Raw genomic sequence first — 54964 nt, 5'->3', positions numbered from 1 at the left:
GTGATAGTAGCGAGGCACGACAGACAGTGCCGTCTTTTTGACTTGGTCAGCGGTCTGCTGCCGGTTGTTCGTGTCGGCGTCATAAACGACGAGCACTTCCTCATCCGTGACGAGCGTCGCGACGTCCTTGACACCCGGCAGCTGGGTGCACAGTTTGCTGATCAAATCGGCCGCTTTTTCGCGGTTGAAGGACGGCATGTCGTTATAGCCGTTGGCGTCGCCAGCAATCGGGCTTTTTTGATGGCGGACGTAGCCGAAGTTGTTCATCGGCGTGTCATCGCCGTTGGGCACTCCGTTTTCATTGTACAGTTCGTTGCGGTCGGTGACGTTGATGGTATTCCCGCTTCGCTTATAGACGTCCGTATTGTCATCTTGGGCGGTTTGTGCGCAGCCGCTCAAGACAAGAGCCGTTCCGAACAGAGCGGCCCACCATGGTCGTCTCATCGTCAGCACCCCCTTCGCTTTTAGGGTGGCACGCGGCGAGGCGTTTCATAACCGTCATTGATTGGGTGTCGTGCATCGTTTATGATGGAAGTGGAAAGGCGAGGTGAACTCCCGTGATTTGCATCAACAACCATTGTTACGAGCTGGTGGAAAATGTGAAAAACGCCTTTAACGAAGAAGCCTTTCGCGCCCGGTACGCCGATATTTTGGCGAAGTATGACTACATTGTCGGCGACTGGGGATACAATCAGCTGCGGCTGCGCGGATTTTTTGACGACCACAATCAAAAAGCGACGCATGATACGAAAATCAGCACGTTGTCGGAATATTTGTACGAATATTGCAACTTCGGCTGCGCTTATTTTGTGCTTCGCAAAGTGAAGCGGTGAAGCCGCCATGTCGCGGCGCTGACGGGCGGACAAGTGAAGCAGCCGCTCCGGGGCGGGCGGCTGCTTCGTCATTCCCCTTCGTTGTACGGGAACTGTTCGCTTTCGCGCGGGTCATCGTGCGGCGAGTGCGCGGCCGGATCGCGCCTTGGAATGTTTTGGTGCAGCGATTTGAATTCATAGTTGAAGGCGCTATAAGGTCGCTGTCCTTCCCGCCACGGTGTGCTTTTATTTTCGACCGGCGCGTCCGCGCGGTACGGCGATCCGTACGGCCCTTCGGGAAATTCCTCGGCCGTTAAGAAATTGCGCTGTTTCTCGACGGTGGAAACATCGGCATATGTTTCCCGTTCCGCCATTCGCCTCACCTTCCTTGCTGCCGGGTTGGTTCATAAGATGCCCCAAACCGAGGAAGGTTATGAAAGACATTCACGCAAAAAGGCGCGCAACTCGTCGGCGTCTTCGATCTTTAGCTCGTATGTGCGTTCCAAATAGCCCGGCTCGGCCAAATCGTCATCGCCGAGAATCGCGAAGCGGTTGCTCTGTAAGTCGAGCACGAGCCATTTTCCGTAAAACCGGTCCGTTTCCACAAGCGCCAAATCGAACCGTCGGTTTTCGCCGGCAAAGCTGACGAAGCGCACCGCTGCTTCAACCGTTTCGTCATACAAATAAAACCGTTCGCTCATCTTTTGCTCCCCCTTTCGCTCCCTTCGTTACCATCATAGCAAACAAGCGCCGAAAACGGGAGCGGACGGAGGAAGAAGTGGCGATGTCCGTCCCGCCATTGGCCGGACGGTGGGGATTCCGTCTTTTTTCAGCAGGGCAAACGAGACGAAGGAGGGAACAGCGATGTATTTTGTTGACCGCAAAAAACTGGAAGATCGGCTGCGCTGCATCGAGCAAATGCTCGAGCGTTACAAGGCGCAGCGGCATTGGGAAGAACCGTTAGAGCGGCTGGCGCTCGAACGAATCGCTCATGTCCTCATCGAAGCCGTTTTGGACGTCGGCAATGCCATGATTGACGGCTTTATTATGCGCGACCCAGGCAGCTACAATGACATTATTGACATTTTGACTGATGAACGGGTGATTGCCCCGGCGGACGCCGAACAGCTGAAAGCGTTCATCGCTCACCGGAAAATGCTCGTTCACGACTACACCGCTGTTGATCACGCCAAACTGCGCGCCAGCTTGGATGCCCATTTGCCGGCGTTGGAGGCGTACCCGAAAGCGGTGCGCGATTATCTCGAAAGCGAGCTCGGCCCGGTGTCGGCGTTTCGCAATTGATCGGACGGCGACATCCATCGGCGTGCGCCGGTTGTCTTCGCGTTGGACGCCGGCGCGGCGAAACGAGGAAAGACAGAAGCGGTTGACCCGCGGGCTTGCGGCAGCGCGAGCATTGGGAGAGGAAGCGCGGCGTTCTCGCCGGCTCAAGGTGATCCGAACAGACTGGCGCGGCGGCCGCCTATCATGGAAAAGAAAGGAACAGAGGTCATGAAACGTTACAACGGCTATTTGATTGATCTGGATGGAACGATGTACCGCGGCACGGAATGTATCGCCGAAGCGCGCGAGTTTGTCAATGAACTGCACCGCCGCGGCATTCCGTATTTGTTCGTCACCAACAACTCGTCGCGCACGCCGGCGCAGGTGGCGGAAAAACTGCGGTCATTCGGCGTGCCGGCGGAAGAGAGGCACGTCTTTACGACAAGCCAAGCAACCGCCAACTACATTTTTGAACAAAAGCCAGGCGCGTCCGTTTATGTCATCGGTGAAGAAGGGATCCGCACGGCTTTGGCGGACAAAGGGTTTCGTTTTGCCGGCGAGGACGCGGATGTCGTCGTCATCGGCATCGACCGGCAACTGACATACGAGAAGCTCGCCGTCGCTTGCTTGGCGGTCCGCAACGGCGCGATGTTCATTTCCACAAACGGAGACATCGCTTTGCCGACCGAGCGCGGGCTATTGCCGGGCAACGGAGCCATTACGTCGGTTGTGGCCGTTTCGACGCAAGTGAAGCCGACGTTTATCGGCAAGCCAGAAAAAATCATTATGGAGCAGGCGCTTAACGTGCTCGGCGTTCCGAAAGCGGACGTGCTCATGATCGGCGACTATTACGAAACCGACATAGTAGCGGGCATGAACGCCGGCATCGATACGCTTTTAGTCCATACGGGCGTGACGACGAAAGAGATGCTCGCCCGCTATGAGCGGCAGCCGACGTATACGGCCGATTCGCTGCTAGAGTGGATGGAGCGCCTGTAAACAACGCCGCTTTGCCAAAAAGGCAAGGCGGCGTTTGCTTGTCATCGGCTGCGCGGGAAAAGCCGGCCATCAGCCGAGCGCACCGGGGCGTGGCGATCCATTATTCAGCGTTGGCGGCCCGGTGCGCCAAACGGCTTGACGCCGCCGCGGCAATGGCACCGACGATGTCGTCTAAAAACGTGTTGCATTTGCCGGTTGATTTATCGTTTAAGTATTGCAGGATGCCCGGTTTTTGTTTGTCAATGTATCCGTAGTTGGTAAAGCCGATCGATCCGTAGACGTTGACGATCGACAGCGCTAAAATTTCATCGACGCCATACAGCCCTTCATCGCGGCGGATGATCGATTGCAGCGGCTCATCAAGCTGGCCGGCCTCGGCGAGTTTATCGAGCTGAATGCCGGTTAAAATGGCGTTTTGCACTTCACGCTTTGAAATGACGCGGTTTACGTTTTCGATGCACTCGTCCATCGTCAAATCCGGATGGTATTTCGATTGCAAATAATAGACGAGTTCGGCGATTTTTTCCACCGTTACGCCCCGCTCCTCGAGCCAACGCCGAGCGGTTTGTTCCAAATTGTTCATAATGAATTCGCTCATAAAAGGTCACCTATTTCTTTTGAAAAGTCGCTTTATATATATATGTATCATGTCATAAAACAGTCCGTCATATAAAGAAAAATGCTCAGCGAGCCGCATATATAAACAATAGCCCCTTTGGTGGCCGATCTGAAGGGTTGCCTTGACGGGCAGAGAATCGAGCTCGCTTCGGCTGCTTGGCTGCGCGACGCTGAACGGCAGCCAAACAAAGCGATGAGGCTTTTCGCTTCCCGCCGGACGAGACGACCGTCGGCGGCCGGTTGGAAAAGAAATGGGGGCTGATCGGCCGAGCAGCGTCGCTAGAACGGGATCCAAGGTCAAGCGGTTTTTCCCTAACGCGGAAACGAGCGTGGAGATGGGGAGGAGAAAGCAAGCCTCGGCCAACAAGGAAGCGGACGGAGAGATAAGGAAGGGCAAGCGCTTTTTCCCCAACGCGAAAACGGGCGGGGGGATGAAGAGGGGGCAAGCGGTTTTCGATTCAATATGGACGCGAATGAGGAGGAAGGTCCATGGAACAATGGGTGCATAGCGAGTATGGAGTGCGCGTTGAGCGGCTGGAGTCAAAAGGGAGGCATACCGTGATCTGGGGGCAGCAAGAACGCTTTCTTCTCGTTCCCGCTGACGGGCGGAGCGAAGCGGAGATGGAAGAGCGCCAGCACATCAGCCGCTATTTGCGAGCCAAAGGGGTGAACGGCGTCGGGGAGCTCGTGAAAACAAAAGCCGGAACGTATCTTGCCGTCTATGAGGGACGGCCGATGGCGCTCATCCGCGCAACGCTTCCGCCCGTGCGCCTGCGCCAGCTCGGCCGAGAGCTTGCTTTGCTGCACGAATACGGGCGCTCTTGCCCGCTGCCCATTACGGTTTGCCGGCGCATCGGCCAATGGCGGGAGCTGTGGGCGAAGCGGATCGACCAAATGGAGGCGTTTTGGACGAACATGGTGGCAAACGGCCCGGCGTCGCCGTTTGACCGGCTGTTTATCGAGTCGTTCCCGTATTATGTAGGGTTGGCGGAAAACGCCGTCCAATATGTGGCCGATACGGAACTCGATGAGGAGCCGCTTCGCGTTGATTACGCGGCGTTTTGCCACGAGCGGCTGCCCCAGGCTGGCTGGATCGAAGGGGCCGAGGCGAAGCTGCCGACCGATTGGGTGTACGACCATTGCGCCCGCGATTTGGCGGAATGGGTGCGTGATTTGTATCGGCGGCACGGACCGGAATGCCGGCAGGAGGTGCGCCGGTTTTTCCAAGACTACGGGCACGTGTCGCCGCTGTCGCCGTTTGCTTGGCGGCTTGTTTACGCCCGATTGTTGTTTCCGCTTCCGTATTTCGAGTGTGTGGAGGCGTACTATTTGACAGAGGATGGACAGGAACGAACGCGCCGCGAGGAGGAATTGCGGCGGCTGCTCGGCGGTTCGCACGAGTATGAGCGATTTTTAGCTTCGTTTGCCGAGATTGCCGGCATCGCCGAACGCGTGCGTCTGCCGGCGGTCGAGTGGCTGCCACCGGCGTAGAAAGGAGAGCGGGGGCCGCGGCGCTGGCGCCCGCTATTTCGTTGACCGCCGTTGGCTTCATTTGAGCGCCGGGTGAGGTGGGAGGACTGGTTGGCGTCTGCTTGCCAGAAGCGGTGCTTCCGTTCATCCAAGCCGAGTCCCGGCGCGCTTGGCCGCTGGAAAACGGAAGGATGAGCGGGGCTATGGGGGGACAACTTCCCGTTTTTTTTCCGCCGGAGTTGTGATAAGATTTAGAAAAAACGAAGAAGGAGTGGCATCATGACGAAGCCGTGCGTCTTTATTACGCGCAAACTGCCAGAGGATGTTGTGGCCCCGCTTTCGGCTATCGCTGAAGTGGAGATGTGGCCGCATGAGGACGTGGCGGTGCCAAGCGATGTGCTCGTGGAAAAAGCAAAGCGGGCGGCGGCCCTTTTGCCGATGGTGTCCGATCCGATTGGTGAACAGGTGCTGTCAGCGGGGGCGGAGCTGAAAGTGGTCGCCAACATGGGGGTCGGTTATGACAATATTGATGTGCCGGCAGCGACTCGGCGCGGCATCGTCGTATGCAACACGCCGAACGTGCTGACCGATACGACGGCCGATTTGACGTTCGCGCTGCTGTTAGCCACCGCTCGCCGCCTCGTCGAAGCGGCTGAATTTTTGAAAGAAGGGAAATGGAAAAGCTGGAGCCCGTTTTTGCTTGCGGGCGCCGATGTCCACCATAAAACGATCGGCATCGTCGGCATGGGAAACATCGGCCAAGCGGTGGCCAAGCGGGCAAAAGGGTTTGACATGAACGTGCTGTATTACAACCGTTCCCGCCGCCCGGAGGCGGAAGTGGAGCTTGGCGCCATCTACCGTCCATTTTTCGATTTGTTGGCGGAAAGCGATTTTGTCGTCTGCTTGACGCCGCTCACCCCGGAGACGCGTCGTTTGTTCAACCGCGAGGCGTTTCGGCGGATGAAACGCTCAGCGGTTTTCATCAATGCGGCGCGCGGGGCGGTCGTCGATGAACAGGCGCTGTATGAGGCGCTCGTTCATGGAGAGATCGCGGCGGCCGGGCTCGATGTGTTTGAAAAAGAACCGGTGGATCCCGCCCATCCGCTCGTTTCGCTTCCGAACGTTGTCGCCTTGCCGCATATCGGCAGCGCCACGTACGAAACGCGGCGGGCGATGATGGCGTTGGCGCGCGACAACATTATTGCCGTGCTGGAAGGGCGGCCGCCGTTAACACCGGTGAATCGGCCGTCCTCCCTTCCGTGAAAATGCCGGGCTGGCGCGTGCTTTTTCCTCCCTTTGAGGTGGGGAGATCCGTTGCTTATGGAAATGGGGGAGCGTTTGAAAGACGATCCTGATGCGACAGGGCTTTTCGATTGGAGAAAAGGGCTTGATAAACGGCTTGTCCTCTTAAATCACCAGCCCCCGAGGGCAAAAATTTTCGTTGCCAAACAGCCGGCCGTCTTTTATAATGTCTACTATAAAAATACAAATGTCTACTGTGGGTAAACAGAAGGGGCGGGGAAGATGGAAAAACCGATTTTAGTTGGCTTGTTAGGATTAGGGACTGTTGGAAGCGGCGTGGTCAAAATCATTGAAAACCATCAGGAGAAGCTGATGCATCAAGTCGGATGTCCAGTCAAGGTGAAGAAAATTCTTGTCCGCGACGTCAACAAACCGCGCGATGTCGAGGTCGATCCGGCGCTGCTGACGACGAGCGCCGCCGAGGTGATCGACGATCCGGAGGTGGACGTCATCATCGAGGTGATGGGCGGCATCGAGGAGACGAAGGAGCTGTTGCTGCGGGCGTTGCGCCAAGGAAAACATGTTGTGACGGCGAACAAAGACGTCATGGCGGTTTACGGTTCAGAGTTGCTCCGGGTGGCGGCGGAGCATCATTGCGATTTGTTCTATGAAGCGAGCGTCGCCGGCGGCATTCCGATTTTGCGCAGCTTAGTGGATGGACTGGCGTCGGACCGGATTACGAAGCTTATGGGCATTGTCAATGGGACGACGAATTACATTTTGACGAACATGGCGCAAAACGGCGCCTCTTATGAAGCGGCGCTCGCCGAAGCGCAAGCGCTCGGGTTCGCGGAAGCCGATCCGACGTCGGACGTCGAAGGGCTCGATGCGGCGCGGAAGATGGCGATTTTGGCCCGCCTTGGCTTCTCCATGGATATTGATTTGGACGATGTTAATGTCAAAGGCATCACAGAAGTGACGGAGGAGGATTTAAATTACGGGAAACGGCTCGGCTATACGATGAAGCTGATCGGCATAGCCCAGCGCGATGGAAGCAAGGTGGAAGTCAGCGTTCAGCCGACGTTTTTGCCCGATTCGCATCCGCTCGCGTCCGTCCAGAATGAATATAATGCTGTGTACGTTTACGGCGAAGCGGTCGGAGAAACGATGTTCTACGGGCCGGGCGCCGGCAGCTTGCCGACAGCGACGGCGGTCGTCTCCGACTTGGTCGCGGTGATGAAAAATATGCGCCTTGGCGTCAACGGTCGCTATGCCGTCGCGCCGCAATATGAAAAACAGTTGAAAGCTCCAACGGAAATTTTCTCGAAATACTTTTTGCGCATTCACGTGAAAGACCAAGTGGGGGCGTTTGCCAAAATTACGACGCTGTTTTCCAAACGCGGAGTGAGCTTTGAAAAGATTTTGCAGCTGCCGATGAAGGAAAACGGCCTCGCCGAAATCGTCATCGTCACGCATGACGCTTCGCAGCAAGACTACGAAGAGATTTTGCAGCAGCTGGGCGATTTGGAAATCGTCGAGCGGGTGCAAAGCTCGTATCGGGTGGAAGGGGAGAAACGGTGATGACATGGAGAGGGCTGCTTGACGCGTACGGCGACTTTTTGCCGCTGACCGAAGCAACGCCAAGGCTGTCGCTTTGTGAAGGAAACACGCCGCTCATCCCGTTGCCGCGGTTGTCGGAAGAGCTCGGGATTACGCTGTACGTCAAAGTGGAAGGAGCGAACCCAACCGGGTCGTTTAAAGATCGCGGCATGGTGATGGCGGTGGCGAAGGCGAAAGAGGAAGGAAGCCATACGATCATTTGCGCCTCCACCGGCAATACGTCCGCTTCCGCCGCCGCGTATGCAGCGCGCGCGGGGCTGCGCTGCCTTGTCGTCATCCCGAACGGAAAGATCGCCCTTGGCAAACTGGCGCAAGCCGCCATGTACGGGGCGGAGATTTTTGCGATCGACGGCAATTTCGACGAAGCGCTCAGCATGGTGCGCCGGCTGAGCGAAACGGCGCCGATTACGCTCGTCAACTCCGTCAACCCGTACCGAATCGAAGGGCAAAAAACGGCGGCGTTTGAAGTGTGCGATCAGCTTGGGCGCGCGCCGGACGTGCTCGCCATTCCGGTCGGCAACGCGGGCAACATTACCGCCTATTGGAAAGGGTTTAAGGAGTATCACGAAGCAAAAGGAACAGGGCTGCCGCAAATGCGCGGCTTTGAAGCGGAAGGGGCGGCGGCGATCGTCCGCAATCAAGTGATTGAACAGCCGGAAACGATCGCGACGGCGATCCGCATCGGCAATCCGGCGAGCTGGCAGAAAGCGGTCGAGGCGGCGAACGAATCGCGCGGGAAAATCGATGAAGTGAGCGATGCGGAAATTTTGGCGGCTTACCAACGGCTTGCCCGCACGGAAGGCATTTTTGCTGAGCCGGCGTCATGCGCGGCGATCGCCGGGGTCATCAAGCAGCGCGAGCGAAACGAAATCGAGCGCGGCAGCCTCGTTGTCGCCGTTCTCACTGGCAATGGCTTGAAAGACCCGGCCATCGCCTTGGAGACCGCGGCGATCGAACCGATCGTGCTGCCGAACGATGAACAAGTTGTCTTGGAGCATTTGCAAGGGGTTGTCCGCGCATGAAAGAAGACGAGATGTTGAAGATCGTCGTTCCGGGTAGCACGGCGAACTTAGGTCCTGGGTTTGACTCGATCGGGCTCGCCGTCTCCCGTTACTTAACGCTTGATGTCCGCTTGGCGGAGGCGTGGTCGTTTGCGCCGAAAACGGCCGAGGTGAGCGGCATCCCGCGCGGAACCGACAATTTAGTGTATCAAGCGGCGGCCGAAACGGCGGATGTTTACGGCCGGCGCCTGCCGAGCTGCGCGGTGGAAGTGTCCAGCGACATTCCGCTGACGCGCGGACTCGGCAGCAGCGCGGCGGCGGTCGTCGCCGGCATCGAGCTGGCCGATGCGCTGCTTGAACTAGGATTGTCGCGCGAACAAAAGATGGAACTGGCCACCCGCTATGAGGGCCATCCGGACAATGTCGGCGCTTCGCTGTACGGAGGGCTGGTCATCGGCTGCTACCGCGAGGAAGGTGTGGATGTCGTTCATCTTCCTGATGTGGACATTGAAATGGTGGCATTGATCCCAGCCTATGAGTTGGAGACGAAAAAAGCGCGCGGGCAGCTGCCTGAACAATGGACGAGGCAGCGGGCCGTCGAGGCGAGCGCCATCAGCAATGTGTTCGTTGCGGCGCTGCTGACAAAAAACTGGCGGCTTGCCGGCCGGATGATGGCAGCCGATCTGTTTCATCAGCCGTATCGGAAACCGCTCGTTCCCGAGCTTGAGCGGGCGGAGGCGCTCGCTCTCGAATACGGAGCGATCGGCGCGGCGCTAAGCGGGGCGGGGCCGACGGTGCTCGTTTTTGCGGAACGAGGGGACGGCGCTCGTCTCGCCGAGCGGCTGCGGCCGCATTTTCCTAGTTGCGAAGTCGCCAGGCTGGCCGTTGAGCCGCACGGAAGCCGCGTCTACAAGCTCGCGCTGGAAGCGTGAGTGTTTTTTCGGCGTTGGGAGAATCGACCGCCGTCCGCCTCCTCTTCGCGCACGCCGAGGGTCGATAAGGGTCTTTGAAGCGGGAACGAAAACAGGGCGGTCCGCTACGCTTTTTCATCGTGGGATGCCGTAGGAGGACAAAAAAACATCCGAACAGCGGCGAGCTGTTCGGATGTTCCGCTTTAGAATACTTGCTCTACTTCGACGACGCCCGGCACTTCTTCAAACAGCGCGCGTTCGATCCCGGCTTTTAACGTGATCGTCGAGCTCGGGCAGCTGCCGCATGCGCCGAGAAGGCGGAGCTTGACCACGCCGTCCTCTACGTCTACGAGCTCGCAGTCGCCCCCGTCGCGAAGCAGGAACGGACGAAGTTTATCCAACACTTCTTGCACTTGTTCTTTGATTTCTTGGTCCGTCATTTCCATCGACTCCTTTCCTTACTTTTTATTATAATCGTGACAGGGGAAAAAATCTAATGATAAATTTTGCTTGCATAAAGGGTGACAATGATGGCGTTTCAACCGGTTGAAATTTGTGTTTACGGGGCTGACGTCCTTTGCCCGGCTTGCGTGCAGCTGCCGTCATCGAAAGAGACGTATGAGTGGCTCGAAGCGGCGTTGCGCCGCAAGTATCCCGATCAGCCGTTCCGGATGGTCTACGTCGATATTTTTCAGCCTCCTGCCGATGATGAACGAAAACGGGCGTTGGCGCAAACGATCGTTGAAGAAGATTGGGTATATCCGGTCGTGGTGATCGAAGGAACGGTGGTGGCGGAAGGCAATCCACGGCTAAAGACCATTTGCGCAGAAATGGAAAAATACGGCTACCGTTCGTCATAGCGGCGGCGCATGGGGAGGAAAGCGAACGGACGGCGGGGAGTCCCCGCCGCCTTTGCGTTTGGTCAGCCGCCCGGTCGGCGACAAGAGCTGCTCATACTGTCGTTAGAAATGTCGCCTAACCCTTTGGTCCGCTGCCGGATCGGCAATAAGATTTCGACGATGATGGGTTGATATCGATTCCCAGCACGCGTTCTCACTGAACCTGCCGCTTTGCGCCTTCCATTTTATGGACAGCCGTGCAAGGCTTAATAGCCGTTGTGGTATTTATACATCCAAAGAACGCCCGATTTTAACAGGCGCGGCACCCGTCCGGTGAGCGGGCGGTCCGCCACGAGGCCGAAGCCGTGTTTTTTCCCGAGCGAGCCGAGAATGCCTTTCAGCTTAATCGGCGGGAATTCGCTTGGCGGCTCTTCACCGTTCCAGCGCTTTTGCAGCACTTGGACGATTTGTTCGGCTTGCGCTTCGGCGAGCTGGGCGCTCGGCGAATGCGGCAGGCTCGCACAGTCGCCGACGACGTAGGCGTTTTCATAGCCGGGGATATGGTGCCGTTTCGTCAAGATGACGCGGCCTTGCTTGTCCTTTTCCACGTTGAGTTCGCGGACGACGCGGTTCGGCTGGATGCCAGCCGTCCAGACGATGACGTCGCACGACACCGGTTCATCGTGGTTGTACAGCACGCCCGGCTCGATTTTCGTCACGTTGGAGCGGCGGACGATCTCAACTTTGTGTTCGACGAACCAGCTTTCGACATAATCGCTCAGCCGTTTTGGAAACATCGGCAAAATGCGCTCACCGCGGTCAAACAGTTTAATGTGCAAATCAGGGCGGCTTTCGGCAAGCTCGCTGGCCAGCTCCACACCGCTCAGACCGGCGCCGACGATGCCGACGGTCGCCTTGGGTGGCAAGTTGTTCAGCGCTTCGTAGGCGGCGCGCGCTTTGTCGATCGATTGAATGCTGTAGGTGTATTGATCAGCGCCCGGCACCCCATGGTACTTGTCCTCACAGCCCAATCCGATCACCAGCTCGTCATAACGGACGCTGCGCTCGTCTTTCAGGTGGACGATCTGGTTGTCAAGGTCAATGGAGACGACTTCGCCAAACTCGTACGTCAGCTGCGGATGTTCCGGAAACGGGACGCGAATATGGTGGTCACTGACCGTTCCTGCGGCCAACGCGTAATATTCCGTTTTTAAACAATGGTATGGAACGCGGTCAATGAGGATAATATGAATGCCATTTGGCACATGATCCGGGAGGAGGCGTTGCAAAATCCGCATATTGCCGTATCCTCCGCCGAGCAGTACAAGTTGTTTCATGGTTAAAAATCCCCTTTTGTCCAGTTTCGTAAGCCGCTTATGCCATAAAAAAGTATAACGAAATTGTGACAAAAGAACAATAATTTTTCCGCCCGCTCCCTGCCTGGCAAGCATGTTCATTGACGGCGCGCGGCAAAACGGCTACGATGGGAAACAGGAAGGTGAACATGCGCATGATTTTGCCAATCATCGAATTTTGCATCAGCAACTTAGCCAGCGGGTCGTACGAGGCGATGGAACAGCTTGAAAAAGACCCGAATCTCGATATTATCGAATACAGTTGCCTAAGCTATTGCACGCGCTGTGCGGAAACGCTGTTTGCGCTCGTCAACGGCGAGTTTGTCAGCGCCGAAACGCCGGATGAACTCGTGGAAAAGATTTATCGGCATCTCGAAGAACATCCGATGCTGTAACGAAAAAAGGAGGATGCCCAATAGCGGCATCCTCTTCAATGTATATGAAAAAACGGGGGATACTTCCATTGTGGCCAAGGGGCGTTGTTTTTATACATCCAATTCCAGACTTTTTCGGGAGGGACGAACATTGCCGTCGTTTACGTTTACGAAAATGCATGGATTAGGGAACAGTTATATTTACGTTGATTTGTTTCGCGAAACGCTTCCGGAAGACGAGCTGCCGGCGATCGCCCGCCGCGTTTCGAACGTTCACACCGGCATTGGATCGGATGGCTTAATTCTCATTGGTCCTGCGGAGCGGGCGCCGGTCAAAATGCGGATTTTCAACAGCGACGGTTCGGAAGGGAAAAATTGCGGCAACGGCTTGCGCTGTGTAGCAAAATACGCGTATGAGCATGGCCTTGTCAAGGAGCGCCGCTTTTTGATCGAAACGCTTTCCGGGCTGGTTGAAGCAGAAGTGGCAGTCCAAGACGGCGAGGTGGTGAGCGTCACCGTCGATATGGGCGAACCGCTCCTGCAGCGGAGCGCCATACCGATGATCGGACCGGAGGTGGAACAGGTCGTTGCTGAGCCGTTTGTCATCAGCGGCCGCGAGTACGCGCTCACCGCCGTCTCGATGGGCAATCCACACGCGGTCTTTTATGTTGATGACATCCGCCAAGCGCCGGTCGAGGCGCTGGGGCCGCTTGTCGAACGCGATCCGCGCTTTCCCGAAGGAGTGAACGTCGAATTTGTTGAAGTCGTGAGTGATCGCGAGCTTCACTTCCGGGTGTGGGAGCGCGGTTCCGGCGTGACGCAGGCGTGCGGGACGGGCGCGTGCGCGGCTGTCGTCGCTTCCGTGCTCAACGGGAAGACGGCGCGCGGAGTGGAAACGGTCGTCCATTTGGCCGGTGGCGATTTGGTGATCACCTGGGGATGGGACGGGCGCGTGCGCATGACCGGCCCAGCCGAAACGGTGTGCACAGGGGTGTACTATGACCGGGGCGGGCAGAACGGTTGAGCATTTGCGCTGGAAAACGGTATAATAACAGTAAGCGGAAGGTCGGTGAGCGTTGGCAGTCGCCCGTTTGGGGGAGCTGGCCCGAACGCGGGTCGCCTGCCTCGCTTGACCTGATAGCGAAGGAGGGATCGAGATGGCGGAAGCCATTGTCACGCTGACGGAAGCGGCAGCGTTTCAAATTAAGGACATGATGAAGGAGCAGGAAGAGGAAAACGCCTATTTGCGCGTAGGGGTTCACGGCGGTGGCTGCAGCGGGCTGTCGTACGGCATGGGCTTTGAGCATGAGCGGCGCGAGGACGACGTCGAATTTGAACAGCACGGCATTAAAATTTTGGTCGACCGCGATAGCGCGCCGATTTTGCGCGGCACGGTCATTGATTACAAACAGTCGCTGCTTGGCGGCGGATTTACGATCCACAACCCGAACGCCATCGCGACGTGCGGCTGCGGTTCGTCGTTCCGCACGGCAACGAACGCCGGCACGCCGGAGCAGTGCTGACCGCGGAAACCGCGGCGGACAAACCCGGGGAAAGGGAGGGGAAGGCGAGTGAAAGGGCAAGTGAATGTAGTGTTGGCCCTCTTGTTGGCGCTGATCGTCGCCCTGCTCGCGGTGGCCAACGTTGACAAGGTGACCATCCGTTATTTGATTGGGGAAACGCGTCTGCCGCTGATCATCGTCATTTTTGGCTCCGCGGTTCTCGGCGCTTTGGTCGTCGCTATGTTGGGCTGGGTTCGCCTGTTCAGCCTGCAGCGACAGCTGAAAGCAGCGCTCAAGGAAAACGAAGCGCTGGCCGCTCGGCTAGCCGAACATGAACAGCAGCCGTCATCAGCATCGCTGTCTGGCGATGAAACGATGTAAAGCGAACAGACGGCGCCGCCAAAATGAGAAAGAGGGTGTCCCAAAAGGATCGGGATTCCCTCTTTCGTTGCTTATATATACGTGCTGGCTGCTTCTGCCGCACGATCGGTTGTGCCGATCTTGAAGGCAGACACTTTTTGGGTCCGCCTCGCTTTGTCGTGTCTTGGTCGCACTGAAGCGCGTCACACAACGAAACTAAAAGAGTGAGGTCGAGTGTGCCGGCTGCATCCGCGCTGTCGGATCGATGTACGTTTTGGCGCTGCTGATGGCGATCGGCGCTTCGCCGAAGCCGCAGGCGATCAGCTTGATTTTTCCGTCGTACGTGCAAATATCGCCGGCGGCATAGACGCCCGGGATGTTCGTTTCCATGCGGGAATTCACTTTGATCGAATGCTTCTCGATTTCCAATCCCCAATCTTTGATCGGCCCAAGCGAGGAAATGAAGCCATAGTTGACAATAACGGCGTCCACATCGACCGTTTCTTTCGTTCCGTCTTTGGCGTGCTCAAGCACGACTTGGTGGATGGCATGTTCGTCACCGATCAGTTCCACTGGCACGAACGGTGTCTTCACACGCACGGCCGATTTCATAAGCTGTTCGACGCTGTGCTCATGGGCGCGGAACTTGTCACGGCGATGCACGATCGTGACGCTGGCCGCGATCGGTTCGAGCATCAGCGACCAGTCGACCGCCGAGTCGCCGCCGCCGCAAACAAGCACCCGTTTTCCGGAAAACTGCTCCAAATCGTTGATAAAGTAATGCAAGTTTTTCCCTTCATAACGGGAAGCGGTTTCGATTTCCAGCCGACGCGGCTGAAAGGCGCCGTTTCCGGCGGTGATGATCACCGTTTTCGAATAGTGGATTTGTTCATTGGTGATGAGTTTGAACGTTCCGTCTTCCTGCTTTTCAAGCACATCGACCGATTCGTTCAGGCAGACGGTTGGTGAAAACAGCTCCAGTTGCTTTTTCAGCTGATTGACCAGCTCTTGGGCGCGCACTTTCGGGAATCCGGCGACATCGTATATGTATTTTTCCGGATACAACGCGGAAAGCTGCCCGCCGAGCTGAGGAAGGCTTTCGATGATTTTGACCTTCATTTGCCGCAAGCCGCCATAAAACGCGGCAAACATGCCGGTCGGCCCGCCGCCGATGATCGTGACATCATAAAGCGTGCGATCTTCCTTCACCGCCATACCTCCTTTGATTGTGATGGAATGATCCGTTTCTCTTTTTCGCACCGCGGCTCCTGCTCTCCACCTGTTTCAGGAGCGTTTCCGCTCCGCGCCGCGGTCGGCTGCGAACCGCCTATGCGGTGCTGCCGTTTTCGGTTTCGTTTCCAGCGATGACTGATTTTTCTTCCCTTCTTATTTTAGCATCTTATTTCAGCATGGGCAAAAGATGACGACAACCGTCTGTTGACCGCGGAAGGGCAGCGGTGAATTTTTCCGTCTTGCCGCAAAAAACACTTGAAATGGGGGAGAAAAAGGACTAATATGGTTGGTGGACAGATTGTTAATTTTTTGTGACAGTCCCTCGACATTTTTTTGTCCGTTATCGTGAACTTTTTCACAAACTTTGCGCGATAAAAATAGGGACGGCGGCAAAAGCTATAAAAAACGAAAAAGGGTGGAAGTGATTCAAGTGAGAAAACCAAACGTTGTCATTTTAGGCGCGGGCTACGGTGGGCTGATGACGACGGTTCGTCTGCAAAAGTTGATCGGGGTGAATGAGGCGAACATTACGCTCGTCAACAAACATGACTACCACTATGAGACGACATGGCTTCACGAGGCGTCGGCAGGAACGTTGCATCACGACCGCGTCCGCTATCCGATCCGTGATGTCATCGATCGGAACAAAGTGAAGTTTGTTCAAGCGACGGTTACTAAAATCGTTCCGGATGAGAAAAAAGTGCTGCTAGCAGACGGGGAATTGACATACGATTACCTTGTCATCGCTCTTGGCTTTGAATCGGAAACGTTTGGGATCAAAGGATTGAAAGAATACGCGTTTTCGATCGCCAATGTCGACGCCGCGCGGCAAATCCGCGAGCATATCGAATACCAGTTTGCGACGTACAATGCCGAAGAGGACAAAAAACCGGAGCGGCTCACGATTGTTGTCGGCGGCGCTGGGTTTACGGGCATCGAATTTTTAGGCGAGCTCGCCAACCGGATGCCGGAGCTGTGCCGGGAGTATGACATCGACCCGCACAAAGTGCGCATCATTTGTGTCGAGGCGGCGCCGACCGCGCTGCCGGGCTTTGATCCGGAGCTCGTCGAGTACGCGGTCAGCCAGCTTGAACGCAAAGGCGTCGAATTCAAAATCGGCACGGCCATCAAAGAATGCACGCCAGATGGCATCATCGTCGCCAAGGGCGATGACGTCGAAGAAATCAAAGCCGGCACGGTCATTTGGGCCGCTGGCGTACGCGGCAGCCGCGTCATTGAGGAGTCCGGCTTTGAAGCGGCGCGGGCGCGCGTGAAGGTTGACCCGTATTTGCGCGTCCCAGGCCATGAAGACATTTTTGTCGTCGGCGACTGTTCGCTCGTCATCGATGAGGAAACGAACCGCCCGTATCCGCCGACGGCGCAGATCGCCATGCAGGAGGGCGCGCTGTGCGCGAAAAACTTGGCGGTGCTCATCCGCGGGCAAGGAGAGCTCGAGCCGTTCAAGCCTGACATTAAAGGAACCGTCTGTTCGCTCGGCCATGATGATGCCATCGGCGTCGTCTTCGGCAAAAAGCTGTGGGGAACGAAAGCAAGCTTCATGAAAAAAGTGATCGACAACCGCGCCCTGTATTTGATCGGCGGTTCGTCGCTCGTGATGAAAAAAGGGAAATTTAAATTTTTCTAAAACGGTTGGTGGGAGCGGTACGACATTGGCTAAGCTGCCTAGCGGCAAGCTCGGCGGCTGCGCGGCGCTGGCAACCGTTAAAGATGGCGAGGCGACTCGCTGACATCAGCCCGATCGATGGCATCGTTTTTGCGGGAGTGAGGGGAGTGTTCCAAAAGGACTGGGACACTCCCCTCATTGCGATACAAGCACCATCCGCTTCTCTGCCACGCGAGTTCGGTCTTTCTTGAGGGGAAGATCGCCTTTTTTGTGCCCCAAAAACAGGGATTCGCCGTCTGGCTGTCGAACTACCAACGTAAACAACGATCATGAAACAAAAGGATGAGAACGATGGACAGCAAACGCGGAAACGTTTGGATCGCCGCGGCGGGCTTGGTCATCAATGAAGCGGGGGAATGGCTCGTCGTCAAGAAAAAATACAGTGGGCTGAAAGGAAAATGGTCGCTGCCGGCCGGCTTTGTGCAACCGGGGGAGATGCTCGATGAAACAGCTGTTCGCGAAGTGTGGGAAGAAACGGGAATCCGCTCGGAACCCGTCGCGCTGCTTGGCGTGCGCACCGGCGTCATCAACGGAAACATCAGCGACAACATGGCGATTTTTTTGCTCCGGCCGCGATCGGAGCGCATCATCGTGCAGACCGAAGAGCTGGATGCGGCTGCTTTCTTGAGCAGAGCCGCGCTTCAGGCCGACCGTGACACTTCCGGCCTGATTCGGTATTTGCTCGCGCTTGAGCCGCTCGCGTTCCTGCCGCCGCACAACGGCCTCAACCCGGGCGATCCGTTCGGGTACACGAAGTATCGGCTCTACTTTGAATCGCTGAAAGGGAAAGAATGACGAAGAAAATGAAAGTAAGTCATCGATGTATCCGTTTACATGAAGCGAAACGGCGAAAAACCGCCGTTTATTTTTACAGAAAATTTTGATATGTTAATAAAAACGAAATGGAGGGGAACATCGATGATGACGAGGACAGCTTGCCCTTATTGTGATGGGCACGGGTACGTGCAGTTGCTACTTGGCGGTTCGGAAACGTGCTACTGCTGCCAAGGGACAGGAAGCGAGGAAGAGGGAGAGAACAGGCGTTGACTTGGCATCCGCCCATCCAGTACACTGAAAAAGGGTGTAAGGGAGGTAGAGGGCGGATGCAGATGAGTTTGCCCCTTGTCTTGATTTCCATGCTTTTATTTTTTGTCTTGTTTTTCGGCATTAGTTTTTTGCTCAATATGGTGTTGCGGATGACGTGGATTGTCGCCGTATGCTTTCCGGTGATCGCTGCGCTCATCATTGACGATGTGCCATGGACGCGTTATTTCACCGCGCCGGCGGCGGCGTTTGCCGCGCTTGGGCGCAAAGCCGCTTCATTGGCGGCGGCCGACGTTTTGATTTTGGCGAGCGGATTTGCCGGCGCTCTTTGCGCCGGATGGGCGATTCGCACGCTGCGAGCGAAAGGATACCGGATGTTTTGACGACCGGCTGCCTTGTGGGCGTGCCGGTTTCAGCTTCCCATCGGGAAAAGGGAACGGATTTCCGCACGCGGGATCGGGTGCGGTGTCGGTTTGGCTGTTCGCGCCGTTTTGCAGCGGCTGGCGACGGCCATTTTTTTTGTGCTTTGGAAACTCGGGAGGCGTTCACGGCCGCCTGCTGTTGGCCGGCTTTCTTGCTATGGCCGGTACAGCGCAATGGCATTTTGCCTAGAAGGTCGGTGAAAAACGGTTGTTTCTTTTGAGCAATGGGGGATCGTTTGAAAGGTGATCCTGATGCGACAAGGCTTTTCTATTTGAGAAACGGTCTTGATAAGCGGCTTGCCCCCTTAAATCACCGGTCTCCTAGGGGGCTGGTGAAAAACCGCTGTCACACACGAATCGGCGGCATTTTCATTCAGAAAAGAAAGATGATTATGAAAAGTTTCTCTAATTGAGAAATGAATGGGATTAGTAGCATTTTACACGAAATCACCGGACTCCTAGTTCAAGCGAGCCGCTTGTTGTTGACCGACTTTCTTGCCCGTTCGTGCGTATAGTCGGGGATGGGGTTCGTGCCTATCGACCGTCGGCAAGCCAACAGGTTGGTGAACCACCGCTGTTTGCCTTGATTTAGCTGCTCGAGTGACGAAATCATATACAGGGCCACGGGACCATCGTTGGTGAACCACCGTTGTTTGCCTTGATGGGCGATGGAACGTGTGAACATGGAGGCTGATGAAACAAGCAAGGTTCGCTGACCGTCCATACGTCCGTGGTTTCGTCGAAGCCACGTCCTTGGGAGTGAACAGAGAAGGGGCTGGTGGGCGATTTTTGTCATGTGCCAATGAATATTTCGATTTCGGATGGAGATAAATAGAGGTGTGAGAGGAGTTGAGAGCATTGAATGGGTTTAGGCAGTTTGTGCGCCGGTCCGCGATGACGCTCTTGTTTTTCGCCGCGTTGACCGCAACGTTTCAATCCGTTTCAGGGGTTGAGGCGAAAACAGTTCTCCATTCCTTTCCAAACGTTTTATCGGTGGGTCACCCGCCTGTTTGGGAACTGAAGGAGCGCGCGAAAAACAGTCAGCACTCCCCGCCACGCCTCGAAGACCATTTTGATTGGTCAAAATATCCGTCAGTGGAAGTGATCGCGACCGGCTACACAGCTGGCGCCGAGTCAACGGGCAAAACGCCCGATCATCCTGAGTATGGTATTACATACTCCGGCGTCCGCGTCAAACGCGACCTTTACTCGACGATTGCCGCGGATTTAAGCATTTTCCCGATCGGTACGATTTTGTTTATTCCCGGCTACGGCTTCGGCGTCGTGGCCGATAAAGGCGGGGCGATCAAAGGGAATCGCATCGACTTATATTACGAAACCGTTGAAGATGTCTATAAATATTGGGGAAAAAGGAAAGTTCACGTCTATGTGGTACAAAAAGGGAACGGCACCTTGTCGGAGGAAGAGTTGAAGCGGCTCAACGAAGATGAAACGATGCAAGTGTTTCGCCAGCAATATTTGCAGTCGAAAAGCTAAGCAGGCATCGATGGACTGCGCGGTGGCGCGGACAATCGAATCATTGACAGGCCTCCCGCCTGTCAGCGCCCGAGGAGCGGGTCGCTGTCGTCGGCGGGAGGAAAGAGCGCCGGATGCAAAAGCGGCGCTAATTTTTTTAATCCGACTAGCAAGCGCGGCGACGGCCGGCAATAGAGCGCTTCTTCAAGAAGATGGATGCGCCCGTGGCGGACGGCGTCCGTTTCGTTGGCCTTCGGGCGTTGCGTGACCGCGCTGGGCCTCATTTTTTTTGTCTGCACCCCCACCCAGACGAGCAATATGTGTGCTGGATTGCGGGCGACGACTTCGTCCCATTCCGTCTGAACGCTCGCCTGCGGGCAGTCGGCAAACACGTTGCGCCCGCCAGCGAGTTCGCTGAGCTCGCTCAGCCAGTTGCCGCCGCCGGGCGTAAAAATCGGCCGCGGCCACCATTCCCAATACAGGCGGACCGGTTCGGCCGCGGCGGCTCGTTCGCGGTACTCAGCGAGAAACTCGCGATATCGGCGGACGAGATCAGCCGCTTTTTGCGTTTCACCAATGGCGTCGCCTAACGTAAGAAGGTCGGAGGCGATGTCATCGAGCGTATTCGGCGCCAGAACGAGATAGGGCAGCCGGCGGCGCGCGAGTTCCTCGACGTTGCGCTCCATCCCGGGAACGCTCAGCGAAGCGACGACAAGGTCCGGTTTCAGCGCTTCGACTTGATCGATGTCAATGCGCAAATCCGGACCGACGTTCGGCAGCCGCCTCACCTCCGGGGGCCAATCGGACGATTGGTCAACGGCAATGACATCATCGAGCCGGCCAAGGTAAGCGAGCAATTCCGTGTTGCTTGGGCAAAGGGAGACAATATTCATGGTGTTGTTTCCTCCTTGGAAAAGCTGGGGCGGCGAGTTTCACCCTCATCCATTGTGCTTTTCCTCCTCGGAAAAGGTCGTTGGATTTGGGCGCGGCTAGGAGGCCGATGATTTGAGGAAGCAAGCCGCTTCTCAAGCCCGTTTCTCAAATCAAAAAGCCTTATCGCATCAGGATCGCCTTTCAAACGCTCCCCATTGCTCAAGAGAAACAACCGTTTTTTTACCATATTTCTGGAAGGGTGATGAAAAACCGATGATTCCCTTCATCAATGGGGGAACGGGTGAAAAGCAGGACTGATGCAACGAGTTTTTCTGCTGGAGAAAGGCGAGTCAATCACCAGCCTCCTAGAAGCCCGGTGAAAAACCGCTGTCGCACACCAATCGGCGGCATTTTCATTCAAAAAAGAAAGCTGGTTCTGCAAAGTTTCTCTAATTGAGAAATGGATGGAGCATTTTGCACTAAATCACCGGCCTCCTAGGAGCGGTTCGCGAAGAGCCGTTAATGTGATATTCTATTTGCTGGCCGCGTTTTCCTTCCATCGTGTGCGGTGTGGCCGGAAAGAAAACCACGGTGGGGCGCTCCCGGCAGAAAAAAGGCAAGCTATTCATTAGGGGCTCGAAACAATAACTCCATTTCGATATAATGGAACATGAAAGCCATGACGAGGAAAGGGGAGGAAACGATGTTTACTGTAAAACCGTTGCCATCGGCCGAAACGAATGAGGACGCGCTTGTGATCGGGTTGTTTGAAGGAGCGAAACCGTGGAGCGGCCTGGCCGGAGCGTATGATGCCCGCCTTGGCGGGCGGCTGGCCGAGCTGCAAAAGGAAGGCGACATTTCCGCGAAATGGGGGCGCCTTTCCGTCATTCATCCTTTTTTGCCCAATGGAGCGAAGCGGTTGTATTTTGTCGGGCTTGGCAAACAAGAAGAGCTGACGTTTGCGCGGCTGCGTGAAGGATTTGGCAAGCTCTTTCGCGCGCTCAAGCAGGCGAAGCGGACCGCGGCGGCCGTTGTGCTCGACACGTTTACGACCGAAGCGGTTGATGCGAACGAGGCGGCCCATGCCTTGGCCGAAGCGTGCTATTTGGCCACGTATGAGTTTCCCGGCTACAAGCAGAAAAAAGCAGAACCGGATGCAACGCTGGCGTCGCTTACCGTCTATACGGCGGCCGATGCAGCAGACATCAAGGCGAGCTTGTTTGTCGGCTCGGTGTACGGAAAGGCGACCAACTCGGCGCGCACACTCGTCAATACGCCAGGGAATTTGTTGACGGCGTCCGATTTGGCTGATTATGCGGTGAAGCTCGCTACCCGGTACGATTTGGACTATGAAATTTTGGAAAAAGAAGAGATGGAGCGGCTCGGCATGGGTGCGCTCTTGGCGGTGAATCAAGGATCGGCGCAGCCGCCGAAGCTGATCGTTCTCAAATACCAAGGAAAAGAGCGGTGGGAGGACGTGATCGCCCTCGTCGGCAAAGGGGTGACGTTTGATACGGGCGGATATTGCCTGAAGCCGCGCGACAGCATGATCGACATGAAAACCGATATGGCCGGCGCCGCCGCGGTGCTTGGGGCGATGGAAATTATCGGTGAGCTGCGTCCAGAGCAAAACGTGCTTGCCGTCATTCCAGCGACCGACAACATGATCGGCGGCGGGGCGTTCAAGCCGGATGATGTCATTACATCGCTGTCCGGCAAGACGATCGAAGTGAGAAACACAGATGCGGAAGGGCGGTTGATTTTAGCGGATGCCGTCACGTACGCAAAGCAGCACGGCGCCAGCTATATTATTGATGTTGCCACGTTAACGGGCGGTGTCATCGTCGCGCTCGGCACGGACAAAACAGGAGCGATGACGAACAATGAAGCGCTGTTTGAGCAGCTGCTTGAAGCGTCTATGGAGACCGGAGAATTCATTTGGCGGCTGCCGATTACAGAAAAAGACCGCGAGCGGGTGCGAAGCAGCAACATCGCCGATTTGAACAATTCTCCGGGGCGTGAAGGCCACGCCATTATGGGCGGAGCGTTCATCGGTGAATTCGCCGAAGACACGCCGTGGGTGCATTTGGATATCGCTGGAACGGCCACGGTGAAGAAAGACGGCGACCTCGGGCCGGCGGGAGCGACAGGCGTCATGGTGCGCACACTGGCGGCGTTTGTCGAACGGTTTGCCGATCATGACCAAGGCTAACCAAGAGGCGATTGATCCGCAAGGGAAACCAACCGATCGTGCGACCGAAGCAACTGGTGCGGATCGATAGCGATGGAGATGACCTAAAAGACGATCTCCCCCTCAAGAAAGACAGAACATATAGTGTGGTGGGGAGCGGTTAGTGCCTATATATTTGCGATGAGAGAGGGTGTCCCAGTTCTTTTGGCACCCTCTTGTCGATCAGTCGGCGAAGAGCGAAGCAGACATGCATAGCTTCGTCGTTCTTTTGGTACGCTACATAGCAAGAAATACGAACAAAATGTAAAGATAGTGTAAATTTAATGTAAAGTTTATTTTTAGTCATTGTAAATAAAGTTGAAATTGCTACAATAAGTAGCGTGATTTTTGATTCCAACAATGGAGGGGTCCGACCATGATTTTTTCGCCAAAAAAGGACGTTTTCTTCGATATGTTGTTCACGATTTCGGAAAATGTGAAGGAAGCGGCCCAATATTTTGTCGAATACAAAATCCGCAACGTCGGCGACTTGAAAGAGTTCGCGCGGGTGATGAAGGAGTATGAACGGAAAGGGGATTCGTTCATCCATGAATTGGTCGTCCAGCTCAATAAAACGTTTATTACCCCAATCGAGCGCGAAGACATTCACCAGCTGGCGATGAAAATGGACGATGTGCTCGATGGCCTCGAGCAATGCTCGGCCCGTTTTGAAATGTTCTCGTTTACCGACATTGACGAACATATGGGGAAATTTTTCGACTATATTTACCAAAGCACAATTGAAATCGTTCATGCGTTAGAGCTGCTTTCGCATAAAAAATTGCTCGATATGCGTCAGCACGCCATCAAGATCAAAGACTATGAAACGAAGTGCGACGAAATTTTGCGCGCTTCCATCAAAAACTTGTTTGCCTTCCAAAAAGATCCGATTAAGCTCATTCAATATAAAGAGCTGTATGAAATGCTTGAGGAAATTGCCGACAGCTGTGAGGATGTCGCCAATACGATTGAGACGATTATTATGCGCAACGCATAAAAGGGGACGTTGTTTTTATGGATATGATTCTTGTGTTGACGATATGCATCGTGATTTTTGCGCTGGCGTTTGACTTCATCAACGGCTTCCATGATACGGCCAACGCCATTGCTACTTCGGTATCGACGAGGGCGCTTACGCCGCGGCGCGCCATTTTGCTGGCTGCGGTGATGAACTTTATCGGCGCTTTGACGTTTACGGGCGTAGCCAAAACGATTACGAAGGACATTGTTGACCCGTTTGCTTTGGAAAACGGGCCGGTCATCATTTTGGCGGCATTGACGTCCGCGATCGCCTGGAACTTAATCACGTGGTATTATGGGATTCCGAGCAGCTCTTCCCATGCGCTGATCGGTTCGATTGCCGGGGCGGCGATCTCGGCGGCGGGAATTGGTATTTTAAATTACAGTGGGTTTTTGAAAATTTTGCAATCTCTCATTCTGTCGCCGTTTTTGGCGCTGAGCGTCGGTTTTGTCATCATGACGATTTTCCGCTTCCTGTTTAAAAATGCGAACTTATACAGTACAACCAAAGGGTTTCGTCTCTTTCAAATCGTGACTGCTGCTTTTCAGGCGTATACGCACGGAACGAACGACGCTCAAAAAGCGATGGGGATTATTACGATGGCGCTGATCGCCGGCGGATATCATGCGACAACGGACATCCCGGAGTGGGTGCGCATTTCCGCCGCTTTGGCCATGGGGCTGGGGACGGCGGTCGGCGGCTGGAAGATCATTAAAACGGTCGGCGGAAAGATCATGAAAATTCGCCCGATCAACGGGGCGGCGGCGGATTTATCGTCCGCGCTCGTCATTTTTTCGGCCACAACGTTCCATTTGCCGGTCAGCACAACGCACGTCATTTCCTCGGCCATTATGGGAGTGGGCGCCGCGCAACGGGTGAAAGGAGTCAAATGGGGCGTCGCCCGCCGGATTGTGCTTACATGGGTGATTACGCTCCCAATTTCTGCGCTCATGGCTGGTTTTCTGTACCAAGTGTTCAATTTATTTTTCTAACGAAAAACGCGCCTGTTGTCCAACAGGCGCGTTTCGTTTATGCCGCCGGCCGGCTCGCGGAAGAGGAGCGGCCGATCGCCCGGCAAAGGCGCGGGGCAATCAAACCGGCGACGATCGATAACAAAATGTCTTTTGGCAGCGGAACAAGCATCCAGCCCCATACCATTTCGTACGACAGCCCTTTTGGCGCTTCCGCCCATAATTTGTACGCCATATACATCCAGTTCGTGCCGATGACATAGTTGATGACCATCCCGACAAGCGCGGCGGTGACAAAGCGGACGGTGGGTGCCGGCTGTGGGCCGCGTTCGATGATCCAGCCGGTCACATACGCCGCGGCGATAAAGGAGAGAATAAAGCCAAATGTCGGTTGGAAAATGATTGATAATCCGCCGCTAAGCTTGGAAAACACCGGCGCGCCGGCTAGGCCAACGAACATATACACCGTCATCGCCACCGCGCCGAGCCGTCGCCCTAACACGGCGCCGGCAAGAACGCAGAAAAACGTCTGCAGCGTGATCGGCACGCCGCCAACGACAAGAAACGGCACCCATGCTGTAATGTTGGCGCCGATGGCCATCAAGGCGACGAACATCGCGGCAAGCGTCATGTCAAGCGGGCGAAGCGAAGTCCGTTGTTTCATATGTAAACCCCCTTTTTATGTTTGTTAACAAAATCGTACTGAACAACCGCTAGGCTGTCAATCCTTTTTTCGGGGCATGATGGGATGAGCGGCGGGGGATGCTAAGGAAAAGCGCTGCCCTAAACTGTCGCGAAAACTGAATCAAAGCCGACAAGGACGAAAGAAGCGAAGGGAGGATGGCGATGGAGCGGTTTATGCCGGATGAGGAGCTAAGATGGGCAAGCAAAATGGGGGCGAACGAAGACATCATCCATACGAGCAAAAACGATGATGGCTACGATTTGCGCACCCCGGCTGAAATCGGGAAGCGGCAGCCGTTTGATGAAAACGGCAATGCGTGAAAGAAGAGGCGCGGATGGACGGGATCTTTTTCGTCTACTTTGAAAAACAAGTGCTGCGCTTTTTAGGAGGCTGGTGATTTAATAGTACATACCGCTTCCTAGCATCGTTTCTCAAATAGAAAAACCTTGTATCATCAGTGCTTCTTTTCACACGTTCATCCATTGAGCAGGGGAAACAGCTGTTTTCGACCGGCCTTTTAGACTCCAAGGCGGTTAAGCTGACGATGTTGACTTCACTGGTCTCGATCCTTGTCGGGGCTATCATCGATCAGCGCACGCAATCGAATGCGCGATGGAAACAGAAGAGACCGGCGAGTTCGCCGATACATTGGACGGGGGATCGGACGATCGCCGTCTTTTTCGTTGGCGAATGCCGGGGCAAGAATCGTTTTTGTGCGAAAACGGTTTCTGGCGCGGCAAGACGCCGACGACAGCCCGCTTCCAGCGTCCCGGGCGGAAGCGGTGTTGTCGCATCGGGCGCGGCGCTTTTGAACGAGTGGCCGCTCATCGTCCAATGGCGGCCGACGTGATGAGCGCGAAAAGCGGCGGTTCGCCAACCATTTCCCCATTTCGCCTGCCGCCACGATGGCGAAGGCTATCGGTGTGAAGGCGGAAACACGTTCCAGCGCAAGCCGACAACGAGCTGGCAGCACGGGAATGCGCCGGGCGGCGGCAAGAGCGTCAGGCGAATGCCGTCGGGATTGAAATACACCTCGGTTTGCGAGCGGATGCCAAGCGAACGGATCAGGCGCTTCACTTCATCCGTTTTCCCTTCTTGGGCGGCCGACATGACCGAGGCGGCAAACGAGCGCGATTCGGCCAGCCGTTTTAAAATGACTCCGGCATCGTTCATCAGCGTCTGGGCGGTGGCGGCCGATTGGGAGAAGATAGCGGGGTCGACCGGCGGGTACGGCCTTGCCCATGCCGCAGGGGACAGGAAATAAATCATTGGCTTGCTCCTCCTTTTGGATGTGATTACTACTTACTATACTCGCCGTATTGTAAACCGTTTCCATAGAACCGATACGACTGGCAGTGAAAGGTGAAACTTTTTCGGAAACTTTTCGTATACACATAAGCAGAGAACGTCTGACTTAATTTGCAGCAGACCGTTGTACCGACAGAGGCAAGAGTTTTATGATACAATGATAAACGGGGCGGTGTGAGGGGAAACAATAGGGAAGGAGGATGGTTCATGTTAAACTTGGCAATGGTCTCACCGCTGATTTTTGCTTTATTCGTTCCGTTTTTGTATAAATATGTACGTTCGATTCATACCGGCTGGTTTGTGCTCCCACTACCGGTCTTATTGTTTTTATATTTTATTCAACATCTCCCTCTTAACCCCTACGGACAAACGCTCCCTTGGATTCCGTCTCTCGGAATGGATTTTCAAGTCTATATGGATGGGTTAGGGTTGCTCTTTTCCTTGCTAATCACAGGGATCGGCTCTCTCGTCGTGCTGTATTCGATTTATTATTTGCCGAAGGAAAAGGAAAAACTTGGGCACTTTTACGTGTATTTGCTTTTGTTTATGGGAGCGATGCTTGGCGTCGTTCTTTCGGACAACGCCATGGCGCTCTATCTCTTTTGGGAATTGACATCGTTTTCCTCCTTTTTGTTGATTGGCTACTGGAATGAGCGTGAACGTTCCCGATACGGGGCACAAAAATCGATGCTCATCACCGTGCTTGGCGGGCTGTCTCTGCTTGGGGGATTTTTATTGCTTTCGGTCATGAGCGGAGGGTCGTACAGCATTCGCGATTGGATGGCTATGGCGGATGCGTGGCCGCAGCATCCGTTGTTTGTGCCGGCGATGCTCTTGATTTTGCTTGGCGCGTTTACGAAATCCGCGCAGTTTCCGTTTTACATTTGGCTTCCGGACGCGATGGAAGCACCCACCCCGGTCAGCGCGTATTTGCATTCGGCCACCATGGTGAAAGCCGGCATTTATTTAGTGGCTCGCTTCACCCCGATTTTTGCCGTTTCTTCGTTATGGGTTTGGTTGGTGATGGGGATTGGAATGGCGACGCTTTGCTGGGCGTCATTTCATGCCGCCCGTCAGACGGATTTGAAAGGGTTGCTCGCCTATTCGACGGTGAGCCAGCTCGGGTTGATTATGTCGCTGCTTGGCGCCGGGGCGCTGGCCTTTCATGGCGATCCGGGCGACCGCCGTTTATATATGGCGGCCGTGGTGGCAGCGGTGTTTCACTTAATCAACCACGCGACGTTTAAAGGAAGCTTGTTTATGGCGGCCGGCATTGTCGATCATGAGACCGGGACGCGGGATATCCGGCGTCTTGGCGGGTTGCTCAGCGTCATGCCCATCACGTTTACGGTTGCGGTCATCGGTTCGTTGTCGATGGCGGGTGTGCCTCCGTTTAACGGATTTTTAAGCAAAGAAATGTTTTTTGCGGCGATGGTGCAAGTGGCGAACGCCCAATGGTTGTCGCTTGATGTGTGGGGGATCTTGTTTCCGGTGCTCGCTTGGGTGGGCAGCGTGTTCACCTTTTTGTACAGCCTTCTTTTTGTTGGGAAAACGTTTCTTGGTGCTCCGAAGCCTTCCGAATGGCCGAAACAGCCGCATGAAGCCCCGGTGGGGATGCTTGTGGCGCCGGTCGTTTTGGCCGTTCTTGTCATCGGCTTTGGACTGTTTCCGAATGTGTTGTCCAACACGGTGATTGCGCCGGCGGTCGATGCTGTCGTCAACGGCGTGTTCCGCCAAGAGGGGCTTTCCGTGCACATTAGTCATTGGCACGGATGGACGATTGAAGTGTGGATGACGATCGGAGTGATTGTTCTTGGCGTGTGGCTGTATCGGACGTTTGATTCATGGAAGCGCGTATACGGTGTTTTTTCGCGGCGGCTTTCACTGAATCACTTATATGACACGGTCGTGCGGCAAATGGAAGAGCGGTCGTATTCGCTGACAAGCCGTTACATGACCGGGTATGTTCGGACGTATTTCTTGTATATTTTGTCCGCGATGATCGCATTGCTTATCGCAACGATCGCTTTGAAAGTAGATGGAAGGCTCTCGCTAAGCCATTTAGCGGAAGTGGGCATCCATGAACTGATGTTGGCGTTGGTCGCCTTGATCGGAACGGCGACGACTGTGGCGGCCAAATCACGTCTTGTGGCGATTATCGCGTTAGGTTCGGTCGGCTATACGGTGTCGCTTTTCTTTGTGTTGTTCCGGGCGCCTGATTTGGCGTTGACGCAGCTCGTCATTGAAACGATTTCCGTCGCGCTGTTTTTGCTCTGTTTTTATCACTTGCCGAAGCTTAGCCGCCATGAGAAAGGCGTTCGATTCCGGCTTGGGAACGCTCTTATTTCGCTCGGAGTCGGCGCGTTGGTCAGCGCGATCGCCTTGTTGGCGTACAGTGAGAAAAACTTTGCCTCGATTGCTCAATACCATATTGAAAACGCGTATGAAAAAGCGGCTGGAAAAAATATTGTCAACGTGATCTTAGTCGACTTCCGCGGATTTGATACACTTTTTGAAATTTGTGTGCTGGCGATCGCGGCGCTCGGCATTTACGCTTTAGTGAAGCTGAAAGCTCCGAAAGGGGAGAGCGGCAAATATGAATGAGCTCATTTTGCGCACGGTAACGGCCGTTGTCACGTTTATGATCATTTTATTTGGGATTCAGCTTTTTTTTGCCGGCCACTATTATCCAGGCGGCGGATTCATTGCCGGCCTCGTTACCGCCGGCGCCATTATTTTGCTGCTGCTGGCGTTTGACATCAAAACCGTCCGGTCGATGATCCCGGTTTCGTATCGCACGCTCATTGGCATCGGGCTGTTGTTTGCCTTAGGAACAGGTCTTGGCGGCTTAGTCTTCGATGTCCCGTTTTTAACGCACGCCCACGGCCATGTCATGCTGCCGCTGCTTGGGGATGTGTCGCTCCATACGGCCGTCTTGTTTGACTTAGGAGTGTATTTGGTCGTTGTCGGGGTCACCATGACGATTATCGAAACGATAGGAGAGGAAGAATAAATGGAAGTCGTCATGATTATTGTCATCGGCTGTTTGTTTGCCGGCGCCACGTACTTAATGTTAAGCAAAAGTTTGCTTCGGATCATTATCGGCACGGGATTGCTAAGCCATGGAGCGCATTTGCTTTTATTGACGATGGGAGGATTGAAAAAAGGAGCGCCGCCGCTGCTTGACGTGCAGGCGGAACATTATGTCGACCCTGTTCCGCAGGCGCTGATTTTGACGGCGATTGTCATTAGTTTTGGGGTCACGGCGTTTTTGCTCGTTTTGGCGTATCGTTCTTATCAGGAGATCGGGACGGACAACATTGAACGGATGAGGGGAAAGGAAGACCATGACTAATGCCGTAATTTTTCCGATTGCGATTCCATTGACGACAGCAGTTCTCTTGATGTTTTGCGTGAAATCATTGAGAGCGCAAAAAATGATTTCCCTCGTGTCAGCAGGGGCGCTCATCGCTGCGGGCGCTTGGCTTGTGCGTCTTGTCGACCATGAAGGGATGCAAAAGCTCGACGTCGGAAACTGGCCGGCGCCGTTTGGGATTACGCTCGTCTCCGACATGCTTTCAGCGCTGTTGGTGTTGACAACGAGCGTGATCGCGCTCGCTTGCCTGCTGTATTCCTTTTTCACGATTGACGCGAAGCAGGCGTCCATGTACTACTATGTTTTTTTTCAGTTTCTCATTGTTGGAGTGAACGGGGCGTTTACGACAGGGGATATTTTTAACTTATTCGTGTTTTATGAAGTGATGCTCATGTCATCGTATGCGCTCCTCGTTCATGGCGGTACGAAAATCCAGCTTCAGGAAACGATGAAATATATGGTGATCAACGTGTTTTCATCAGCGTTGTTTGTCATCGCTGTCGGCTATTTGTACGCCGTGACCGGCACATTGAATATGGCGCACTTAGCCGTACGGATTTCTGGAGCGGAAAACACCGCCGTGTTGACGGTTATTTGTTTGCTTTTTCTCATTGTCTTTGGGTTAAAGGGGGCGCTGTTTCCATTTTATGTTTGGATGCCGGGGGCTTATTCCGCTCCGCCGGCGGCGGTGCTCGCGTTGTTTGGCGGCTTATTGACAAAAGTCGGCGTGTATTCGATTTTGCGCACATTTTCGCTCATTTTCCGTCAAGATGTCGGCTATACGCATACGATTTTAGCGTGGTTGGCGATCGCGACCGTTGTGTTTGGCGTCATTGGCGCCGTGGCTTACCGCGATATGAGGCAAATCGCCATTTATAACATTGTGGCGGCCATCGGTGTGATGGCGTTTGGCATTTCGTTAATGACAGAAGAAAGTATGGAAGGCACGATCTTTTACTTGCTGCAAGACATGGTCATGAAAACGGCGCTCTTTTTCATTGTCGGGGCGATTGCGTATGTTGCGGGAACGAATCAACTCGGGCGGTTTAGCGGACTGCTCGGTTCGTATCCGCTGCTTGGCTGGGCTGTATTCCTTTCCGCTCTTGCGCTAGGCGGCATTCCTCCGTTCAGCGGGTTTATCGGAAAAGCGCTCATTATTCGGGCGGCGTTTGAAAAAGGACAGCTTCTGTTCGCGCTAGTTGTGTTATTATCCAGCTTGCTCGTTCTTTATTCGGTGATGAAAATTTTTATTCAATCTTGTTGGGGAGAAGCGCGCGGGTATGAGCAAAAACGAGTCGTCCCGCTGTATGTGCCGATTGTCGCGCTTCTTTCCTTGGCTGTTTTATACGGCGTCGGGGCCGAGTTTGTTCGTCCATATATCGCCCAGGCGGCGGCGACGTTGGTGGACCCGTCAATGTATATTGAGTCCGTGCTGAAGGAGTAGAGGCAAATGGCGCAACAATTGCTGCTCAACGTGATATTGGCATTCGTTTGGATGTTTCTTGCTGATTCGTTCAGCGGATCATCGTTTGTCATTGGATATCTCCTTGGTTTAGGCATTCTTTTTGTGCTGCGCAGATACTTCTCGACGACGTTTTATGTCGTCCCGTTGTTTGTGATTGGAAAGCTGACGCTCATTTTCATCAAAGAATTGTTGTTGGCCAACTGGGCTGTTTTGAAGATTGTTCTTTCCCCGTCGCTGAACATGAAGCCTTGCATTTTCGCCCTTCCGCTCGAAGTGAAAAAAGACTGGGAAATTACGCTGTTATCCAACTTGATTACGTTGACGCCCGGGACGTTTGTGATCGACGTCTCTGATGACAAAAAAGAGATTTATATTCATACGATTGATGCCCCGGATGTGGATGAAGTGGTCCGGCAAATCAAGACATCGTTTGAAAAAACGATTTTGGAGGTGAGCCGATGACCGTGATGTTCTATATCGCCCTCGCTCTTTTGTCGCTCGCCATTGGCTGTTTCGTTTATCGGGTCGTCAAAGGACCGACCGTCGCGGATCGGGTCATTGCGCTTGACGCGATCGGGATTTGTCTGGCAGGTATTGTGGCGGTGCTGTCGATCTTGTTGGAGACGAGCGTGTTTTTAGAAATTATTTTGCTGATTGGAATTTTGGCGTTTCTTGGCACGGCGGCGTTTGCCAAGTTTTTGCAAAAAGGGGTTGTGATTGAACGTGACGGAAATCGTTGATGGGTTGATCGTGTTGTTCGTCATGGCTGGTGCGCTGTTAACATTGATTTCGGCCATCGGCGTCCTCCGTCTTCCCGACGTCTATACGAGAAGCCATGCCATTAGCAAAAGCACGACGCTAGGGATGATTTTCATCTTAATGGGGACGTTATTTTACTTTTGGTTGAAGCACGATCATTTCAATTCCCGTTTGTTGTTGGCTATTGTCTTTCTGTTTTTAACATCCCCGGTGTCGGCTCATTTGATTAGCCGTGCGGCATACTACTCCGGCGTTCGACCTTGGGAAGGGACGGTTCGCGACGATTTGGCCGAACGGAGAGAGAATAGAACGAAAAGCGCAAAGTAGGGAAGAAATAGCGGGATGTCCTTTCGGTTTCTCCAGACTGTTCCGTTTTCACGTCATCCGCCCCTTTTTCATCATTTTCTGAAAAAAGAAATAAACAATCGTTCCCCCGTGATATAATAATAGTAAAACGGACTGTGGCTGTGCGTCAGAAAGGGGGGAAGCGACGATGGACGTCCCGCAATATTTGTTCCTTGATTTTGAGTTTACGATGCCGGAGACGAAAACGGAGCCAAACGGATTTTGCCCGGAAATCATCGAAGTTGGCCTTGTCGCGGTCGTTGACGAACAAATTGTGAACCAGTTTTCCGCTTATGTGAAACCGCTCCGTTTTCCGCAGCTGACCGACCGATGCAAATCGTTTCTCAACATCACCCAAGAACAAATCGACAGCGGCATCAGCTTTTATGAACTCGTTACGCTGCTTCGGCAATATGACCGCGAGCGTCCGACGACGGTCGTGACATGGGGAAGTATGGATATGAAAGTGCTTCGGGAAAACTGCCAGTCAGCGCAAGTGGCCTTTCCGTTTACAGGCGAGCACCGCGATTTAGCTTTGGAGTATAAGCGGTTTTTTGGAAACAAAAATCAAACGGCTTTGCGCAAGGCGGTTCAGGAGTACGGCAACGAAGGGATCGGAAACGCGCATTGTGCGCTCGATGACGCTTTTACCGCCTACACGATTTTCCGCCTCATTGAAAACGACAAAAAGTATTTGGCGAAGACAAAGCCTCCTACGCTGGGAGAACGAATCGATTTCACCCAGCTGCGAAAAAAATTTGCCTTGTAGACGATCCGGTTCGGAATGCGGCGCAGCTACGCCCGCTGAAGGAAAGCACCGCTGCCAGAGACGGTGGCCGCAGGCCGATGAAGCAGCGCTGTTCGCTGCCCCGGTGAGAGATGGAAACAAGGGGCGGGTTGGCGGCGGCCGGCGGATGTGATAAGCTATGGGGGAGTAAACCGCTTCGGCCTAAACGCGAGCGTCAAGGATTGTTCGGTGCGGCTTGCCTTCGAGCGGAACGATGCCGGCGGCCGAAAGCTCGCGCCTTGGACAGAAGCGGAAAATTCAGGCAGGAAAGGTTGTCTTCGAGATGATATGGCCATCGGTGTTGAACTTGTTTTTGTATTTCCCTGAAGATAAGCGCGAATATATCCCTGCGGCGATTTCGTTTGCCGTCTTTTTCTTGTTGGCGGTGTTCACGATGCGGCTGATCATCGTCATTTCGCGGAAACAAGAGAACGAAGCGAAGCGATTCGAGCGGGAGTTGCTTGGAAAAAAGGACGAGCCTGAGCGGACAAAGGACGTATAAATCGCTCCTTCTCCGGCGATACTGGCAGGTAGTAGTTGCCAAGAGTTGGAGGGGATGGAGTGTTGCGCGGAAGACGATGGTTGGCCGCGGCCATGGCGCTCGCCTTGGTTGGCTGCGGAAAAGAGGAAGGCATGAGCCGGAAAGTGGAAATGATCAATGCCGACGGCGATCCGATCGGCACGATCGAATTGGTCGAGCAGTCTGAAGGGGTGCGCTTGAAGCTTGATTTGCAAGGCCTTCCACCGGGGGAGCGTGCCATTCATATTCATGAAAAAGGAAGTTGTCAGCCGCCCGATTTTCAGTCGGCCGGCGGCCATTATAATCCCGATGGAAAAAAACATGGCCTTCTCCACCCGGAAGGCGCGCACGCTGGTGATTTGCCAAACATTATTGTCAAAGACGATGGCACGGTCAACGTTGAATTGACGGCGCCGCATGTGACGCTGAAAAAAGGAGCGAAAGGATCGCTGCTGACAAAAGAGGGCACATCAATTGTCATTCATGCCAAAAAGGATGACGGCATGACCCAACCGGCAGGGGATGCGGGAGGCCGCATCGCCTGTGGGGAAATCAAGTCGTCTTGAATCAAAGCAGCGTTTCGAACACCGTTTTGGCTCGGGGAAACAATTTAGAAAAACCGCTGATTCCTTTCATCTAAATCAGAGAATGAGTGCAAAACAGGACTGATGCAACAAGATTTTTCGAAATGAGAAATCACATTGTAAAGCCGTATCCACGACCAGTCTCTTGGAACGTTGGTGAAAAAAACAGCTCGTTCCCTTTATCAAGGAGAGAACGTGTGAAAAACAGACCGATGCATCAGGATTTTTCTAGTTGAGAAATGACATGGAAAAGCCGCATCTAGAATAAAAGGTTTATCACCACAACGTGTACTTGGCAGACGGTGCACTTCTCTGAACAGGGGTAGGCAAAAAATGATTGGTTTCCTGTTCTTTCGTGGATGCATAAGGAGCCGGTGATTTACTCACGCAACCGCTTCTCAGAATCGTTTCTCAAATAGAAAAACTGGTTGCATCAGCTTCTATGTTCACGCGTTCCATCATCGATCAAGGCAAACAGCGGTTTTTCACCAGCCTCATAAGTGTTATGGAAAAATCAAGTACAACTTTTGGTGAAGAGGCGGATAAAATCACTAGCTTCTTACGACCGAACTTGCGGCCCACTCAAGACCAATGTTGGGCGGCCACATACGCCCCGGACTGATTTAGGGTCGAACTTGCGGCGCATCCAAGAGTGATTAGAGGAGGGTGTCCCAAAAGGATCGGGACACCCTCTTTCGTTGCTCTATATACGTGCTGACTGCTTCTGCCGTACGATTTAAACGAAGACGCCCCCTCTCTCATTGCTATAGATAAGCACCAGCCGCTTCCCTTCCACACGATATGCTATGTCTTTCTTGAGGGGGAGATCGCCTTTTGGTTCAGCCCTTTTTTCGTTGCTATATACGTGCTGACTGCTTCTGGCGCGGGATCGATTGCGTTTGTTGACGGTTGGCGATCTGTTCGAGCCGCTCCCCGTTATGAATATACCGCTGACGTTTCGCTTTATGTGTCACAGGCAGCCGGCCTGTTGGCTCCCTTTGGTGAACAAAACGTCCGCGGAGGGAGCGGCTTACCCAGACAGACGCCAGCCGGCGTTAGCGGAGCGCAGCCGCCAACCGCCGCAGCCCTTCGTTGAGCGTTGGCCGTGGGCAGGCGACGTTCAAGCGGATGAAGCCGTCTCCTTCCGGGCCGAATTTGCGGCCGAACTCGACGGCGATTTGTCCTTTCTCCAAGAGCCGCCGCTTCAGTTCCGTTTCGGACAGGCCGAGGCGGCGGACATCGATCCAGACAAGATACGTCGCTTCGGGGCGGATTGGGCGCACCGTTGGCAGCTCGGCGGCCAAATAGGCTGCGGTGGCGTCGATGTTGGCCTGCACATACTGAAGCAGCTCATCGAGCCATGGTCCGCCATGGCGGTAGGCCGCCTCTGCGCCAACCACGGCGAACGTGTTCAGCGTAAAAAAACCGTGCCGCTGTTGAACGCGGCGGAACGCCCGGCGCCGCGTCTCATCGGGAATGATCGCCTCGGCCGCCTGCAAGCCGGCAAGATTGAACGTTTTCGTCGGCGCGCGGAACGTGGCGCTCCACGCGGCCAACTCGGGGGAGAGGGAAGCAAACGGCACATGCCGGTGCGGCGGAAACGTCAAATCGGCGTGAATTTCGTCGGAAAGGACGAAGACGCCATGCCGCAAGCACAGCTCCCCGAGCTGCTTGAGTTCTTCGCCAGTCCACGATTTGCCGCCCGGGTTGTGCGGGTGGCAAAGGATGAGCAGTTTTGCTTTCGGTAGCTTCTCTTCCAAGTCGTTCCAGTCGATGACGTAATGCTCTTCCGTCAGACGGAGCGGACTGAAGAGCAGCGTGCGGCCGTGACGGCGGACGAGATCGAACAGCGGCCGGTAGACGGGGGAGAAGACGATAATGCCATCCCCGGGCTCGGAAAAGGCTTCAATGGCGGCGGCGACCGCCGGCACGACGCCGGCGGCAAACGTGAGCCACTCCGGATCGATGCGCCAGCCGTGGCGGCCTTCAAGCCACTCGCACACCGCCTCCCGCAGCGAGTCCGGGACGATCGTGTAACCGAAAATTCCGTGTTCGATGCGCGCCCGCAGCGCGTCTTGCACCGCTTGCGGGGCTGGAAAATCCATATCAGCGACCCACATCGGCCATACTTCGTCATGGCCGAACACCCGCTTCGCGTCATCCCATTTCAACGATTGCGTCCCCCGACGGTCTACGACTTGATCAAATGAAAACATGACATCGTCTCCCTTCTTTTTTTTCGATGAATGGCTTATAATGAGTTATATCATATTTCCAGAAAGAAGGTGGATGGCGGCGCATGGACGGACCACTGCTCAATCAGCGGCTTCTTGAGGCGGTTGGCGCTTGGGATCCGTTTGGCTGCGGAAGCGATGCGTACGAGGTGGAAGCGGCGGATGTGCTTCAAGCCGTATATAACACGGATGACGCTCGCCTGCTCGCGGCCCGCATCCAGTCGATATATGAATTCGCTTTCGACCACACCATTCCTTTTTATGATTGTTTGCAGCTGGCATGGCGGTTGCTCGAGTTGAAACGGGCAGCGTCTTGTTCGCCGACGGTGTGACGGACCGCTGCCGATGGGACGGAGCCATTCGCCCCCTCAGTGGTGGGACAGTTTCACGTGCGTCCCCTCGTTGCCTAGGAGTCCGGTGATTTCGTGTAAAACGCTGCTGATCCCACCCATTTCTCAATGAGAGAAACTTTGCAGAATCAGCTTTCTTTTTTGAATGAAAATGCCCCCATTGGTGTGCGGCAGCGGTTTGTCACCGGCCTTCTAGGAGGCTGGTGAAAAACGGTTGTTTCTCTTCGGCAATGGGGGAACGTTTGAAAGGCGCTCCTGATGCGACAAGGCTTATCTATTTGAGAAACGGGTTTGATCAGCGGCTTGCCCCTTTAAATCACTGGTCTCCTAGGGCGGGCCTGCACCAAGCGGGGCGGATGGTCGATGATGAGAAACGTTTGCGACGGAGGGATTGGACATGACATTGAGTGACAAAGAGCTAGAAATTGTCAAAATATTAGAAAAAGACGCCCGCACGCCGATGGAAGTGTTGGCCAAAATGGTCGAGTTGCCGGTTGAGGAGACGGAAAGGCTCGTCAAAAAGCTGGAAGAAGCGAAAGTGATCGTTCAATATACGGCGCTTGTCGACTGGCGGAAGGCCGACGGTCATGAAGGGGTGACCGCGATGATCGATGTGAAAGTAACCCCGAAGCGTGGCGTCGGTTTTGATGAAGTGGCGGAGCGCATTTACCGGTTTCCGGAAGTGAAATCGGTATATTTGATGTCGGGCGCTTACGATTTGTCCGTGGTCATTGAAGGGCGGTCGATGGCGGAAGTCGCCCATTTTGTGTCCGAGAAGCTGTCAACGCTTGATTCCGTCATTTCGACGACCACCCATTTCATTTTGAAAAAATATAAGCACGATGGCATTGTCTTTGATCAAGGAGACCAAGATCGCCGCATCGTGGTGTCGCCATGAAGCCGCAAACACGAAAAACGTATGTGTCGGAGACGGTCGCCCAGTTGAAGCCGTCCGGCATCCGCCGCTTTTTCGACCTCGCTTCGAGCCTCGAGGGCGTCATTTCCCTCGGCGTCGGCGAGCCGGACTTTGTCACGTCCTGGAGCATCCGGGAAGCGAGCATTTTGGCGCTCGAGCAAGGCTATACGTCCTATACAGCGAACGCTGGCTTGCCCGAACTGCGTCAAGAGATCGCCGCCTATTTGCGCCGCAAGTTTCGGGTTGAGTATCGTCCGGAAACGGAAGTGCTCGTGACGGTGGGGGCGAGTCAAGCGCTCGATTTGGCGCTGCGCGCGATCGTGAATCCGGGCGATGAAGTCATCCTCATCGAGCCGAGTTTTGTCGCTTACGAGCCGCTGGTCGTTTTAGCTGGCGGCAAGCCGGTGGCGGTGCGCACATCCGGCGCCGATCGATTTCGGCTTGACCTGACGCAGCTGGAGCAAGCAGTCACCGCCCGGACGAAGGCCGTCATCGTTTGCTCGCCGAACAATCCGACCGGGACGGTGCTCAGCCGCGCCGAGCTTGATGGCTTGGCTCGCCTCGCACAAGCGCATGACTTGTTGGTCATCGCCGATGAAATTTATGCCGAGCTGACATACGAAGGGGAGTATACGAGCATGGCGGCCGTCGCGGGCATGCGTGAGCGGACGATTCTAGTCTCCGGCTTTTCGAAAGGATTCGCGATGACCGGTTGGCGGCTTGGGTTCGCCGCCGCGCCGGAAGAGCTCCTGCAAGCGATGTTGAAAATTCACCAGTATGCGATGATGTGTGCGCCAACAATGGCGCAATATGGGGCGCTGGAGGCGCTTCGCAGCGGGGAGCGGGACGTAGCCGAGATGCGGAATAGCTATCGCCGCCGCCGCAATTATTTCGTCGCCTCGCTCAATGAAATGGGGCTGCCGTGTCACTTGCCGGGCGGAGCGTTTTATGCGTTTCCGTCCATTCAGCCGACCGGGTTGACATCCGAACAATTCGCTGAGCGGTTGTTGTTGGAAGAAAAAGTTGCGGTCGTCCCAGGCAACGTCTTTGGCCAAAGCGGGGAAGGCTATATTCGCTGTTCATACGCTTCATCGCTGGAGCAGCTGCAGGAAGCGTTAAAGCGAATGAAACGGTTTTTGGCCCGCTTGTAGTTGGCGCTGCGCCATCCGTTCATTCGAGGTGTGGAAAACGGGTGAAAAACGAGGACACTAGCGAAGTCGATCGAGCTGGCGGAGAAGAGAAAGAGCGTTTGGTCAAAGTGGTTCCATTGGCGAGAACAGGATTGGGTGATGGGCCCGCAAGATGTTTCAACTTGAGAACTGCGGTTGGCAACGCCATTTTTTCTTCCATCCCTGTTTCGAGGGGAATGCGGCTTGGCCGTCTCAACAGTCTAAACTGTGGGAGTCGGGCTAAAAGGATCGAGACACCTTGTCTCATCGCGATATACGTACCTAGCTGGTTCTCTGTCACACGAATATTTTGTCTTTTTTGAGGGGGAGATTGCTTTTTGGGTCAGTCCCCCTCTTCCGTTGCTGTATAGACGTGCTGACCGCTTCTGCGGAACGATAGGTTGTGCTTATCTCCAAGGCAGACAGCCTTTTGGGTCAGCCCGATTCGGGAGAGGAGGTCTGCCCTTCGGCAAGCTTCTTTTTTTCTGGCGCTGTCTTCCGTTTTTTGCCCCTTTGTTTGCTTCCGAAGGTCGGCAGTCTTCGGTCGTCCCTTTGGTCGCGTTAGTTTCGCCCCGTCTCGGTTGGGTTTGGCAGTTTGGTTATGTTATAATACAGAAACGATGACATTTAACCAATAGGAGTGTTTCGCTTGTCAACGATAAAACGAGGAGCGATCGTGAAAGGGAAGGTGACGGGCATTCAGCCGTACGGCGCGTTCGTCCAGCTCGAGGGCGGCACGCAAGGGCTGATCCATATTTCGGAGATTTCGCATCAATTTGTCAAAGATGTGCGCGATTATGTCAGTGTTGGTGATGAAGTGACCGTCAAAGTGCTCGATGTCGATGGGAAGACGGGACGGGCGAGCCTGTCGTTAAAGGCGCTCGAACCGAATCGAGAGAAGACAAAGCGCCATGTGCGCATCAAAATGCCGCTCGGTTCGGGGTTTCGCCCGTTGAAGGAAAAGCTGCGCGAGTGGATTGAACAGTCCAAACGAGAAGAAGGGCCGAAACCGTAAAGAGGGTGCCGCCGTTTCGGCCGCGCGTTCTCCCGCGGTCAAAGGGAGGCTTGCCTCGCCAAGCTGCGCGCCTTGCTCGGTTGAACAGGCGCGGCGCTTGCGCGTGGGGCGGCCAAGAGAAAAAGACACCCACCGCCAAGCGGTGAGCGTCCCCAACGGTTTTTTATGTGCGCGTCACTTTTGGTTCGGTGCGCCCGAGCTCTTCGGCTGGCTTAAATAGCAGCGCCAAATTGATCAGTCCGGCGATGCCGACCAGACTGTAGATGATGCGCGACCAAACCGAGTTCTGGCCGCCGAAAATCGCGGCGACGAGGTCAAATTGGAAAAAACCGATTAGTCCCCAGTTAATCGCGCCAATAATCGTCAACAATAGCGCAATGCGCTGCAAAGCTCCCATGTTTGTCTGCCTCCTTTGGAAACGTATTGGATTCCATCCATTCACTAATAGCATGAATCGAAGCGGCGAAAAATATGCAAGGCAGCCTGCGTAGGCAAATAGCTTTACAAAGGATGAGAGATGCCACCATAATGGAGGCAAAAGGAGGACGATACATATGCAAAATTTTATCTTTCGCAATCCGACGAAACTCATTTTCGGAAAAGGGCAACTCGAACGACTCAAAGAAGAGGTGCCGCGCTATGGCCGAAAAGTATTGCTTGTCTATGGCGGCGGCAGCATCAAACGAAACGGATTGTATGAGGAAGTCATGAAGATGTTGGGAGAGATTGGCGCTGACGTCGTCGAACTGCCGGGGGTGGAGCCAAACCCGCGCGTCTCGACCGTCAGAAAAGGGGTGGACATTTGCCGCCGAGAAGGGATTGAGTTTTTGCTCGCCGTTGGCGGCGGCAGCGTCATCGATTGCACAAAAGCGATTGCCGCCGGCGCGAAGTTTGCTGGCGATCCGTGGGACTTTATCACGAAAAAAGCGGCGGTCACCGGCGCCCTGCCGTTTGGCACCGTGCTTACGCTGGCGGCGACCGGGTCGGAGATGAATTCCGGCTCAGTGATCACGAACTGGGAGACGAAAGAAAAATACGGCTGGGGCAGCCCGTTTACGTTCCCGCAATTTTCCATTTTGGATCCGACATATACGATGACCGTTCCGAAAGACCATACGGTTTACGGCATTGTCGATATGATGTCCCATGTGTTTGAGCAATATTTCCACCATACGTCAAACACGCCGCTTCAAGACCGGATGTGCGAAGCGGTGTTGAAAACCGTGATCGAAACGGCGCCGAAGCTGATCGACGATTTGGAAAACTACGAGCTGCGTGAAACGATCATGTACGCGGGCACGATCGCCTTAAACGGCTTCTTGCAAATGGGCGTGCGCGGCGACTGGGCGACGCATAACATTGAACACGCGGTTTCGGCGGTGTATGACATTCCGCATGCTGGGGGCTTGGCGATTTTGTTCCCGAATTGGATGAAGCATGTGCTCGATGAAAACGTCAGCCGTTTTGCCCAGCTCGCGGTGCGCGTCTTTGATGTCGATCCGGCCGGCAAAACGGAACGCGATGTGGCGCTTGAAGGCATCGAGCGGCTGCGCGCGTTCTGGTCGAGCCTTGGGGCGCCGTCGCGTTTGGCGGATTACGGCATCGGTGATGAGAATGTGGAGCTCATGGCCGATAAAGCGATGGCGTTTGGCGAATTCGGCCGTTTCAAAACGTTGAACCGCGATGATGTGCTCGCGATTTTGCGCGCCTCCCTGTAACGGGGCGCCGCGGTCGTAGGTTGATGGATCAAGGCGCCGGCTTGGCGGTGGCACCCGTCTCGAGCCGGCGTTTTTCACATGGGCCGAGCCGGCTGCTCGGGCGCCCCATCGTGGGATGGATGGAGGTGTAGGAGTTTGCGCGCCTGAAGGACACCGGTGCGGCGAAAATTGTCAAAGCTGAATCCGTTTCCAAGGAGGAGCGCCGCTTGATTTCCCTTGTCCGTTCGGCTAAAGTGAAAGAAGGCAATGAACATTGAAGGGGAGGCGGGAATGGATGACCCATATTCGGTTTGATTATTCCAAAGCGCTTGCCTTTTTTGGCGAACACGAACTGACTTACTTGCGCGATGCCGTGAAAGTCGCGCACCATTCGCTCCATGAAAAAACCGGCGTCGGCAGCGACTTTTTAGGGTGGCTCGACTGGCCGGTCGACTATGACAAAGACGAATTCGCCCGCATCAAACAAGCGGCGAAAACCATTCAATCGGACTCCGATGTCCTGCTTGTCATCGGCATCGGCGGCTCGTACCTTGGCGCGCGCGCCGCGATCGAGATGCTGCATCATTCGTTTTACAACGCTTTGCCGAAAGAGAAGCGGCAAACGCCGCAAATCATTTTTGTCGGCAACAACATCAGCTCGACGTATATGAAAGACGTCATCGATTTTCTCGACGGGAAAGATTTCTCAATCAACGTCATTTCCAAATCGGGGACGACGACGGAGCCGGCGATCGCCTTCCGTATTTTCCGCAAGCTGCTTGAGGACAAATACGGCAAAGAGGAAGCGCGCCGCCGCATTTACGCCACGACCGACAGCAAACGCGGGGCGCTGCGGACGCTGGCCGATGAGGAAGGATATGAAACGTTTGTCATTCCGGATGACATCGGCGGCCGCTATTCCGTGTTGACGGCGGTTGGGTTGCTGCCGATTGCCGCAAGCGGTGCGGACATCGACGCCATGATGGAAGGCGCGGCCAAAGCGCGCGACGATTTCAGCTCCTCGGAGCTTGAGGAAAACGCCGCTTACCAATACGCGGCTATCCGCAACATTTTGTACAACAAAGGGAAAACGATCGAGCTGCTCGTCAACTATGAACCGGCGTTGCACTATTTCGCCGAATGGTGGAAGCAGCTGTTTGGCGAAAGCGAAGGGAAAGACCAAAAAGGCATTTATCCAGCTTCCGCCGATTTCTCGACCGATTTGCATTCGCTTGGCCAATACATTCAAGAAGGTCGGCGCGACTTGTTTGAAACGGTGTTGAAACTCGAGGAGCCGCGCCATGAGCTGATCATTGAGGCCGAAGAAAACGACCTCGACGGGCTGAACTATTTGGCCGGAAAAACGGTTGATTTCGTGAACACGAAAGCGTTCGAAGGGACATTGCTCGCCCATACGGACGGCGGTGTGCCGAACTTGGTCATCACCTTGCCGAAGCTCGATGAATACACGTTTGGCTACCTCGTCTACTTCTTTGAAAAAGCATGCGCCATGAGCGGCTATTTGCTTGGCGTCAACCCGTTTGACCAGCCGGGTGTCGAAGCGTACAAAAAGAACATGTTCGCCCTTTTGGGCAAGCCAGGCTATGAGCAGCTGAAGGAAGAGTTGGAAAAACGGTTGAACGAGCCTCAAGGTTTGCACGGCTGATTCGAACGGGTGAGTGCGACCCGAACAACGCCTCTTCTCCTTTCACTAGGGGGAAGGGGCGTTAGTTGTTTTTCGCTCTTCTGCCGCGCCGACGGCGATCTGTTGAAGGAAGAGGACTGCAGCTTGCTAGGTCCGTTGTTGTTACAGCTTTGCGGCCGGAACAAGTAGCCTGCATGGTCACGCGGCGGATCATCCATTGTTGTTTCGCCTCCCGTTAGGTTGAGAAAATCTGTCCATTTTTCGCCAAAAGGCAACGGCCAGATCAGGCAAATAATTGTTTCCAAACGGGAAACGATAAAAGGAAAGGAGGGGATTGTGGATGATTGAAATTCCGTCGAGGCTGGAAGGAAAACAGTTTTCGTTGCATCAGCTCGAGCAAACACTCAAGCCGCTCGGCTATGAGATCGGCGGCGGTTGGGAGTATGACCACGGCTATTTTGACTATAAAATCGCTGACCATTTAGGCTACCAATTTTTGCGTGTGCCGTTTCAAGCAGTCGATGGGCAGCTCGATTCGCATGGCACAACGGTCGAGCTCGGGCGTCCGTTTTTGCTTGCCCATAAATATCAGCGCGGCATCGATGATTTTGCGGATGTGGGCAACCTTACGGCGTCGTTCGACCAGTTTGCTGAACCGCAAGACCCGGATGCGACCGTTCCAGAGCCGTTGATTTCTGTCGGCAAAGCGCTCGTTCAAGAGTTGGAGCGCCGCCTGCTCGATTAAGAAACGAGAACGAACAGGCGGTCGTCTTTTTCAATCAGGCGCTGCGGCCGGATGGATAGGCTTCCGCTATCCCCGCAAACGACGCCAAGCAGCGCGATGTGTTGGGCGAGCAGCTGCTGTTGGACAGCGGCGAACGGCTGGCCGATTTGCTGCTCGGTTGGAGGGAGAAGGCGCAGTGTTTGTTCACCGAAGCGGCCCAACATCCGTTCGAGCGCGCTGGCCGCTCCGGGCGAGTAGAGGCTGGCGGTCATGGCGGCGCTCGCCAATAAGTTAGTTTGGATCACTTCATCCGCTCCGGCGCGAAACGCGTTCGGGACATGGCGAGCGGTCAAGATTTCCACGATGGCATACACGGACGGATTGAGGCTCTTGGCGGCCAGCAATGCAACGATCGTATCTCGGTCGGCTTCCTCTTCCGCTTTATGCGGATCGGCGGTAATCAGCACAAAGCGGGCATGGCCGAGGTTCGCTTTTTCAAGGACAGCATCGTCGTGCGCCGCCCCTTTAATGAAGTGGACGGGAATGTGCGGAAGCGGATGGGACGGCACCGTGGCATCGATGAGGACCACGCGCGATGGCGGGTCTTGTTCGGCCAAACGCAGCAGCATTTCTCGGGCCCGTTCGTTCCAGCCGACTATAATGATATGCCCGTGTTCTTTGTACGCTAGCTGTCCGTTCGTGTGTGCCGTTTCCCGCGTGGCGGCGGCAGCCGACACCGAGGCGAAATAGGCGCCGATAATGCCGGTACCGACAGCAATCAGCACGATGGCCGCCAGTTTCCCGGCAACGGTTTCCGGAACGATATCGCCATAGCCGATCGTCGCTGCTGTCACGATCGCCCACCATACACCGTCAAACATCGTGCGGAACGTTTGCGGTTCAATGAGAGGCATGAACGCTCCAAACACGATGATCGTGGCGCTGGCCGTGACTAGCAGCCGAAGGGCGGTTGACATTCGCCAATAGGAAACAAGCCAACTCCTTACCCTCATGTTCATCCCTCGCTTCAGCGATTTCTTCTTTAGTGTGGACGGTTTTGGCATAATCATTCCTGTTTCTTCCCATACTAGGAAACGAACGATCCATGGAAAGGGGACCATCGGTTATGGACATGAACCGTGTGAAACAAATCGTTTCATCACCGGCGGATATTCCCGTTTACTACAACGGGGTGTCGGTCTGGATTGACGGGTATAACGAGGAAACGCAGATGGTGACCGTTCATTTGCGAGACGGTCGCCTTCATGAACGCCGGGATGTGCCAGCGGCTGAGCTGGAAGAAAAGGAAGCAGCAGTCGACTGAGCAAATGGACGGCAAGCGCCGGCGCGGCGGCTTTCTTTTCGGGGCGCCGCCGCGATGACTTCGTTTTCCTTCTCATCGAAACAACGCGGAGCGTAACAGCGGTTTTCCGTCTCGAATCCACCCTCGCATGGCAAGAGGGTGGATTTTTGTGTTTTCTGTGAAAATTGCCGCACTAGCGCGTAATTTTTATCCACGGGTCGAGGGCAGGCCGCGCTGCCCATGGAACTTTCTGTGAAAATGCCGGCCTGAGGCGGATTTTTATGCCTAGGTGGAGGGGAGATCGCTGTCCATGGAACTTTCCGTGAAAATGCCGAACTGGCGCGGATTTTCATTCCTGGGTGGAGATCGGATCGCTTGCCTATGGAACGTTTCCTCGATTCTCGAACGGTTGAATCCTAACGGCAGCTTAAACCGTAATGGAAATCGGGCGTTGGTACATGACAAAAGTAGGAGGAGGTGTGATAAGCTGGAATGCAAAGAGGATCGTTTGTCAGCGAGTGGGAATGAAACGGTGTTTTTCCGTTTTCAAGGAAGGGGATTCGTATTTTGACAAATGACTAATTGGTCAATTAGTATATAATTTGTGACCATATAGTCAAGAGGTGTGAAGCGATGAGGATGGACGTGAGGAGGAGAAACGGGTGAGGAGCATCATTCAATTTTCGCTTAACAACAAGCTCGCGGTTTGGATTTTGACACTTATTGTCGCGGTGGCTGGGCTGTATTCGGGAGTAGGTATGAAGCTTGAGACGATCCCGAACATCAACGTGCCCTTCATTTCCGTCTCGACAGTGTATCCGGGAGCGACACCGGAGGAAGTGGATAAGAAGGTGACGCAGCCGATTGAGCGGCAGGTGGAACATTTGGACGGCGTCACGGCGGTCCGCTCCTCTTCTTTTCAGAACGCGTCATTTGTGCAAATTGAATATGATTTTGGCAAGGATATGGGAACGGCGCAAAATGAAGTGAAAGAGGCGCTCAGTCATTTACAGCTGCCTGACGGGGTGCAAGAGCCAGACGTGTCGCGGATCAGCTTTTCGGCGTTTCCTGTTATCTCGTTGAGCATTACCGACCGCCAACGCTCGCTGGCCGAACTGACGAAGATCGTCGAGCGTGAGATCGTCCCCGAGTTAGAGGGCATCGACGGCGTTGATTCGGTGGAGGTCGCCGGCCAACAAATGCAAGAAGTGAACATTCGTTTTGATGAACAGAAGTTAAAGCGGTATGGGCTGACTGAACAATCGGTCATCAATGTCATTCAAGCCTCGGCTGTTTCGCTTCCACTCGGCTTGTACACGTTTGGCGACACGGAAAAATCGGTCGTCATTGACGGTCGCATCGCAACGATCGACGACTTAAAAGCGCTCCGCATTCCGATCGTTTCAGGGGCTGAGGCAGCACCGTCGCCGGTGGCTGGCGCCGAAGTCGAGGGGCGCGGGCAAGGAAGCGCGGTCGACGGGCAAGCCGGGGGCCAAGGAGCTGCGGCTCCAGCGCCGGGTGCCGGTTCCGGTCCCCAAGGGCGGGATGCGCGAGGGGCGGAAAACAGCGCGGCTGGTCAAGCGGGGCGATCTGTGGCTGTTCCTTCCGTTCCGCTGAGCGAATTGGCTGAAGTGAAAGTCGTTGCCAAAGCCGAATCGATTTCGCGGACGAACGGCAAGCCATCGATCGGCGTGCAAGTGGTCAAGGCGCAAGACGCCAATACGGTGACGGTCGTCAACGCTGTCAAGGAAAAGAGCAAAGATCTTGAGAAACGCTTTGACGGCTTGCGCATCATCACGGTGTTTGACCAAGGCAAGCCGATTGAAGATTCGGTGAACACGATGGTGGACAAAGCGGTGTTTGGCGCGCTGTTTGCGGTCGTTGTCATCTTCCTGTTTTTGCGCAACATTCGCACGACATTGATTTCGGTCGTATCGATTCCGCTGTCGTTGCTGATGGCGATTTTGTTGCTGCGGGAGATGGATATTACTCTCAATCTGATGACGCTCGGCGCCATGACGGTGGCGATCGGCCGCGTGATCGATGATTCGATCGTCGTGGTGGAAAACATCTACCGGCGCATGACGCTGCCCGGCGAATCGCTTAGCGGGAAAGAATTGATCGCTTCGGCCACGAAAGAAATGTTTATCCCGATCGTGTCATCGACGATTGTGACGGTTGCTGTCTTTTTGCCGCTCGGATTGGTCAAAGGAATGGTTGGTGAATTGTTTTTGCCGTTTGCCCTGACGATTGTGTTCGCCTTGCTTTCTTCGCTGCTTGTCGCCGTCACCGTTGTTCCGGCGCTCGCCCACTCGCTGTTTAGCAAGGGAGTTGCTGCGAAGGACGTTCGTGTGCGGGAGCGGAAACAGACGTTAGCGTTCTGGTACAAACGGGTGCTTCGCTGGTCGCTCGATCATAAGTTCATTGTCAGCGGCACGGCGGTGTTGCTGTTGATTTCTAGTTTATTCCTTGTTCCGCGTGTCGGCGTCAGCTTCTTGCCGTCTGACGAGCAAAAGATGATTGTCGTCACGTACAGCCCCGCCCCAGGACAAACGGTCGATGAAGTGGAGCGCATCGCTAAAGAGGTAGAATCGTTTTTTGAACAGCGCCAAGGGGTCAAAAACATTCAGCTTTCTGTCGGCGGGGGCAATCCGATGAATCCAGGGCAAGATCACGCGGCGTTGTTTTACGTCGAGTATGACCCCGATGTGAAACGGTTTGCCGAAGAGAAAGAACGGGTGATGAAGGCGCTTGATGAGCGCAAAGACAGAGGAGAATGGCAAAGTCAAGACGCCTCGAGTTCAGGGACAACAAACGTTCTCGAGCTAAACGTGTATGGAAGCAGCATGGAAGAAATTGAACCGATTGTTCGCCAAGCGGCCGATCTGTTGCGCGGCCATGAGGAGCTGGTGAACGTGAAAACGAGCATGGCTGCCCGCTTTGAAGAGTATACGCTTGCCGCCAACCAGAACAAACTGAGCGAACTAGGGCTGACGGCGGCACAAGTGGCTGCCGCTTTGTCCGAAAAAGGTGGACGCCAAGCGATTGCGACGGTCAAGCAAGATGGTGAAGACCTCAGCGTCTACCTTGCCGATGAAAACAAGCGGTACGCGGATATTGCCGATTTGCTGGAGAACACGATCGCATCGCCGCTTGGTATTGAAGTGCCGATCAAAGATCTCGTGACGGTGAAAAAAGGGTATACGTACAGCGAAATTGAACGGAATGACGGCCGAGTGCACGCGAGCGTGTCGGCGGAAGTAAAAACAAAGGATGTTGCAGCGGTGTCAGCGGCCGTACAGAAAGAACTCAAGCGACTCGACTTGCCGTCGGGAGTCGATATTCAGATGGGAGGTGTGACTGAAGACATTCAAGAATCGTTTACCCAGCTTGGGTGGGCGATGCTCGCTGCTGTAGCGATCGTTTATTTTGTATTGGTTGTGACATTTGGCGGCGGATTGGCGCCGTTTGCGATTTTGTTCTCGCTTCCATTTACTGTAATCGGGGCCTTGCTCGCCTTGTTTGTTTCCGGTGAAACGATCAGCGTATCGGCGATGATCGGCATGTTGATGTTGATTGGCATCGTGGTTACGAATGCTATCGTTTTGATTGACCGTGTCATTCATAAAGAACGCGAAGGACTGTCGACACGCGAAGCACTGTTGGAAGCGGCTGGGACGCGGGTGCGCCCGATTTTCATGACGGCGATTGCCACAATCGGCGCTTTGCTTCCGCTCGCAGTAGGAATGGAAGGTGGCGCATTGATTTCGAAAGGGCTCGGAGTGACCGTCATCGGCGGGTTGACGAGCTCAACGTTGCTGACGTTAATTATCGTCCCGATCGTTTATGAGACGTTGATGAAATGGCGGAAAAAAAGGGCGTAAGGAAGCGGGGAGTCGGCCGTCTGGGGACGGATGACGCGGCAGGTGGAGGAAGTCTTTCATCCATCGGCCGCCGCTTCGCTTCCTTGCGCTGACGTCATCGGCTTCTTTGGGTGGCTTGTGTTGGTTGGATAGGAGAATGGGGGGTTCGCCACGCCACATCGGCTCGTGGGCGAAAACAAGAACGGCGTGAGTCTGGCTTGGCCACATTCACGCCGTTTTCGTTTTTGTGAGGGTTCGTCTTGGCAAGGAGGCTCGGTTGGCGAGTCTTTCGTTGCCTGTCGACTTTGTCGCCAGAAACGGGCAAGGTTGGCTAGAGAAATGGAATGGACGGGCCCTTCGCCATGGCGCTTGGCTTTCCGACGAAACTAAAAACGGGCCGCTTTTGCCGGGGTCGGAAATCCTCACGGCGGCTAGGCTGAGGAGTGACGCTTGGCGGCACGGGCGATGCGCGCCGTCAGGAAGAGGGCGCAGGCGAAAAAGAGGACGTCATCGACCGCGTAGACGAGGCGGTCCCCACCAGCGGCCAACAGCGCGCTGCCGATCATCGGTCCGAACGCCATGCCCATATAGCGGAAAAAGTTGTACACGCCGATCGCCGTCGAGCGGTTCGCCTGAAAGACGTTCGTTAACACAGTGGTTTGCACCGGAAGCGAAAGGCCCAAAAATAAGCCGAACATGGCGATGGCAACAACGAGCAGTTCAAGCGACTGCCAGGCGGTGAGCAGGAAGAAAAAAATGGACGCTGTCGTCAAATACGTCGTCGTCAAGATGATGCGCCGCTCCGGAAAGCGCCCTTGAAGCCGCCCGCCAAGAAAACTGCCGATCACAATCATCGACGACATGGCCAAATACACCGTTCCTTTTTCTTGCGCCGATAATCCGTAACGGTCGGTCAAAATGCCGGGCAAAAACACAAGAAAGTTGTAAAGCGAATAATATTGCATAAATCCGAGCAGCACGGTGCGCCGCCCTTTTCGGTCGGTGAGCGGTCCGTAGACGATTTGCATCATCGCAAGGAAAAAGGTGAAAATCGCAATCGTCAAGTTGATCAAAAAAGAGGAAGGCGCGAACGCGGCCCTCACTTCTGGTAAAATAGGAGTGTAAATCGTTTGGGTGAACGGGCCGAGAAACGCGGCGAGCGACACAACATATACAACGAACTGGCGTTTCATGGTTTTCTCCTTTCTTTCCCTGTGCATCGTTACGATTATACTCCCGCTGTTTCCGCTTTTGGAAACGAAATGCTTATGGAAAAAAGGTAGGGATGCAGGATGGAACGATGGTTGATTCGTGATGCAACGGCGGCGGATTTGCCGCACATTGTCCGCATTTATAACGAAACGATCCCAAGCCGGATGGTGACGGCGGATTTGGAGCCGGTGTCGGTGGAAAGCCGGAAAGCGTGGTTTGAAGCGCATGATCCTCACCATCGGCCGCTCTGGGTGGTGGAAGATGGCGGTGAGATTTGCGCCTGGCTCAGTTTCCAATCGTTTTACGGCCGGCCGGCGTACCGCCATACGGCCGAGGTGAGCATTTATATTGCCGAATCGCACCGCGGCCAAGGGTTGGGAACGAAGCTGCTCAAGCAAGCGGTCGACAAGGCGCCGGCGCTTGGGATGAAGACGCTGCTCGGCTTTATTTTTGCCCATAATGAGCCAAGCTTGCGGCTTTTTTCCCGCTTCGGGTTTGAACGATGGGGCTATTTTCCGCGCGTTGCTGAGCTTGACGGCATCGAACGTGATTTGGTCATCGTCGGCAAGCGGCTTGTATAGAATCAATATAGACAGGGCAGTGATAAACATGACGATGCAAAGAAAGAGGGAATGACATGAACGTGATGCCCATTCGACTGTTTACGATTCAAGACGGAGAAGGATTTGTCGCCGATGCGTTTCAATGCCCGGTGAGCGGCAATTTGATTTACAAGTCATCCGGCACACCGTCGGTCATTGCCTACAGCGAACTGACCGATGAACAGATTGCGCGCTTGGAGCCATACGGCTTTCGCCGGCTCGAAGGGACACAAGGACGGGCGGTGCATGAAGATGCTGCCGGCATTGAAGCGTTGCTTCCGAGGCAATGATTGACTTGGCTTTGTGGCGACGGGAGAAAAGGCATTTGGGTGAAAGGAGCGTTTTTGTAAAACGGTGGAAACTCATTGGGGGATGAATATCATCGCCCTCCAGCGCCGGGTTTTCACGAACATCAGGGAGATTCGTTTTCCAGCCAAAAAGGCCGACCCAAAAGGTTGTCTGCCTTCAAGATCGGCACAAAGCCAGCACGTAAAAGAGGGGATCCCGATCCTTTTGGGACACCCTCTCTTTGTCATCTCCTCAGCTGGCGGACGAGCCAATACACCGCTACGGCTGCTGCCGCGCCAAGCAATGGATAAAGAAGCGGAAGGCCGGATCGCTCGAAAGCGGCCGTTTCTTGTTTGCGGCTAGGCGCACGGTCGGTTGGCTCCGTCTCGCTTTCGGTTTGCGGAGCAGTGTTCGTCGCCCCTTCCCGTTTTGTTTTCGAACGAGCCTGTTCATGTTTCGCGACAGACCGTTCCCCGTACATGCCGATGCCGTTCCGTTTGGCTTCTTCAAGCGCCTTGCGGACGCGCGATTCATATTTGTAGCGGCCATAGTCATAGAAATCTTCAACGAGTCCGGCCTTGGCGAGATCTTCTTGCAGCAGGCGGCCGTCAACCCATACCCAGGCTAGCAGACGATGATATCGGTCAAACAGCGTATTTCCGTCCGTTTCAAGCACCACCTTCCCTTTTTGCAGGCGGGAACACGTAAACCGGCTCGCCTCTTTGCCGTACGGCTCGATTTCAATCGTGCTTTCCGGTGTGTCGATGAACAAAAAGCGTGTCGTGTATACGCGGCCGTTGACACGAAACTTGGCGGTGTCCCCGTCGATGCATTGAGTTAATGTTGCTTTGTATGTGCGGCCGAGCCGCAGCGAAACAGCGTTATCCTTCCCGCCGAGCGCGTGTCCGTCTAAGTCGATGCGTTCCGGGGTGAGCTTCCGTTTGCATCGCTCGTTGCTGTTATAGGTTTGAATGAGCTTGACCAACTCCACTTTTGTTTTCGCCTGTTTGGCTAATGCCGTTGGTTCATGCAGCACGTATGTGCAATCGCTGTTGCGGAAATGCCCGCCTAGTTCGTCCAATGAGCCCGGATGGGCGGACACGGAGTCCGGCCATACTATCATCAGGCAAAGCAACAGAATAGCGATTTGCTTCAACGCTCTCCCTCCGTTTCGGCAACATTCCAGCTCGGGCGCCATGAAAGCACATGACGATCTTGCGCTTTGAACGCAGTTTCCAGTCGTTTCTGCGATGTTCAGCGTGAAATCCACCTTGCCAAACAAGGGTTTTTCTGAATGGAGCATGTGACCTTCGCGACGGTTCAGCGTGCGCGGTGGAAGGCAAAATCGTCAAATACGGAAAAGTTCTATGGACAACATTTTGCCCTCCACCCGGGGGTAAAAATGACCGCTTGCCGACGGGGGTTCACCAAAAAAACTATTGTTACAAGGATTTTACCATATTGCTTTCCGAATAAAATAGGACGATATAGGGCAATTGTTGATGGAGTTCATCGACCATTCGTCAACAACCGCCTCAAAACGGAAAAAACCCTTGCTACGCAAGGGTTTTTTTGATGGAGCATACCGGGCTCGAACCGGTGACCTTCGCGCTGCCAGCACGACGCTCTCCCAACTGAGCTAATGCCCCAAACGAACATGGATGAATTGTCCATGCTCTATTATATCCAGATGAATGGTGGTTTGCAATCTTTTTTATCAACCGCTTTCGATATCGACTTTTATCAACCGCTTTCGATATCGACGTGGACAATGTCTTCGATGGAGCGAATGGCGTAATACAGTTCAGCGGTTGACCGTTTTTGATCGATGACAGCACGCAGCTTCAACAAATGTTCATTCTCCTCGACGTCTTTGATGCGCATCGTTTTAATATTGATTTCTTGTTGCTTTAAATGTTCGATCACTTTGGCAATGTTTTTTTCATCGGCAACGGTGATTTGCAGCATTACTTCTTTTTCACGCAGCTGCTTCGGTCCGAAAAAGTTAATTAAAAATGGAATCAGTTCAACGCTAACAATGAGCAGAGCGACACCAAAGGCCGATTCCCAATAGAAACCGGCGCCGACTGCCACGCCAATTCCTGCCGCCCCCCAGATAATGGCGGCTGTTGTCAGCCCAGTAATGCTGTCGTTGCCGCGGCGTAAAATAACGCCCGCTCCTAAAAAACCGACGCCTGATACGATTTGTGCGGCCAAGCGAAGCGGATCCATTGTAATATGGTCATTTGACGGAAAGACGTATGCTGACTCGATCGAAACGATCGTCAATAGGCAGCTTGAAATCGAAATGACCAAACACGTTTTCAAACCGACTGGTTTTCGCTTCAACTCCCGTTCCAGTCCGATGATCATGCCAAGAATGGCCGAAATCCCTAATTTAAGGAATGGATCAAACATCATTCGTTCTCCCCCCGTTCATGATATAATGTAGGAAAATGGTTGGCAAGGAGATGGAATCGTGAAACCGCCAAGCCATACCCAAGCCTATGCGGCCTTGTTGGTTGGAGCGCTCGCCGTCTCAACGTCGGCTGTGTTTGTCAAGTGGTCGCAGGCGCCGTCCGCGGTCATCGCCTTTTATCGGCTGTTTTTCGCTGTCATCATCATGACACCGTTCTTTTTTCACCGCATCACCGAACTCAAGCACATCTCCCGGCGTGATGGGCTGTTTTCGGTTTGTTCGGGCGTGCTGTTGGCATTTCATTTTATTCTTTGGTTTGAATCGCTTGACTATACATCTGTTGCCAGCTCAGTCGTGCTC

The 54964-nt window shown here is 54.4% G+C and carries 62 protein-coding genes and 1 tRNA gene (2 of these 63 running past the window's edge); 46 read left to right on the top strand and 17 right to left on the bottom strand.

The window, feature by feature from the left end; translation table 11 throughout:
• A protein-coding gene (locus GC56T2_RS14615) for a YhcN/YlaJ family sporulation lipoprotein (protein WP_144976163.1) crosses the window boundary here: on the bottom strand, window positions 1-444 show its 5' portion. The gene continues 243 nt to the left of window position 1, outside the view; the window shows 444 of its 687 coding nt (coding positions 1-444); the start codon lies at window positions 442-444; its stop codon lies off the left edge, out of view.
• Between the two features lie 113 nt (window positions 445-557).
• On the opposite strand from GC56T2_RS14615, the gene GC56T2_RS14610 reads away from it, so the two are divergent.
• Window positions 558-833, top strand: coding sequence for a YutD family protein (locus tag GC56T2_RS14610; RefSeq protein ID WP_033018755.1), 276 nt, complete (start codon window positions 558-560; stop codon window positions 831-833).
• 68 nt (window positions 834-901) lie between these two features.
• Here the strand turns inward: GC56T2_RS14610 and GC56T2_RS14605 are convergent, their stop codons facing one another.
• Both GC56T2_RS14605 and GC56T2_RS14600 read right to left on the bottom strand, forming a co-directional pair.
• The gene (locus GC56T2_RS14605; RefSeq protein WP_144976160.1) at window positions 902-1186 is read right to left on the bottom strand and encodes a cytosolic protein; all 285 of its coding nucleotides are present in this window, start codon (window positions 1184-1186) and stop codon (window positions 902-904) included.
• Between the two features lie 57 nt (window positions 1187-1243).
• The gene (locus GC56T2_RS14600; protein WP_144976158.1) at window positions 1244-1513 is read right to left on the bottom strand and encodes a DUF3055 domain-containing protein; all 270 of its coding nucleotides are present in this window, start codon (window positions 1511-1513) and stop codon (window positions 1244-1246) included.
• Window positions 1514-1676: 163 nt separating this feature from the next.
• Between GC56T2_RS14600 and hepT the strand changes: the two genes are divergently transcribed.
• Together hepT and GC56T2_RS14590 are read left to right on the top strand one after the other, a co-directional pair.
• Window positions 1677-2114 carry a type VII toxin-antitoxin system HepT family RNase toxin gene (hepT, locus tag GC56T2_RS14595; protein ID WP_033018752.1) on the top strand — a complete coding sequence of 146 codons (438 nt, stop codon included), beginning with the start codon at window positions 1677-1679 and terminating at the stop codon, window positions 2112-2114.
• 207 nt (window positions 2115-2321) lie between these two features.
• A complete protein-coding gene (locus tag GC56T2_RS14590) occupies window positions 2322-3092 on the top strand; it encodes a TIGR01457 family HAD-type hydrolase (protein ID WP_144976156.1) in 771 nt (256 codons plus the stop codon).
• A gap of 100 nt (window positions 3093-3192) precedes the next feature.
• Here the strand turns inward: GC56T2_RS14590 and GC56T2_RS14585 are convergent, their stop codons facing one another.
• Window positions 3193-3690 carry a phosphatidylglycerophosphatase A family protein gene (locus GC56T2_RS14585; RefSeq protein ID WP_144976154.1) on the bottom strand — a complete coding sequence of 166 codons (498 nt, stop codon included), beginning with the start codon at window positions 3688-3690 and terminating at the stop codon, window positions 3193-3195.
• Between the two features lie 509 nt (window positions 3691-4199).
• On the opposite strand from GC56T2_RS14585, the gene yutH reads away from it, so the two are divergent.
• The 5 genes from yutH to thrB all read left to right on the top strand — a co-directional run bounded on the left by yutH (window position 4200) and on the right by thrB (window position 9975).
• Window positions 4200-5201, top strand: coding sequence for a spore coat putative kinase YutH (yutH, locus tag GC56T2_RS14575; protein ID WP_144976150.1), 1002 nt, complete (start codon window positions 4200-4202; stop codon window positions 5199-5201).
• Window positions 5202-5459: 258 nt separating this feature from the next.
• Window positions 5460-6443 (top strand): 2-hydroxyacid dehydrogenase, encoded by a 984-nt coding sequence (locus GC56T2_RS14570; protein WP_144976148.1) that lies wholly within the window; start codon window positions 5460-5462, stop codon window positions 6441-6443.
• Window positions 6444-6704: 261 nt separating this feature from the next.
• Entirely contained in the window at window positions 6705-8003 is a 1299-nt protein-coding gene (locus tag GC56T2_RS14565; RefSeq protein ID WP_144976146.1) for a homoserine dehydrogenase, read from the top strand.
• A complete protein-coding gene (gene thrC / locus GC56T2_RS14560) occupies window positions 8003-9064 on the top strand; it encodes a threonine synthase (protein WP_144977394.1) in 1062 nt (353 codons plus the stop codon). Before GC56T2_RS14565 ends, thrC begins: the two co-directional genes overlap by 1 nt.
• Window positions 9061-9975 carry a homoserine kinase gene (gene thrB / locus GC56T2_RS14555; RefSeq protein ID WP_144976144.1) on the top strand — a complete coding sequence of 305 codons (915 nt, stop codon included), beginning with the start codon at window positions 9061-9063 and terminating at the stop codon, window positions 9973-9975. Before thrC ends, thrB begins: the two co-directional genes overlap by 4 nt.
• Window positions 9976-10157: 182 nt before the next feature.
• Here thrB and GC56T2_RS14550 read toward each other — a convergent pair whose 3' ends face one another.
• Window positions 10158-10400, bottom strand: coding sequence for a NifU family protein (locus GC56T2_RS14550; protein WP_011232431.1), 243 nt, complete (start codon window positions 10398-10400; stop codon window positions 10158-10160).
• Between the two features lie 84 nt (window positions 10401-10484).
• On the opposite strand from GC56T2_RS14550, the gene GC56T2_RS14545 reads away from it, so the two are divergent.
• Entirely contained in the window at window positions 10485-10814 is a 330-nt protein-coding gene (locus tag GC56T2_RS14545; protein ID WP_033018742.1) for a YuzD family protein, read from the top strand.
• A 245-nt stretch (window positions 10815-11059) separates the two neighbouring features.
• Here GC56T2_RS14545 and GC56T2_RS14540 read toward each other — a convergent pair whose 3' ends face one another.
• Window positions 11060-12130: an NAD(P)/FAD-dependent oxidoreductase gene (locus GC56T2_RS14540; RefSeq protein ID WP_144976142.1), complete on the bottom strand. Its 1071-nt coding sequence runs from the start codon at window positions 12128-12130 to the stop codon at window positions 11060-11062.
• Between the two features lie 173 nt (window positions 12131-12303).
• Between GC56T2_RS14540 and GC56T2_RS14535 the strand changes: the two genes are divergently transcribed.
• The 4 genes from GC56T2_RS14535 to GC56T2_RS14520 all read left to right on the top strand — a co-directional run bounded on the left by GC56T2_RS14535 (window position 12304) and on the right by GC56T2_RS14520 (window position 14405).
• Window positions 12304-12543 (top strand): YuzB family protein, encoded by a 240-nt coding sequence (locus GC56T2_RS14535; protein ID WP_144977391.1) that lies wholly within the window; start codon window positions 12304-12306, stop codon window positions 12541-12543.
• A 130-nt stretch (window positions 12544-12673) separates the two neighbouring features.
• Window positions 12674-13546: a diaminopimelate epimerase gene (gene dapF / locus GC56T2_RS14530; protein ID WP_144976139.1), complete on the top strand. Its 873-nt coding sequence runs from the start codon at window positions 12674-12676 to the stop codon at window positions 13544-13546.
• Window positions 13547-13679: 133 nt separating this feature from the next.
• Window positions 13680-14045: a HesB/IscA family protein gene (locus GC56T2_RS14525; RefSeq protein ID WP_144976137.1), complete on the top strand. Its 366-nt coding sequence runs from the start codon at window positions 13680-13682 to the stop codon at window positions 14043-14045.
• Between the two features lie 48 nt (window positions 14046-14093).
• The gene (locus GC56T2_RS14520) at window positions 14094-14405 is read left to right on the top strand and encodes a LapA family protein (protein WP_144976134.1); all 312 of its coding nucleotides are present in this window, start codon (window positions 14094-14096) and stop codon (window positions 14403-14405) included.
• 195 nt (window positions 14406-14600) lie between these two features.
• Here the strand turns inward: GC56T2_RS14520 and GC56T2_RS14515 are convergent, their stop codons facing one another.
• Window positions 14601-15599 carry an NAD(P)/FAD-dependent oxidoreductase gene (locus GC56T2_RS14515; RefSeq protein WP_172706235.1) on the bottom strand — a complete coding sequence of 333 codons (999 nt, stop codon included), beginning with the start codon at window positions 15597-15599 and terminating at the stop codon, window positions 14601-14603.
• A 439-nt stretch (window positions 15600-16038) separates the two neighbouring features.
• Here GC56T2_RS14515 and GC56T2_RS14510 point away from each other — a divergent pair, with 439 nt between their 5' ends.
• The 5 genes from GC56T2_RS14510 to GC56T2_RS14495 all read left to right on the top strand — a co-directional run bounded on the left by GC56T2_RS14510 (window position 16039) and on the right by GC56T2_RS14495 (window position 20264).
• A complete protein-coding gene (locus tag GC56T2_RS14510) occupies window positions 16039-17262 on the top strand; it encodes an NAD(P)/FAD-dependent oxidoreductase (protein ID WP_144976132.1) in 1224 nt (407 codons plus the stop codon).
• Window positions 17263-17592: 330 nt separating this feature from the next.
• Window positions 17593-18096 carry an NUDIX domain-containing protein gene (locus GC56T2_RS14505; RefSeq protein ID WP_033018735.1) on the top strand — a complete coding sequence of 168 codons (504 nt, stop codon included), beginning with the start codon at window positions 17593-17595 and terminating at the stop codon, window positions 18094-18096.
• Window positions 18097-18219: 123 nt separating this feature from the next.
• On the top strand, window positions 18220-18348 hold the full coding sequence (locus tag GC56T2_RS17885) for a YuiA family protein (RefSeq protein ID WP_370454550.1): 129 nt from the start codon (window positions 18220-18222) through the stop codon (window positions 18346-18348).
• A 56-nt stretch (window positions 18349-18404) separates the two neighbouring features.
• A complete protein-coding gene (locus GC56T2_RS14500; protein WP_033018733.1) occupies window positions 18405-18728 on the top strand; it encodes a YuiB family protein in 324 nt (107 codons plus the stop codon).
• Between the two features lie 897 nt (window positions 18729-19625).
• The gene (locus GC56T2_RS14495) at window positions 19626-20264 is read left to right on the top strand and encodes a 3D domain-containing protein (RefSeq protein ID WP_305040732.1); all 639 of its coding nucleotides are present in this window, start codon (window positions 19626-19628) and stop codon (window positions 20262-20264) included.
• Between the two features lie 62 nt (window positions 20265-20326).
• Here GC56T2_RS14495 and GC56T2_RS14490 read toward each other — a convergent pair whose 3' ends face one another.
• Window positions 20327-21136: a cobalamin-binding protein gene (locus GC56T2_RS14490; RefSeq protein WP_144976130.1), complete on the bottom strand. Its 810-nt coding sequence runs from the start codon at window positions 21134-21136 to the stop codon at window positions 20327-20329.
• Between the two features lie 112 nt (window positions 21137-21248).
• Here GC56T2_RS14490 and GC56T2_RS14485 point away from each other — a divergent pair, with 112 nt between their 5' ends.
• From GC56T2_RS14485 to GC56T2_RS14470, 4 genes are all read left to right on the top strand, one after another.
• Window positions 21249-21434, top strand: coding sequence for a hypothetical protein (locus GC56T2_RS14485; RefSeq protein ID WP_144976128.1), 186 nt, complete (start codon window positions 21249-21251; stop codon window positions 21432-21434).
• Between the two features lie 385 nt (window positions 21435-21819).
• Entirely contained in the window at window positions 21820-23328 is a 1509-nt protein-coding gene (locus tag GC56T2_RS14480; protein ID WP_144976126.1) for a leucyl aminopeptidase, read from the top strand.
• 394 nt (window positions 23329-23722) lie between these two features.
• Window positions 23723-24343, top strand: a complete 621-nt coding sequence (locus GC56T2_RS14475) for a DUF47 domain-containing protein (RefSeq protein WP_144976124.1) — start codon at window positions 23723-23725, stop codon at window positions 24341-24343.
• 17 nt (window positions 24344-24360) lie between these two features.
• Window positions 24361-25359, top strand: coding sequence for an inorganic phosphate transporter (locus GC56T2_RS14470; protein ID WP_144976121.1), 999 nt, complete (start codon window positions 24361-24363; stop codon window positions 25357-25359).
• 37 nt (window positions 25360-25396) lie between these two features.
• Here the strand turns inward: GC56T2_RS14470 and GC56T2_RS14465 are convergent, their stop codons facing one another.
• A complete protein-coding gene (locus GC56T2_RS14465) occupies window positions 25397-26002 on the bottom strand; it encodes a biotin transporter BioY (RefSeq protein WP_144976119.1) in 606 nt (201 codons plus the stop codon).
• 182 nt (window positions 26003-26184) lie between these two features.
• Between GC56T2_RS14465 and GC56T2_RS17880 the strand changes: the two genes are divergently transcribed.
• Window positions 26185-26343, top strand: a complete 159-nt coding sequence (locus GC56T2_RS17880; protein WP_168157867.1) for a hypothetical protein — start codon at window positions 26185-26187, stop codon at window positions 26341-26343.
• A 292-nt stretch (window positions 26344-26635) separates the two neighbouring features.
• Complete coding sequence (locus GC56T2_RS17875; RefSeq protein WP_186440031.1) at window positions 26636-26950, top strand: hypothetical protein; 315 nt, start codon at window positions 26636-26638, stop codon at window positions 26948-26950.
• Here the strand turns inward: GC56T2_RS17875 and GC56T2_RS14455 are convergent.
• A complete protein-coding gene (locus GC56T2_RS14455; protein ID WP_144976114.1) occupies window positions 26939-27292 on the bottom strand; it encodes a YuzC family spore coat inner layer protein in 354 nt (117 codons plus the stop codon). The two genes, GC56T2_RS17875 and GC56T2_RS14455, sit on opposite strands and share 12 nt — an antisense overlap.
• Before the next feature lie 246 nt (window positions 27293-27538).
• Here GC56T2_RS14455 and GC56T2_RS14450 point away from each other — a divergent pair, with 246 nt between their 5' ends.
• The 10 genes from GC56T2_RS14450 (at window position 27539) to GC56T2_RS14405 (ending at window position 35149) form a co-directional block, all read left to right on the top strand.
• On the top strand, window positions 27539-29935 hold the full coding sequence (locus GC56T2_RS14450) for a Na+/H+ antiporter subunit A (RefSeq protein ID WP_144976112.1): 2397 nt from the start codon (window positions 27539-27541) through the stop codon (window positions 29933-29935).
• Entirely contained in the window at window positions 29928-30344 is a 417-nt protein-coding gene (locus tag GC56T2_RS14445) for a Na(+)/H(+) antiporter subunit B (RefSeq protein WP_033010703.1), read from the top strand. The genes GC56T2_RS14450 and GC56T2_RS14445 overlap by 8 nt, the downstream gene beginning before the upstream one ends.
• Entirely contained in the window at window positions 30345-30686 is a 342-nt protein-coding gene (locus GC56T2_RS14440) for a Na(+)/H(+) antiporter subunit C (protein ID WP_033010707.1), read from the top strand. It begins immediately after the preceding gene.
• The gene (locus tag GC56T2_RS14435; RefSeq protein WP_096224643.1) at window positions 30679-32151 is read left to right on the top strand and encodes a Na+/H+ antiporter subunit D; all 1473 of its coding nucleotides are present in this window, start codon (window positions 30679-30681) and stop codon (window positions 32149-32151) included. Before GC56T2_RS14440 ends, GC56T2_RS14435 begins: the two co-directional genes overlap by 8 nt.
• Before the next feature lie 6 nt (window positions 32152-32157).
• The gene (locus GC56T2_RS14430; RefSeq protein ID WP_063164880.1) at window positions 32158-32634 is read left to right on the top strand and encodes a Na+/H+ antiporter subunit E; all 477 of its coding nucleotides are present in this window, start codon (window positions 32158-32160) and stop codon (window positions 32632-32634) included.
• On the top strand, window positions 32631-32912 hold the full coding sequence (locus tag GC56T2_RS14425) for a Na(+)/H(+) antiporter subunit F1 (RefSeq protein WP_144976110.1): 282 nt from the start codon (window positions 32631-32633) through the stop codon (window positions 32910-32912). The genes GC56T2_RS14430 and GC56T2_RS14425 overlap by 4 nt, the downstream gene beginning before the upstream one ends.
• Window positions 32913-32934: 22 nt before the next feature.
• Complete coding sequence (mnhG, locus tag GC56T2_RS14420; RefSeq protein WP_050368719.1) at window positions 32935-33258, top strand: monovalent cation/H(+) antiporter subunit G; 324 nt, start codon at window positions 32935-32937, stop codon at window positions 33256-33258.
• A gap of 166 nt (window positions 33259-33424) precedes the next feature.
• Entirely contained in the window at window positions 33425-34045 is a 621-nt protein-coding gene (gene kapD / locus GC56T2_RS14415; RefSeq protein WP_144976108.1) for a 3'-5' exonuclease KapD, read from the top strand.
• 304 nt (window positions 34046-34349) lie between these two features.
• A complete protein-coding gene (locus tag GC56T2_RS14410) occupies window positions 34350-34565 on the top strand; it encodes a hypothetical protein (protein WP_144977381.1) in 216 nt (71 codons plus the stop codon).
• Between the two features lie 92 nt (window positions 34566-34657).
• Entirely contained in the window at window positions 34658-35149 is a 492-nt protein-coding gene (locus GC56T2_RS14405) for a superoxide dismutase family protein (RefSeq protein ID WP_144977378.1), read from the top strand.
• Between the two features lie 1073 nt (window positions 35150-36222).
• On the opposite strand, the gene GC56T2_RS14400 is transcribed toward GC56T2_RS14405, so the two are convergent.
• A complete protein-coding gene (locus GC56T2_RS14400) occupies window positions 36223-37383 on the bottom strand; it encodes a MalY/PatB family protein (protein ID WP_144976105.1) in 1161 nt (386 codons plus the stop codon).
• Window positions 37384-37466: 83 nt separating this feature from the next.
• Here GC56T2_RS14400 and GC56T2_RS14395 point away from each other — a divergent pair, with 83 nt between their 5' ends.
• The 4 genes from GC56T2_RS14395 (at window position 37467) to yugI (ending at window position 40851) form a co-directional block, all read left to right on the top strand.
• The gene (locus GC56T2_RS14395; RefSeq protein ID WP_144976103.1) at window positions 37467-37733 is read left to right on the top strand and encodes a DUF1871 family protein; all 267 of its coding nucleotides are present in this window, start codon (window positions 37467-37469) and stop codon (window positions 37731-37733) included.
• 415 nt (window positions 37734-38148) lie between these two features.
• Complete coding sequence (locus tag GC56T2_RS14390) at window positions 38149-38649, top strand: Lrp/AsnC family transcriptional regulator (protein ID WP_033843172.1); 501 nt, start codon at window positions 38149-38151, stop codon at window positions 38647-38649.
• On the top strand, window positions 38646-39818 hold the full coding sequence (locus GC56T2_RS14385) for an aminotransferase (protein WP_033018718.1): 1173 nt from the start codon (window positions 38646-38648) through the stop codon (window positions 39816-39818). The genes GC56T2_RS14390 and GC56T2_RS14385 overlap by 4 nt, the downstream gene beginning before the upstream one ends.
• A 667-nt stretch (window positions 39819-40485) precedes the next feature.
• Window positions 40486-40851: a S1 domain-containing post-transcriptional regulator GSP13 gene (gene yugI / locus GC56T2_RS14380; protein ID WP_033018717.1), complete on the top strand. Its 366-nt coding sequence runs from the start codon at window positions 40486-40488 to the stop codon at window positions 40849-40851.
• Window positions 40852-41014: 163 nt separating this feature from the next.
• Here yugI and GC56T2_RS14375 read toward each other — a convergent pair whose 3' ends face one another.
• Window positions 41015-41248 carry a DUF378 domain-containing protein gene (locus GC56T2_RS14375; RefSeq protein WP_144976101.1) on the bottom strand — a complete coding sequence of 78 codons (234 nt, stop codon included), beginning with the start codon at window positions 41246-41248 and terminating at the stop codon, window positions 41015-41017.
• 157 nt (window positions 41249-41405) lie between these two features.
• On the opposite strand from GC56T2_RS14375, the gene GC56T2_RS14370 reads away from it, so the two are divergent.
• The 3 genes from GC56T2_RS14370 to GC56T2_RS14360 all read left to right on the top strand — a co-directional run bounded on the left by GC56T2_RS14370 (window position 41406) and on the right by GC56T2_RS14360 (window position 44938).
• Entirely contained in the window at window positions 41406-42569 is a 1164-nt protein-coding gene (locus tag GC56T2_RS14370) for an iron-containing alcohol dehydrogenase (protein ID WP_144976099.1), read from the top strand.
• Window positions 42570-42843: 274 nt separating this feature from the next.
• The gene (locus GC56T2_RS14365) at window positions 42844-44214 is read left to right on the top strand and encodes a glucose-6-phosphate isomerase (protein WP_144976097.1); all 1371 of its coding nucleotides are present in this window, start codon (window positions 42844-42846) and stop codon (window positions 44212-44214) included.
• Between the two features lie 319 nt (window positions 44215-44533).
• Window positions 44534-44938: a YugN-like family protein gene (locus GC56T2_RS14360; RefSeq protein WP_033019146.1), complete on the top strand. Its 405-nt coding sequence runs from the start codon at window positions 44534-44536 to the stop codon at window positions 44936-44938.
• Here the strand turns inward: GC56T2_RS14360 and GC56T2_RS14355 are convergent.
• Entirely contained in the window at window positions 44935-45930 is a 996-nt protein-coding gene (locus GC56T2_RS14355; protein WP_144977375.1) for a potassium channel family protein, read from the bottom strand. The genes GC56T2_RS14360 and GC56T2_RS14355 overlap by 4 nt on opposite strands.
• Window positions 45931-46043: 113 nt before the next feature.
• Here GC56T2_RS14355 and GC56T2_RS14350 point away from each other — a divergent pair, with 113 nt between their 5' ends.
• Window positions 46044-46241, top strand: coding sequence for an H-type small acid-soluble spore protein (locus tag GC56T2_RS14350; protein WP_144976095.1), 198 nt, complete (start codon window positions 46044-46046; stop codon window positions 46239-46241).
• Between the two features lie 641 nt (window positions 46242-46882).
• Complete coding sequence (locus GC56T2_RS14345) at window positions 46883-50104, top strand: efflux RND transporter permease subunit (RefSeq protein WP_144976093.1); 3222 nt, start codon at window positions 46883-46885, stop codon at window positions 50102-50104.
• A 410-nt stretch (window positions 50105-50514) separates the two neighbouring features.
• On the opposite strand, the gene GC56T2_RS14340 is transcribed toward GC56T2_RS14345, so the two are convergent.
• Window positions 50515-51276, bottom strand: coding sequence for an MFS transporter (locus GC56T2_RS14340; RefSeq protein WP_144976090.1), 762 nt, complete (start codon window positions 51274-51276; stop codon window positions 50515-50517).
• A gap of 99 nt (window positions 51277-51375) precedes the next feature.
• Here GC56T2_RS14340 and GC56T2_RS14335 point away from each other — a divergent pair, with 99 nt between their 5' ends.
• Together GC56T2_RS14335 and GC56T2_RS14330 are read left to right on the top strand one after the other, a co-directional pair.
• The gene (locus tag GC56T2_RS14335; RefSeq protein ID WP_144976088.1) at window positions 51376-51876 is read left to right on the top strand and encodes a GNAT family N-acetyltransferase; all 501 of its coding nucleotides are present in this window, start codon (window positions 51376-51378) and stop codon (window positions 51874-51876) included.
• Between the two features lie 56 nt (window positions 51877-51932).
• Entirely contained in the window at window positions 51933-52187 is a 255-nt protein-coding gene (locus GC56T2_RS14330; protein WP_144976086.1) for a hypothetical protein, read from the top strand.
• A gap of 242 nt (window positions 52188-52429) precedes the next feature.
• Here the strand turns inward: GC56T2_RS14330 and GC56T2_RS14325 are convergent, their stop codons facing one another.
• The 3 genes from GC56T2_RS14325 to GC56T2_RS14315 form a co-directional block, all read right to left on the bottom strand.
• On the bottom strand, window positions 52430-53341 hold the full coding sequence (locus GC56T2_RS14325) for a thermonuclease family protein (protein WP_255516101.1): 912 nt from the start codon (window positions 53339-53341) through the stop codon (window positions 52430-52432).
• Window positions 53342-53761: 420 nt separating this feature from the next.
• Window positions 53762-53834 (bottom strand) — tRNA-Ala (locus GC56T2_RS14320).
• Between the two features lie 94 nt (window positions 53835-53928).
• Window positions 53929-54606, bottom strand: coding sequence for an MgtC/SapB family protein (locus GC56T2_RS14315; RefSeq protein WP_144976084.1), 678 nt, complete (start codon window positions 54604-54606; stop codon window positions 53929-53931).
• 58 nt (window positions 54607-54664) lie between these two features.
• Here GC56T2_RS14315 and GC56T2_RS14310 point away from each other — a divergent pair, with 58 nt between their 5' ends.
• On the top strand, window positions 54665-54964 hold the 5' portion of the coding sequence (locus GC56T2_RS14310) for a DMT family transporter (RefSeq protein ID WP_144976082.1). The gene runs 609 nt beyond the window's last position; only the first 300 of its 909 coding nucleotides appear in the window; its start codon is at window positions 54665-54667; the stop codon falls past the right edge of the window.

Source organism: Geobacillus sp. C56-T2 (assembly GCF_007829715.1).
Lineage (GTDB): Bacteria > Bacillota > Bacilli > Bacillales > Anoxybacillaceae > Geobacillus > Geobacillus icigianus.
This window is presented reverse-complemented; position numbering and strand designations above follow the sequence as displayed.

Bases quoted from the DNA above. Each gene is read 5' to 3' on its own strand.
- GC56T2_RS14365 (WP_144976097.1), top strand. From the start codon at position 42,844: ATGACCCATATTCGGTTTGATTATTCCAAAGCGCTTGCCTTTTTTGGC.
- mnhG (WP_050368719.1), top strand. From the start codon at position 32,935: ATGGCTGGTGCGCTGTTAACATTGATTTCGGCCATCGGCGTCCTCCGT.
- GC56T2_RS14480 (WP_144976126.1), top strand. From the start codon at position 21,820: ATGTTTACTGTAAAACCGTTGCCATCGGCCGAAACGAATGAGGACGCG.
- GC56T2_RS14360 (WP_033019146.1), top strand. From the start codon at position 44,534: ATGATTGAAATTCCGTCGAGGCTGGAAGGAAAACAGTTTTCGTTGCAT.
- GC56T2_RS14340 (WP_144976090.1), bottom strand. From the start codon at position 51,276: ATGAAACGCCAGTTCGTTGTATATGTTGTGTCGCTCGCCGCGTTTCTC.
- thrB (WP_144976144.1), top strand. From the start codon at position 9,061: ATGAAAGAAGACGAGATGTTGAAGATCGTCGTTCCGGGTAGCACGGCG.
- yutH (WP_144976150.1), top strand. From the start codon at position 4,200: ATGGAACAATGGGTGCATAGCGAGTATGGAGTGCGCGTTGAGCGGCTG.
- GC56T2_RS14545 (WP_033018742.1), top strand. From the start codon at position 10,485: ATGGCGTTTCAACCGGTTGAAATTTGTGTTTACGGGGCTGACGTCCTT.
- GC56T2_RS14540 (WP_144976142.1), bottom strand. From the start codon at position 12,130: ATGAAACAACTTGTACTGCTCGGCGGAGGATACGGCAATATGCGGATT.
- kapD (WP_144976108.1), top strand. From the start codon at position 33,425: ATGGACGTCCCGCAATATTTGTTCCTTGATTTTGAGTTTACGATGCCG.
- GC56T2_RS14500 (WP_033018733.1), top strand. From the start codon at position 18,405: ATGCAGATGAGTTTGCCCCTTGTCTTGATTTCCATGCTTTTATTTTTT.
- GC56T2_RS14390 (WP_033843172.1), top strand. From the start codon at position 38,149: ATGACATTGAGTGACAAAGAGCTAGAAATTGTCAAAATATTAGAAAAA.
- GC56T2_RS14335 (WP_144976088.1), top strand. From the start codon at position 51,376: ATGGAACGATGGTTGATTCGTGATGCAACGGCGGCGGATTTGCCGCAC.
- GC56T2_RS14570 (WP_144976148.1), top strand. From the start codon at position 5,460: ATGACGAAGCCGTGCGTCTTTATTACGCGCAAACTGCCAGAGGATGTT.
- GC56T2_RS14395 (WP_144976103.1), top strand. From the start codon at position 37,467: ATGGACGGACCACTGCTCAATCAGCGGCTTCTTGAGGCGGTTGGCGCT.
- GC56T2_RS14425 (WP_144976110.1), top strand. From the start codon at position 32,631: ATGACCGTGATGTTCTATATCGCCCTCGCTCTTTTGTCGCTCGCCATT.
- GC56T2_RS14350 (WP_144976095.1), top strand. From the start codon at position 46,044: ATGGACATGAACCGTGTGAAACAAATCGTTTCATCACCGGCGGATATT.
- GC56T2_RS14600 (WP_144976158.1), bottom strand. From the start codon at position 1,513: ATGAGCGAACGGTTTTATTTGTATGACGAAACGGTTGAAGCAGCGGTG.
- GC56T2_RS14385 (WP_033018718.1), top strand. From the start codon at position 38,646: ATGAAGCCGCAAACACGAAAAACGTATGTGTCGGAGACGGTCGCCCAG.
- GC56T2_RS14475 (WP_144976124.1), top strand. From the start codon at position 23,723: ATGATTTTTTCGCCAAAAAAGGACGTTTTCTTCGATATGTTGTTCACG.
- GC56T2_RS14435 (WP_096224643.1), top strand. From the start codon at position 30,679: ATGACTAATGCCGTAATTTTTCCGATTGCGATTCCATTGACGACAGCA.
- GC56T2_RS14470 (WP_144976121.1), top strand. From the start codon at position 24,361: ATGGATATGATTCTTGTGTTGACGATATGCATCGTGATTTTTGCGCTG.
- GC56T2_RS14550 (WP_011232431.1), bottom strand. From the start codon at position 10,400: ATGGAAATGACGGACCAAGAAATCAAAGAACAAGTGCAAGAAGTGTTG.
- GC56T2_RS14515 (WP_172706235.1), bottom strand. From the start codon at position 15,599: ATGGCGGTGAAGGAAGATCGCACGCTTTATGATGTCACGATCATCGGC.
- GC56T2_RS14440 (WP_033010707.1), top strand. From the start codon at position 30,345: ATGGAAGTCGTCATGATTATTGTCATCGGCTGTTTGTTTGCCGGCGCC.
- GC56T2_RS14430 (WP_063164880.1), top strand. From the start codon at position 32,158: ATGGCGCAACAATTGCTGCTCAACGTGATATTGGCATTCGTTTGGATG.
- hepT (WP_033018752.1), top strand. From the start codon at position 1,677: ATGTATTTTGTTGACCGCAAAAAACTGGAAGATCGGCTGCGCTGCATC.
- GC56T2_RS14535 (WP_144977391.1), top strand. From the start codon at position 12,304: ATGATTTTGCCAATCATCGAATTTTGCATCAGCAACTTAGCCAGCGGG.
- GC56T2_RS14370 (WP_144976099.1), top strand. From the start codon at position 41,406: ATGCAAAATTTTATCTTTCGCAATCCGACGAAACTCATTTTCGGAAAA.
- GC56T2_RS14565 (WP_144976146.1), top strand. From the start codon at position 6,705: ATGGAAAAACCGATTTTAGTTGGCTTGTTAGGATTAGGGACTGTTGGA.
- GC56T2_RS14445 (WP_033010703.1), top strand. From the start codon at position 29,928: ATGAATGAGCTCATTTTGCGCACGGTAACGGCCGTTGTCACGTTTATG.
- GC56T2_RS14455 (WP_144976114.1), bottom strand. From the start codon at position 27,292: ATGATTTATTTCCTGTCCCCTGCGGCATGGGCAAGGCCGTACCCGCCG.
- GC56T2_RS14490 (WP_144976130.1), bottom strand. From the start codon at position 21,136: ATGAATATTGTCTCCCTTTGCCCAAGCAACACGGAATTGCTCGCTTAC.
- GC56T2_RS14590 (WP_144976156.1), top strand. From the start codon at position 2,322: ATGAAACGTTACAACGGCTATTTGATTGATCTGGATGGAACGATGTAC.
- GC56T2_RS14605 (WP_144976160.1), bottom strand. From the start codon at position 1,186: ATGGCGGAACGGGAAACATATGCCGATGTTTCCACCGTCGAGAAACAG.
- GC56T2_RS17875 (WP_186440031.1), top strand. From the start codon at position 26,636: ATGGAAACAGAAGAGACCGGCGAGTTCGCCGATACATTGGACGGGGGA.
- GC56T2_RS17885 (WP_370454550.1), top strand. From the start codon at position 18,220: ATGATGACGAGGACAGCTTGCCCTTATTGTGATGGGCACGGGTACGTG.
- GC56T2_RS14585 (WP_144976154.1), bottom strand. From the start codon at position 3,690: ATGAGCGAATTCATTATGAACAATTTGGAACAAACCGCTCGGCGTTGG.
- GC56T2_RS14505 (WP_033018735.1), top strand. From the start codon at position 17,593: ATGGACAGCAAACGCGGAAACGTTTGGATCGCCGCGGCGGGCTTGGTC.
- GC56T2_RS14465 (WP_144976119.1), bottom strand. From the start codon at position 26,002: ATGAAACAACGGACTTCGCTTCGCCCGCTTGACATGACGCTTGCCGCG.
- GC56T2_RS17880 (WP_168157867.1), top strand. From the start codon at position 26,185: ATGGAGCGGTTTATGCCGGATGAGGAGCTAAGATGGGCAAGCAAAATG.
- GC56T2_RS14355 (WP_144977375.1), bottom strand. From the start codon at position 45,930: ATGAGGGTAAGGAGTTGGCTTGTTTCCTATTGGCGAATGTCAACCGCC.
- thrC (WP_144977394.1), top strand. From the start codon at position 8,003: ATGACATGGAGAGGGCTGCTTGACGCGTACGGCGACTTTTTGCCGCTG.
- GC56T2_RS14315 (WP_144976084.1), bottom strand. From the start codon at position 54,606: ATGATGTTTGATCCATTCCTTAAATTAGGGATTTCGGCCATTCTTGGC.
- GC56T2_RS14400 (WP_144976105.1), bottom strand. From the start codon at position 37,383: ATGTTTTCATTTGATCAAGTCGTAGACCGTCGGGGGACGCAATCGTTG.
- GC56T2_RS14330 (WP_144976086.1), top strand. From the start codon at position 51,933: ATGAACGTGATGCCCATTCGACTGTTTACGATTCAAGACGGAGAAGGA.
- GC56T2_RS14450 (WP_144976112.1), top strand. From the start codon at position 27,539: ATGTTAAACTTGGCAATGGTCTCACCGCTGATTTTTGCTTTATTCGTT.
- GC56T2_RS14375 (WP_144976101.1), bottom strand. From the start codon at position 41,248: ATGGGAGCTTTGCAGCGCATTGCGCTATTGTTGACGATTATTGGCGCG.
- GC56T2_RS14405 (WP_144977378.1), top strand. From the start codon at position 34,658: ATGGCGCTCGCCTTGGTTGGCTGCGGAAAAGAGGAAGGCATGAGCCGG.
- GC56T2_RS14525 (WP_144976137.1), top strand. From the start codon at position 13,680: ATGGCGGAAGCCATTGTCACGCTGACGGAAGCGGCAGCGTTTCAAATT.